Annotated in this window: 44 protein-coding genes, 4 tRNA genes and 1 pseudogene (1 of these 49 running past the window's edge); 25 read left to right on the top strand and 24 right to left on the bottom strand. The window is 35.7% G+C overall.

Annotation, left to right across the window (positions count from 1 at the left end; all coding sequences use genetic code 11):
- A protein-coding gene (locus GJV77_RS03475) for a DUF4625 domain-containing protein (RefSeq protein ID WP_155034962.1) crosses the window boundary here: on the top strand, positions 1-72 show its end. It extends 465 nt beyond the left edge of the window; 72 of the gene's 537 nt are visible here — the last part of the coding sequence; its start codon lies off the left edge, out of view; it ends in the stop codon at positions 70-72.
- 164 nt (positions 73-236) lie between these two features.
- Complete coding sequence (locus tag GJV77_RS03470; protein ID WP_155034961.1) at positions 237-2,354, top strand: prolyl oligopeptidase family serine peptidase; 2,118 nt, start codon at positions 237-239, stop codon at positions 2,352-2,354.
- A gap of 65 nt (positions 2,355-2,419) precedes the next feature.
- Here the strand turns inward: GJV77_RS03470 and GJV77_RS03465 are convergent, their stop codons facing one another.
- From GJV77_RS03465 to GJV77_RS03435, 7 genes are all read right to left on the bottom strand, one after another.
- Positions 2,420-3,019: a DUF1684 domain-containing protein gene (locus GJV77_RS03465; protein ID WP_155034960.1), complete on the bottom strand. Its 600-nt coding sequence runs from the start codon at positions 3,017-3,019 to the stop codon at positions 2,420-2,422.
- An 83-nt stretch (positions 3,020-3,102) separates the two neighbouring features.
- Entirely contained in the window at positions 3,103-3,573 is a 471-nt protein-coding gene (locus tag GJV77_RS03460; protein ID WP_155034959.1) for a Dps family protein, read from the bottom strand.
- Between the two features lie 144 nt (positions 3,574-3,717).
- Positions 3,718-4,185, bottom strand: coding sequence for a hypothetical protein (locus GJV77_RS03455; protein ID WP_155034958.1), 468 nt, complete (start codon positions 4,183-4,185; stop codon positions 3,718-3,720).
- Between the two features lie 92 nt (positions 4,186-4,277).
- Positions 4,278-4,991, bottom strand: a complete 714-nt coding sequence (gene mtgA / locus GJV77_RS03450; protein WP_155034957.1) for a monofunctional biosynthetic peptidoglycan transglycosylase — start codon at positions 4,989-4,991, stop codon at positions 4,278-4,280.
- Positions 4,992-5,129: 138 nt separating this feature from the next.
- The gene (locus tag GJV77_RS03445; protein ID WP_155034956.1) at positions 5,130-5,840 is read right to left on the bottom strand and encodes a 3-ketoacyl-ACP reductase; all 711 of its coding nucleotides are present in this window, start codon (positions 5,838-5,840) and stop codon (positions 5,130-5,132) included.
- 87 nt (positions 5,841-5,927) lie between these two features.
- Positions 5,928-6,692 (bottom strand): DUF3050 domain-containing protein, encoded by a 765-nt coding sequence (locus tag GJV77_RS03440; protein WP_155034955.1) that lies wholly within the window; start codon positions 6,690-6,692, stop codon positions 5,928-5,930.
- Positions 6,693-6,776: 84 nt separating this feature from the next.
- The gene (locus GJV77_RS03435; RefSeq protein WP_155034954.1) at positions 6,777-7,955 is read right to left on the bottom strand and encodes an acyl-CoA dehydrogenase family protein; all 1,179 of its coding nucleotides are present in this window, start codon (positions 7,953-7,955) and stop codon (positions 6,777-6,779) included.
- An 865-nt stretch (positions 7,956-8,820) separates the two neighbouring features.
- Here GJV77_RS03435 and GJV77_RS03430 point away from each other — a divergent pair.
- Complete coding sequence (locus GJV77_RS03430) at positions 8,821-9,945, top strand: TlpA family protein disulfide reductase (RefSeq protein WP_155034953.1); 1,125 nt, start codon at positions 8,821-8,823, stop codon at positions 9,943-9,945.
- 47 nt (positions 9,946-9,992) lie between these two features.
- Here GJV77_RS03430 and GJV77_RS03425 read toward each other — a convergent pair whose 3' ends face one another.
- From GJV77_RS03425 to GJV77_RS03375, 11 genes are all read right to left on the bottom strand, one after another.
- Complete coding sequence (locus GJV77_RS03425) at positions 9,993-10,829, bottom strand: DUF4349 domain-containing protein (protein WP_155034952.1); 837 nt, start codon at positions 10,827-10,829, stop codon at positions 9,993-9,995.
- Between the two features lie 407 nt (positions 10,830-11,236).
- Positions 11,237-12,193, bottom strand: coding sequence for a methylenetetrahydrofolate reductase [NAD(P)H] (gene metF, locus GJV77_RS03420; protein WP_155034951.1), 957 nt, complete (start codon positions 12,191-12,193; stop codon positions 11,237-11,239).
- Positions 12,190-15,921, bottom strand: coding sequence for a methionine synthase (gene metH, locus GJV77_RS03415; protein ID WP_155034950.1), 3,732 nt, complete (start codon positions 15,919-15,921; stop codon positions 12,190-12,192). The genes metF and metH overlap by 4 nt, the downstream gene beginning before the upstream one ends.
- Before the next feature lie 48 nt (positions 15,922-15,969).
- Positions 15,970-17,163 (bottom strand): trans-sulfuration enzyme family protein, encoded by a 1,194-nt coding sequence (locus GJV77_RS03410; protein WP_155034949.1) that lies wholly within the window; start codon positions 17,161-17,163, stop codon positions 15,970-15,972.
- A 143-nt stretch (positions 17,164-17,306) separates the two neighbouring features.
- Positions 17,307-19,709 carry a bifunctional aspartate kinase/homoserine dehydrogenase I gene (thrA, locus tag GJV77_RS03405; protein WP_155034948.1) on the bottom strand — a complete coding sequence of 801 codons (2,403 nt, stop codon included), beginning with the start codon at positions 19,707-19,709 and terminating at the stop codon, positions 17,307-17,309.
- 12 nt (positions 19,710-19,721) lie between these two features.
- Positions 19,722-20,687 (bottom strand): alpha/beta fold hydrolase, encoded by a 966-nt coding sequence (locus tag GJV77_RS03400; protein ID WP_155034947.1) that lies wholly within the window; start codon positions 20,685-20,687, stop codon positions 19,722-19,724.
- Between the two features lie 16 nt (positions 20,688-20,703).
- A complete protein-coding gene (locus GJV77_RS03395; RefSeq protein WP_155034946.1) occupies positions 20,704-21,843 on the bottom strand; it encodes a trans-sulfuration enzyme family protein in 1,140 nt (379 codons plus the stop codon).
- Position 21,844: 1 nt separating this feature from the next.
- Positions 21,845-23,119 carry an O-acetylhomoserine aminocarboxypropyltransferase/cysteine synthase family protein gene (locus tag GJV77_RS03390; protein ID WP_155034945.1) on the bottom strand — a complete coding sequence of 425 codons (1,275 nt, stop codon included), beginning with the start codon at positions 23,117-23,119 and terminating at the stop codon, positions 21,845-21,847.
- Positions 23,120-23,568: 449 nt separating this feature from the next.
- Positions 23,569-24,276, bottom strand: coding sequence for a tRNA1(Val) (adenine(37)-N6)-methyltransferase (locus GJV77_RS03385; protein ID WP_155034944.1), 708 nt, complete (start codon positions 24,274-24,276; stop codon positions 23,569-23,571).
- A gap of 136 nt (positions 24,277-24,412) precedes the next feature.
- Positions 24,413-24,943 carry a ribosome maturation factor RimM gene (rimM, locus tag GJV77_RS03380; RefSeq protein ID WP_155034943.1) on the bottom strand — a complete coding sequence of 177 codons (531 nt, stop codon included), beginning with the start codon at positions 24,941-24,943 and terminating at the stop codon, positions 24,413-24,415.
- A 12-nt stretch (positions 24,944-24,955) separates the two neighbouring features.
- The gene (locus GJV77_RS03375) at positions 24,956-25,492 is read right to left on the bottom strand and encodes a 30S ribosomal protein S16 (protein WP_155034942.1); all 537 of its coding nucleotides are present in this window, start codon (positions 25,490-25,492) and stop codon (positions 24,956-24,958) included.
- A gap of 698 nt (positions 25,493-26,190) precedes the next feature.
- On the opposite strand from GJV77_RS03375, the gene GJV77_RS03370 reads away from it, so the two are divergent.
- From GJV77_RS03370 to GJV77_RS03340, 7 genes are all read left to right on the top strand, one after another.
- Positions 26,191-26,814: a DUF6252 family protein gene (locus GJV77_RS03370; protein WP_155034941.1), complete on the top strand. Its 624-nt coding sequence runs from the start codon at positions 26,191-26,193 to the stop codon at positions 26,812-26,814.
- 115 nt (positions 26,815-26,929) lie between these two features.
- Entirely contained in the window at positions 26,930-31,468 is a 4,539-nt protein-coding gene (gene dnaE, locus GJV77_RS03365) for a DNA polymerase III subunit alpha (RefSeq protein ID WP_155034940.1), read from the top strand.
- Positions 31,469-31,564: 96 nt separating this feature from the next.
- On the top strand, positions 31,565-31,882 hold the full coding sequence (gene trxA, locus GJV77_RS03360; protein ID WP_155034939.1) for a thioredoxin: 318 nt from the start codon (positions 31,565-31,567) through the stop codon (positions 31,880-31,882).
- A 329-nt stretch (positions 31,883-32,211) separates the two neighbouring features.
- Positions 32,212-32,285 (top strand) — tRNA-Asp (locus GJV77_RS03355).
- 121 nt (positions 32,286-32,406) lie between these two features.
- Positions 32,407-32,483: transfer RNA gene (locus tag GJV77_RS03350), tRNA-Asp, on the top strand.
- Between the two features lie 257 nt (positions 32,484-32,740).
- Positions 32,741-32,814, top strand: a tRNA-Asp gene (locus GJV77_RS03345).
- A 77-nt stretch (positions 32,815-32,891) separates the two neighbouring features.
- A tRNA-Asp gene (locus GJV77_RS03340) sits at positions 32,892-32,968 on the top strand.
- Positions 32,969-33,223: 255 nt separating this feature from the next.
- Here the strand turns inward: GJV77_RS03340 and pepE are convergent.
- Entirely contained in the window at positions 33,224-33,931 is a 708-nt protein-coding gene (gene pepE, locus GJV77_RS03335) for a dipeptidase PepE (RefSeq protein WP_155034938.1), read from the bottom strand.
- Between the two features lie 186 nt (positions 33,932-34,117).
- Between pepE and GJV77_RS03330 the strand changes: the two genes are divergently transcribed.
- From GJV77_RS03330 to GJV77_RS03320, 3 genes are all read left to right on the top strand, one after another.
- Positions 34,118-34,876, top strand: coding sequence for a hypothetical protein (locus GJV77_RS03330; RefSeq protein ID WP_162853983.1), 759 nt, complete (start codon positions 34,118-34,120; stop codon positions 34,874-34,876).
- Positions 34,877-34,964: 88 nt separating this feature from the next.
- Positions 34,965-35,303, top strand: coding sequence for a Sec-independent protein translocase subunit TatA/TatB (locus tag GJV77_RS03325; RefSeq protein ID WP_155034936.1), 339 nt, complete (start codon positions 34,965-34,967; stop codon positions 35,301-35,303).
- Positions 35,303-35,872 (top strand): phosphatase PAP2 family protein, encoded by a 570-nt coding sequence (locus tag GJV77_RS03320; RefSeq protein ID WP_155034935.1) that lies wholly within the window; start codon positions 35,303-35,305, stop codon positions 35,870-35,872. Before GJV77_RS03325 ends, GJV77_RS03320 begins: the two co-directional genes overlap by 1 nt.
- A gap of 56 nt (positions 35,873-35,928) precedes the next feature.
- Here the strand turns inward: GJV77_RS03320 and GJV77_RS03315 are convergent, their stop codons facing one another.
- Positions 35,929-36,570, bottom strand: a complete 642-nt coding sequence (locus GJV77_RS03315) for an O-methyltransferase (RefSeq protein WP_155034934.1) — start codon at positions 36,568-36,570, stop codon at positions 35,929-35,931.
- A gap of 205 nt (positions 36,571-36,775) precedes the next feature.
- Between GJV77_RS03315 and GJV77_RS03310 the strand changes: the two genes are divergently transcribed.
- From GJV77_RS03310 to GJV77_RS03295, 4 genes and pseudogenes are all read left to right on the top strand, one after another.
- Positions 36,776-37,942, top strand: a complete 1,167-nt coding sequence (locus GJV77_RS03310; RefSeq protein WP_155034933.1) for a serine hydrolase domain-containing protein — start codon at positions 36,776-36,778, stop codon at positions 37,940-37,942.
- A pseudogene (locus tag GJV77_RS03305) lies at positions 37,935-38,663 on the top strand (3'-5' exonuclease). The gene GJV77_RS03310 and the pseudogene GJV77_RS03305 overlap by 8 nt, the downstream one beginning before the upstream one ends.
- 467 nt (positions 38,664-39,130) lie before the next feature.
- A complete protein-coding gene (locus tag GJV77_RS03300; protein ID WP_155034932.1) occupies positions 39,131-39,589 on the top strand; it encodes an OsmC family protein in 459 nt (152 codons plus the stop codon).
- Between the two features lie 125 nt (positions 39,590-39,714).
- Positions 39,715-41,400 (top strand): ABC transporter ATP-binding protein, encoded by a 1,686-nt coding sequence (locus GJV77_RS03295; RefSeq protein ID WP_155034931.1) that lies wholly within the window; start codon positions 39,715-39,717, stop codon positions 41,398-41,400.
- A 29-nt stretch (positions 41,401-41,429) separates the two neighbouring features.
- Here the strand turns inward: GJV77_RS03295 and GJV77_RS03290 are convergent, their stop codons facing one another.
- Positions 41,430-42,773 carry a saccharopine dehydrogenase C-terminal domain-containing protein gene (locus GJV77_RS03290; protein ID WP_155034930.1) on the bottom strand — a complete coding sequence of 448 codons (1,344 nt, stop codon included), beginning with the start codon at positions 42,771-42,773 and terminating at the stop codon, positions 41,430-41,432.
- A gap of 120 nt (positions 42,774-42,893) precedes the next feature.
- On the opposite strand from GJV77_RS03290, the gene GJV77_RS03285 reads away from it, so the two are divergent.
- Together GJV77_RS03285 and pckA are read left to right on the top strand one after the other, a co-directional pair.
- Positions 42,894-43,289: a DUF423 domain-containing protein gene (locus GJV77_RS03285; protein ID WP_155034929.1), complete on the top strand. Its 396-nt coding sequence runs from the start codon at positions 42,894-42,896 to the stop codon at positions 43,287-43,289.
- A 73-nt stretch (positions 43,290-43,362) separates the two neighbouring features.
- A complete protein-coding gene (gene pckA / locus GJV77_RS03280) occupies positions 43,363-44,976 on the top strand; it encodes a phosphoenolpyruvate carboxykinase (ATP) (RefSeq protein WP_155034928.1) in 1,614 nt (537 codons plus the stop codon).
- Positions 44,977-45,054: 78 nt separating this feature from the next.
- On the opposite strand, the gene GJV77_RS03275 is transcribed toward pckA, so the two are convergent.
- Positions 45,055-45,798 carry a uroporphyrinogen-III synthase gene (locus tag GJV77_RS03275; protein ID WP_155034927.1) on the bottom strand — a complete coding sequence of 248 codons (744 nt, stop codon included), beginning with the start codon at positions 45,796-45,798 and terminating at the stop codon, positions 45,055-45,057.
- A 15-nt stretch (positions 45,799-45,813) separates the two neighbouring features.
- Positions 45,814-46,485, bottom strand: a complete 672-nt coding sequence (locus GJV77_RS03270; protein ID WP_155034926.1) for a DUF4271 domain-containing protein — start codon at positions 46,483-46,485, stop codon at positions 45,814-45,816.
- A 105-nt stretch (positions 46,486-46,590) separates the two neighbouring features.
- Here GJV77_RS03270 and GJV77_RS03265 point away from each other — a divergent pair, with 105 nt between their 5' ends.
- Genes GJV77_RS03265 through GJV77_RS03255 form a run of 3 tightly spaced genes read left to right on the top strand, consistent with a single transcriptional unit; the run spans position 46,591 to position 49,151 of the window.
- Positions 46,591-47,313, top strand: a complete 723-nt coding sequence (locus tag GJV77_RS03265) for a polyprenol monophosphomannose synthase (RefSeq protein ID WP_155034925.1) — start codon at positions 46,591-46,593, stop codon at positions 47,311-47,313.
- Positions 47,313-48,650, top strand: coding sequence for a dihydroorotase (locus GJV77_RS03260; protein ID WP_155034924.1), 1,338 nt, complete (start codon positions 47,313-47,315; stop codon positions 48,648-48,650). The genes GJV77_RS03265 and GJV77_RS03260 overlap by 1 nt, the downstream gene beginning before the upstream one ends.
- Before the next feature lie 12 nt (positions 48,651-48,662).
- On the top strand, positions 48,663-49,151 hold the full coding sequence (locus GJV77_RS03255; RefSeq protein WP_155034923.1) for a DUF4296 domain-containing protein: 489 nt from the start codon (positions 48,663-48,665) through the stop codon (positions 49,149-49,151).
- Positions 49,152-49,203: 52 nt separating this feature from the next.
- On the opposite strand, the gene GJV77_RS03250 is transcribed toward GJV77_RS03255, so the two are convergent.
- The gene (locus GJV77_RS03250; protein WP_155034922.1) at positions 49,204-50,208 is read right to left on the bottom strand and encodes an NAD-dependent epimerase/dehydratase family protein; all 1,005 of its coding nucleotides are present in this window, start codon (positions 50,206-50,208) and stop codon (positions 49,204-49,206) included.
- Between the two features lie 183 nt (positions 50,209-50,391).
- On the opposite strand from GJV77_RS03250, the gene tyrS reads away from it, so the two are divergent.
- The 3 genes from tyrS (at position 50,392) to GJV77_RS03235 (ending at position 56,949) form a co-directional block, all read left to right on the top strand.
- The gene (gene tyrS / locus GJV77_RS03245; RefSeq protein WP_155034921.1) at positions 50,392-51,684 is read left to right on the top strand and encodes a tyrosine--tRNA ligase; all 1,293 of its coding nucleotides are present in this window, start codon (positions 50,392-50,394) and stop codon (positions 51,682-51,684) included.
- Between the two features lie 626 nt (positions 51,685-52,310).
- Positions 52,311-55,409, top strand: coding sequence for a SusC/RagA family TonB-linked outer membrane protein (locus GJV77_RS03240; protein ID WP_155034920.1), 3,099 nt, complete (start codon positions 52,311-52,313; stop codon positions 55,407-55,409).
- Between the two features lie 4 nt (positions 55,410-55,413).
- On the top strand, positions 55,414-56,949 hold the full coding sequence (locus GJV77_RS03235) for a RagB/SusD family nutrient uptake outer membrane protein (RefSeq protein WP_155034919.1): 1,536 nt from the start codon (positions 55,414-55,416) through the stop codon (positions 56,947-56,949).
- Positions 56,950-57,671: the final 722 nt, after the last annotated feature.

Here is a 57,671-nt window from a genome sequence, read left to right as displayed (position 1 = left end):
ATGGTATTTAGAAATATTGAAATCGTTGATCCAGGTCATGGAGATGGAGGAGATCACAGTCATCATCATTAATAGATACATCTAATCTGAATAATTACAACGGGTTAGAATTATAAGTTTAACCCGTATTTTTTTAAATATGACATAGGACTGTTTGTATTCCATCTATGAAACTATTTGATACTGTGTATATTTATTTATATTTGTTTTGAAACTAATATTTACCCTAATTTTCTATGAGAAAAACATTTATGACACTTTTAGTGGCTATCGTTATTATCTCTTGTAAGCAAGGCAATAACGACGCAAAAGTTGAAATCAAGTATCCAGAGACGCACAAAGGTGACGTAGTAGATACGTATTTTGGAGTTGAAGTAGCAGATCCTTACCGTTGGTTAGAGGATGATAGATCAGAAGAAACAGCTGCTTGGGTGAAAGCAGAGAATGAAGTGACTTTTGATTATTTGGCTCAAATACCATTTAGAGATGAGTTGAAAAAGCAAATGGAAGAGGCTTGGAACTATGAGAAGATAAGCGCTCCATTTAAAGAAGGAAAATACACTTATTTCTTTAAAAACGATGGATTACAGAATCAGTCTGTAATGTACCGTAAGGACGAAGCTGGAAAAGAAGAAGTGTTTTTGGATCCTAACAAGTTTTCTAAAGACGGTACTACTTCTTTAGGAAGTATTGACTTCTCGGAAGACGGAAGTAAATTGGCTTATGCTATCTCAGAGGGTGGTAGTGACTGGAGAAAAGTGATTGTCTTGGATACAGAGACAAAACAAGTAGTTGGTGATACATTAGTGGACGTTAAGTTTAGTGGTGTGTCATGGTTAGGTAACGAAGGTTTTTACTACTCTAGTTATGACAAGCCAGAAGGAAGTGAGTTATCTGCGAAAACTGATCAACATAAGTTGTATTTCCATAAATTAGGTACTGCTCAAAAAGAAGATGCCCTAGTCTTTGGTGGAGATAAAAAGCGTAGATATGTAGGAGGTAGTGTTACTAGTGATAATAAATATCTTGTGATCACTGCTGCTAACTCTACTTATGGAAATGAGTTGTACTTAAAGGATTTAACGAAGAGCAATAGCCCTATCGTTACATTAGTGGACAACTTTGAGACGAGTAGCTATGTTTTAGATAGTAAAGATGGTAAACTTTTCATCGTTACTGATCACCAAGCACCAAATAAAAAGATTGTTGTAGCTGATGCTAATAAGGCTACTCAAGCGAATTGGACTGATTTTATTGCAGAAACTGAGAATGTATTAAGTCCTTCTAAAGGAGCTGGTTATTTATTTGCTAGCTACTTAAAAGATGCTGTTTCTTATGTAAAGCAATATGATTATTCAGGTAAAGAAATCCGCGTAGTTGAATTACCTGGTATTGGTACAGCTAGTGGCTTTGGTGGAAAAGAGAAAGATGAAACACTATATTTTTCATTTACGAACTATATTACACCAGGTACAATCTATTCTTTTGATCCAAAAGAGGGTGTTTCTAAAGTATATGAGCAACCAAAAGTGAAGTTCGATTCTTCTCAATACGAATCTAAACAAGTATTCTATACGTCTAAAGATGGAACGAAAGTCCCAATGATTATCACGTATAAAAAAGGGACTGAGTTAAACGGTAAGAATCCGACTATGCTTTATGCTTACGGAGGTTTTAATATTAGTCTGACACCTTCATTCAGTATTGCTAATGCAATATGGTTAGAAAACGGAGGTATCTATGCTGTTCCAAACCTTAGAGGAGGTGGTGAATATGGTAAAAAATGGCATGTAGCTGGTACGAAGATGCAAAAGCAAAATGTATTTGATGATTTCATCGCTGCTGCTCAATACCTAATTGACAATAACTATACTTCTTCTGATTACCTTGCTATTAAAGGTGGTTCTAATGGAGGATTGTTAGTAGGTGCTACTATGACACAACGCCCTGATTTAATGAAGGTAGCTTTACCGGCTGTTGGGGTATTGGATATGTTGCGTTACCACACATTTACTGCTGGAGCAGGTTGGGCGTATGATTATGGAACTGCTGAAGACAACAAAGAAATGTTTGAATACCTTAAAGGGTATTCTCCATTACACAACGTAAAGGCAGTTGCTTATCCTGCAACTATGGTGACTACTGGAGATCACGATGATAGAGTGGTTCCTGCACATAGCTTCAAGTTTGCGGCTGAATTACAAGCTAAAAACACAGGTAATAATCCGATGTTGATTCGCATTGAAACTAATGCTGGACACGGAGCAGGTAAGTCTGTTGCTCAACAAGTACAAGAGCATGTGGATCTACAAGCGTTTACACTATATAGTATGGGGATTCAATCTCTAAAATAATACTCGCTTCAATATTGCGCAAGTATAAAAATAGGCTGTCCATTGGATAGCCTATTTTGTTATTCTTATCTTGTATATTGGTACGTTTTTTCTCCTGCTTGTATATCTGCTTTGATAAAGTTTTGGTCTGGAGGTATGGGACAGGAGTATTTCGGATTGTATGCACAGTAAGGATTATAAGCCTTATTAAAGTTCAATGTGATTTGATCTCCTTCTGGAATCTCTAGGTCGAGGTAACGACCACCTCCGTATGTACTACCTCCAGAACTCAAATCTGAGAAAGGGAGAAAGAGTTGACTAGTTGTGCCTTTCAGGTCTTTTAAGCTCTTATAAAGCTCTACTGTATGTGTTCTCCCTTCTAGGGTAAAGGTCACGTTTGCATATTTTACATATAAGTGTTTTTGATGTGTGGTCGTTGGCATTTCGAAGGGCTTTTCATCTGGTGTGCGCTTTAGTGTTCCGATTACAATATATGCTTCATCGATAGGAAAGAAGTCTAGTCCATCAAAACTTTTTAAGGCATCTTTAACCAATGGACTTGTATTCGAATCTGCAAAGAACTTATTTTGTTCTTTTTGAAAGTCTTTTGCTTTGTCTATTTCTGTTGCCTCACTACAGCTGTTAAGTGTAAGTCCAAGTACTGCTAATAGAAAAATTCGTTTCATACGTCGTTTATTTGTACTAATATATAAAAAAAGGTTTGCTTATTCTTCAAGCAAACCTTTTGGTATTTTATAAACCTATATTATTATAAATGGGCACGTAACATCCATGCTGTTTTTTCGTGTGCTTCCATTAATCCGATTAAGAAATCAGCTGTACTCTTATCATTTGATTCTTCGATGGCGTCAATATGTTGTCTAATAAAGCTAACGATTATTTCATAGTCTATTAATATCTCACTGATCCAAGACTTACTATCTGTACTATCTGTTTTTCTTTCTTCGGTAAGATGAGTAAGGTTTAAGTAATCTTTAAGTGAAGAAGGAGCGTAGTGTCCTAATGTTTTGATACGTTCAGCTACTGCATCTACATTGATGGCTAGTTCTGTATAAAGTTCTTCGAAGTAAACGTGTTTTGAGTGAAAGTCATCACCAGTTACGTTGTAGTGAGCATTTCTTACTTTTGTGTAAAGTACAAACTCATCTGCTAAAAGTTTTGACAATACTTCTGCGTTAAACGCTAATGCTTTTTCTGTTAATCCAATATTTGCTTTCATAGTCTTTGATTTTTATTACTATGTAAAGGTCGTTAAATATTTGATGATTAGCTATATAGTATGATTGATTGTCTTTATTGTTGTATTAGAAAATACAATGGAAGTATAAAAAAAGAGGAACATTAAGTTCCTCTTTATAATCGATTATTTTAATAAATCTTTCTTTACATCTTGTAATTTCTTATCTGCGTCTTTCACTACGTCATTTGCAGCTTCTTTTACGTCTTCAGCTCCTTCTTTTACAGCTTCTTTCACGTCTTCAGCTCCTTCTTTTACATCTTCTGTTGCTTCAGCAGCTTTAGTTTTAGCTTCTTCAGTAACCTCAGTAGCTTTAGTTTTTAAAGCATCCCACTCTTTTTGTGCAGCTTCTAAAGCTTCGTTTGCTTTAGTTTTAGCTTCTTCGTTTCCTGATTTTGCAGCTTCTTCAACCGCTTTTTTAGCTTCTTCTAATTTTGTAGTAGCAGTTGCTAATGCAGCGTTAGCTCCTTCAGTAGCTTCTTGTCCAGCTTCTACAACTTCTTGTTTTACTTCTTCAGCATTTTTTTGAGCATCTTTACATGAAGTAGCGAAAACTAATCCGCAAGCAGCTAATAATAAAATTGATTTTTTCATAGTATTTCTTGTTTATATAAAAGTTTGTACCAAAAGTAGAAAAAAATTAGCTTAGTACCGTAGAATATTTAGTTAAATCTCAATAAGTACTTTTATTTATTGTTTTTTTTCTCAGTATTTGGTTTGAATTCTAATGGGCCATATGACCGTATGTATTTATTGATTAGGGCCTTTCGCTTAGTGATATAGGGACCTTGTCCTGTAGCTTTGTATTTTCTTGGGTTTGGAAGGATGACGGCTATGCCAGCGGCTTCGTATGTCGTTAGTTGGTTTGCCGACTTTTTATACCAATATTGGGCGGCTTCTTCTGCTCCATAGATGCCATCTCCCATCTCTATACTATTGAGATAAACTTCTAATATGCGTTCTTTGGACCAACAGAGTTCTATTAATACCGTAAAATAGGCCTCTAAGCCTTTTCTAACATAACTGCGTCCAGGCCACAAAAAGACATTTTTTGCCGTTTGTTGACTAATAGTACTTCCTCCTTTTATTCGAGCATTGGCTTTTTCGTTGTTTTCTAAAGCTTTTTCAATTGCATCAAAGTCAAAGCCATTATGTGTCATAAAATGTCCATCTTCTGATACAATAACTGCTTTTTGTAAGTTAGGACTTATTTTTTCTAGGGATACCCAGTCGTGTTTTAATATTATCTTTTTTCCTGCATTGTATTGTTCATATATACGAATAAACATTAATGGTGTATAGGGTACTGGGACAAAACGAAACAATAGGACTGATACAACACTGAAAATAAAGAAGTATATAATCGCTTTTTTGCAAAAACGAAAGAGTTTACGTAACATAGTTTGGACAGATAAATATGGTGTAAATGTATATAAAAATACGGATAAAAAAATCGTATCTGGTGTATGTAACTAAAAAAACCTTTGTTCTGATTATCAAAGAACAAAGGTTTGTATATACTATGGTTTAGTTGAATGCTATGCTGGGTTTGTTGTCCACAAAGAAGCTGTTTTCAACATTGCTCTTCTCGGAAGCTTTAAGGTAGCTACAATAAGTTCTGCAAAGTCTTCTGGTTGTAAGATATGATCTGGATTACCATCAGTCAACCCTAATTCAATAGACATATCCGATGCAATTGTACTTGGTGTCAATGTACATACGCGAATATTGTTTTTACGAACTTCTTTCATTAAAGACTCAGACATTCCAATCACAGCGAATTTAGAAGCTGAGTATGCTGATGTTGATGGGTTTCCATTTAATCCAGCAGTAGACGCTACATTAAAGATATCTCCTTCATTTTTCTCAATTAAATGAGGTAATACTTCTCTTGTCACATTATACACTCCCATTACATTAGTTAATAGAATTTCTTCCCAACGGTCAGCTGGCATATCCATAAATTTACCAAACTCTGCAATTCCCGCATTGTTTACTAAAATATCGATTCCTCCTAAAGTCTCGATTACTTGTGCAATACCTGTTTTTACAGCAGCTTTATCAGTTACGTCAAAGGCTGCATAAGTTGCTTTTACGCCTAACGCTTCTAATTCTTTAACCGTTTCTTTTAGTTTTTCTTCATTTCGACCTGTGATGGCTACATTGATGCCTTCTTTTGCGAAAGCTATCGCTGTTGCTTTACCAAGACCTCTTCCTCCTCCTGTAATTATTGCATTTTTTGTACTCATGTTCTTTTTTCGTTTTATAACTATTCGTGTAAATTTAGTGAAATACTGTGCTATTTTATGTTTACAGCTTGTTAATAAATTGTAGTATTAACCGATACTTTTCTCTATCGCATTCCACAATCCATATCGCTTAGTTAATGCCTCTTTGGATACTGCGACTACCTCACTCCACTTAGCCGTATCTTCACCGCAAAGCTCTGTGATCATTTGCATAGCCATAGGCCCGTGTTCATCTCCATCTAATTCAATGTGTCTTTCAAAGTAATAGATTAATTTTGATAAGTCCGTTGAGGGAAAGTTTTGTTGAAAGCCTTTTAATATTTCTGAAAACATATCAGGTATTAAATCTTCTCTACCAAAGGTAAAGGCTGCTGCTATTTCATGTGGTTTACCTCCTTTGATCACATCAAAGGTAAAAGTTATGAAATCTTTCACTTCAGGTAGTACGGCTAGATTTGCAATCGCTGTTTCTATAGGGGAACCTTTTTGAAGGTCAACTAGGAAGTTTTCGACTGTAGTTGTATTGGCTTCTGCTGTTTGCATAGCGTCAAGGTACATTTCAAAATGACTTAATCTTCTACCGTCTAGTGCTAAGTCTGATTCTTCTGCCAATACGATTTCATTGATTAAATAGCGCGTTTGTGGGTAAGGCGAAGCAAACCAAGGCACTGTCGTACAGGTCAGTTTTTGTTGTAGTGCTTTAAGCAGGGACATAAAATCCCAAACGGCATATACGTGTCCTTCCATGAAAGCACATAGGTGTGGTATTGTTTTTATTTTTGTGTATAGCGGATGGTGCAGTAGTGCGTCTCTCTCAGCTGTGATTAAGGTATTTACTTCTTGTATTGTCATTTTAGTTGAATTTATTGACAAAAGTAAAAAAGCTTCACCGAAAGGCGAAGCTCTTTATATAAAGTTTATCTATTGATGTATGTATTATTTGAATGCTGGAAAACCTGTTATATCCATTCCCGTAATTAATAGATGAATATCATGTGTTCCTTCATACGTTACGACGGATTCTAAATTCATCATGTGGCGCATGATAGAGTACTCTCCCGTGATTCCCATACCACCTAGTATCTGTCTAGCTTCACGGGCGATGTCTAATGCCATAGCTACATTGTTTCGCTTCGCCATTGAAATTTGAGCAGAGGTTGCTCTCCCTTCATTTCTTAGGACTCCTAATCGCCAAGTTAATAGCTGAGACTTGGTGATTTCGGTAATCATCTCGGCTAGTTTTTTTTGTTGTAATTGTGTTGCACCGATCGGTTTGTCGAATTGAATGCGCTCTTTGGCATAGCGTAGTGCGGTATCATAGCAGTCCATAGCAGCTCCGATCGCTCCCCAGGCAATACCATATCGAGCCGAATCAAGACAGCCTAATGGAGCACCTAACCCTGATTTGTTTGGAAGTAAGTTTTCTTTAGGGACTTTCACATTGTCAAATATTAACTCACCGGTGGCTGATGCTCGCAACGACCATTTGTTATGTGTCTCTGGAGTTGTAAAGCCTTCCATGCCGCGCTCTACAATCAGCCCGTGAATGCGTCCTTCTTTATTTTTTGCCCATACGACAGCGATATCTGCAAATGGTGCATTTGAGATCCACATCTTAGCTCCGTTTAGGAGATAGTGGTCTCCCATATCTTTGAAGTTAGTAAGCATTCCTCCTGGATTAGAGCCATGATCTGGTTCTGTTAATCCAAAGCAACCTATGTATTCTCCGGTTGCTAATTTAGGTAAGTATTTTTGACGTTGCTCTTCATTTCCGTATTTCCATATTGGGTACATCACAAGTGATGATTGTACTGAAGAGGTAGAACGTATGCCAGAGTCTCCTCTTTCTATCTCCTGCATAATCAACCCGTAAGCAATTTGATCTAGACCTGCTCCTCCATATTCTGTAGGAATGTATGGTCCAAATCCTCCTATTGAGGCAAGACCGTTGATCAGTTGTTTGGGAAATTCGGCACGTTGAGCGAAGTCCTCGATGATTGGACTTACTTCTTTTTTGACCCAGGCTCTAGCTGTATCGCGGATTAGTTTATGTTCGTCTGTTAATAAATCGTCAAGTAGATAATAATCAGGCGCTTGGTATAAATCAGGTTTCATATGTGCATTACGTTTATTGGTTGTTTAACAAAAATAGACATTATTTTTTATCAACTCGTTTTCGACAGATTTTATTCCGTTGTATTCTACCTGATAGTAAGACGTTTATTGTTTCAATATTTGATTTTGGTGTTTTCTTATCTAATATAGTTGGTTACATTTGAGTAATTGTAATATTTTGAACACCAATGTATTATTATTTTAAAAGGATAAATTTTGTTAAAAATGAATAGATTAGGTTTTTATTACTCGAAAGTCAATGACGTTGGTATTATGACCAAAGTGTTTAGTATTTGGTACGTATGTCAGGGGTATAGTTTGTGTATTGGAGCCTGTATAATAGTTTTAAATTAGACGATGAATTGGTTTTGACGTGATTCGTTCTTCTATTTATTTTTGGATTCGCCTTATTTATAAATCCAGTTTACGATAGGTTGATGCTGGTTATTTCTTCGCAAGATTGAGCCATACGTGCAGTATTCCTGCAGAATACCTCCCAAAAACGCATCTCTTGGCAAGAAAAGGTCAAGCATACTGCACGCATGTGTGCGTATGATAGGACTAGTTGTTTACTTAGTGAGATGTTTGATGTGGTTTTTATCGACCTGCAAGTGTTGGGTCCATTGTAGTGTGAGTAGAATTGTATTTTTTGAGTAAAAGATAATGCTACCTAGACTGTAGCCGTCCTTTATAATTGAGTGGATTATGTTTTTATCTCTCATTGATACGAAGATATAGATCAAACTATTCAATAGTCAATTATACTGAGGGTAAGATACAAATAATTTAGTTTAAGATTTGATTTTTAAAGGTTTATTGATTTGAAATTTGTTAATTTGTAGATGAATAATTGATTAAAGTATTTATGAAGAAGAATTTATTATGGTTACTCACGACTTTATTGTTTACACCTATTTGTGCTCAGGAGATGTTGCATATCACGGGTAGGATTGAGGGGATTACAGATAGTATAAAACTTGTGCTATCTAGTGGTGAACAAAAAGAAGTGTTCTACACTAGAGATGGAAAGATAGAGATGTCTATGTATCTCAATGAAGCACCTGCATATGTGAGGTTAGCAGCCACTATAGGTAAGGACACAAAGAATGCTTTTTTCTACCTAGCTAATGAGACAGTAAACATAGAGGGTACTATCGATGACTTTCCTTTAGGCATTAGGGCTATTGGGTCTGAGCACGACAGTTTGCGGTATGAGCATAGACAAATGACCAAGGATATCGAAAGAGCTAGGAGGGTATATATAGACGAATACTATAAACTTTTGGCTTTGGGAAGGGATAAGGATAGTGTCAATACTGTTTATTTAAGTGATGTCGAACCTTATGGTAAGATTTCTAAATTATCTAAGGAAATAGAGGTAATTAATGAACGTTTTATAAGACAACATATTAATACAGACTACGGAAGTAGGTTACTATTAGGAGAGGTTATTTCGTATTCAGATCAAAAAATAAAGGAGCTCTATAAACTGATTAGACCAGAATTTTATACGAATATGAATGTAGCTCTTTTTAAGTTATACTTAGATTATAAGCAATTAAAGGAGGGGAATCAATATTATGATTTTACTGCATTAGATGTGAATGAAAGGCAAGTAAAGTTCAGTGACTACTTTAAAGGTAAATATGTATTATTGGATTTTTCGACTTACGGGTGTGGATATTGTCAAGTAGCAGGTCCTAAAACAGCTAAGATTGCAACAGTTTTAGAAAGTAAACTGACTTATGTGACATACTACGTATATGGAGGTAAGACAGATGCTTTAAAGTATTATGAAGAGTTTAAAGGAAGTAAAGGAATTCTATTGTGGAACAATAATGAGGGAGTAGATCCAATAACGATAAAGTATAGATTAGCAGGAACTCCTGATTATATTTTGTTTAGCCCAGAAGGCAAGTTCTTAAAAGCTTTTAGTGGTATGCAAAAAGATGATTTTGAACAGCAGTTAAAAGAGCTGATGAAGGAATAAAAGAGAAAGGGTTGTCTCATAGCAAAGTGAAACAACCCCTTATTTTTTTATGAATTTTGTTTTTTTCGTTTTCTTAATTTTCTAATGAGGAACACAAGAATAATTGATAGTATAATAAATGGCCAGATATAGAATATCCCTATGATAAAGGATAGTAGGTTGTCCCACCCATCACTAAGAGCTGAAGATACTTCGTGCCCAAAACCTGTAGTAGATTCTCCTTTTTCATAGAACGTTACTGTTAGGGTACTTAGAGAAATTCTATTCTTAATGTATTTTAATCGTCCTTCAAAAGATTCGATATCTGCTCTAAGTGTTCCGAGTTCCTTCTCTATTTTTAGGATGTCTCCTACAGTGTTTGCTTTTTTAAGTAGCTCTTTATAGCGTTCTTCTATTGCCTTTTTAGTTTTGATTCTTGCCTGTGTATCGATAAACTCCTCCGTCACGTCTAAAGAGCTAATGTTTTTTCTGTCTAGTTTTGTTGCAGTTTGACTAACACCTTCAAGTAAGGTTTCGAAGTTTTTGGCAGGTACGCGTATTTCTATAGTATATTCTGTTTTATAGCCATAGTTAAAAGAGGTTTCATGCGAAAGGTAACCGTTAAACTGTTTAATGCTGTTAAGGATTTCTTCACGTGTTTGTTTTGCATTAGAAGTTTCGAAACGGATGTTTCCTTCTTTGACAATCATACGCTCGACGGTAGTATCATCTTCCTCTTTGTTATCAGATCCTTGTTTTGCCTCTGCTAAGGTATTAGCTGAAGTTTCTTCAGGTGTGAATTCCTCTAATGCTATAGCATGTGTTTCAGTATTTTTTTCAGATTGAGCGCAAGAGGCTAAAGCTGCGAATAGTATAAGTGTTAATAGTTTGAGTGTTTTTTTCATCGTATTCATTTTACTATATAACGCGATAATGATGTTTAAAGTGTTTACATGTAGTTAGATACTATTAAGATTTGAAAGTTCTCAATCTTTTACCAAAGTCCGTTGTTCATACTCTTCCTATATTTATTAGAGTAGAGACTATATAATTTGAAATAAATGTACTAAAATGACAAGTTTGTCAATCAAAAAAAATTGAATATGATCGACAAAGTTGTTTGATAATCAAAATGAATAGGTTTTGATTGTCAAGGTTGATTATAGATGTATAAATAAAAGACCTCTTATCGTGTATATAAGAGGTCTTGATTGCAACCAAAAATTTATAAATAATAGTTATGGATTCGGGTTTATGGTTCACAGCTTACGGTCAACAGTTAGTCTGTAAACTGTAAACCGTTCACTATAAACTAAATTGCTTTCTTGATAATTTGAATGATATTATCAGATTTTCCCATAGAGTAGTAGTGAACAATAGGAATACCCGCCACGATAAGCTCTTTGGACTGTTGAGCGCACCATTCTATTCCTATTTCTCGGATGGCAGCATTGTCTTTTGCTTTTAACACCTCAGCAACTAAGTCATCTGGCAAGTCAACTTTAAAACGTTGAGGTAACAGGTTTAGTTGGTTTAGGGTAGCTAATGGTTTTAATCCTGGGATGATAGGCACATCGATACCTATGGACCTACATTTGTCCACAAACTCAAAGAACTTACTGTTGTCAAAAAACATTTGAGTAACGATGTATTCTGCTCCGTTTTCTATCTTTTGTTTTAGATATTTAAGATCTGTATCGAAATTGGGTGCTTCCATGTGTTTTTCTGGATAGCCTGCTACGCCAACGCAGAAGTCAGTCTTACTGGTGTTTTCTAATTCAGGGTCTAAGTAGATACCTTGGTTTAGTTCCGTGATTTGTGTAACTAATTCAGAAGCATATTTATTGCCTTTAGCTTCAGCCTTGAAGTATGTTTCATTCTTTACAGCATCACCTCGTAAGGCTACGACGTTGTCTATGCCTAAGAAATCAAGGTCAATTAGGAAGTTTTCAGTGTCTTCTTTGGTGAAGCCTCCACACAAAATATGGGGTATAGCATCTACTTTAAATCTGTTCTGTATAGCTGAACAAATACCAACAGTACCAGGTCTTTTTCTAACGGTTCGCTTTTCCCATAGACCATTGCCTGCCTCTTTGTACTCATACTCTTCTCGGTGATAGGTAACGTCAATGAAAGGTGGTTTGAACTCCATTAGCGGTTCAATAGCATCAAATATTCCTCGAATGTTTTGTCCTTTTAAAGGAGGTAAGATTTCAAAAGAGAATTGTGTTTTACCATTTGCTCTTTGGATATGTTCTGTTACTTTCATGATTCGCTTGTTGTTAATTTATTGTTCTGTGCTAAGTTGGGTGATAACCAACGCTCAGCTTCTTCTAATGTTATATTTCTTCTATTGGCGTAGTCTTCTAATTGATCTTGACCTATTTTTCCTAATCCAAAGTATCTACTCTGTGGATGAGCGAAGTAGTATCCCGAGACAGAGGCTGCTGGAAACATTGCATAGCTTTCTGTAAGCGTGACTCCTATTTGTTCTTCCACTTGTAGGAGTTTCCAGATAGTTCCTTTCTCTAAATGGTCAGGACATGCAGGATAACCTGGTGCTGGACGGATCCCTTGATAACTTTCTTTAATCAGCTCTTCGTTCGTTAGGCGTTCTGCAGAGGCATATCCCCAAATATCTGTACGTACACGATGGTGTAGTAATTCGGCGAAGGCTTCAACTAGACGGTCGGCTAATGCTTTAACCATTATTGCATTGTAATCGTCAAGGTCGTCTTCGTATCGCTTGGCAATTTCGTCAACTCCAAAACCAGTAGAAACGGCAAATAGCCCGATGTAATCTTCTAATCCACTTTCTTTGGGTGCGATAAAGTCTGCTAAGGCAATATTAGGAGCTTTGACATTCTTCAGTGATTGTTGACGCAGTGTTAATAAGTGGTCTAATACCTCCCCCTGTTCGTTGTACACTTCAATATTATCGTCGTTTACTTGATTCGCAGGGAAGATGCCTAAGACACCTTTTGCGTCGAACCAACGTTCATTGATGATTTTGTCAAGCATTATTATAGCATCGTCATATACTTGAGTTGCTGTTTGCCCTACTACCTCATCTGTCAATATCTCAGGAAACTTACCGAATAGTTGCCAAGAGCGAAAGAAAGGTGCCCAATCAATAAAAGGCAGTAACTCGTCTAGTTCGACAGTAACTTTCTTCGTTCCAATGAAGTTAGGTTTGACAATGTCTTTTGTATCCCATTCAACTTTCACTTTATTTGCTCTAGCTTGTTCTATAGTGATATAGCTTTTATCTCTAGCTCTACCTAAATAGTCATTTCTCAGTTGGTCATATTCCGCTTTGATATTCTCTTTAAAGCTAACTTCAACTTCTTTTTGTAATAGTTGATTAGCAATCGTTACCGATCGGGAAGCATCGTGTACGTGTACGACACAGTTCTTATACTCCGGTGCAATCTTAACAGCGGTATGAACACGTGAGGTAGTAGCTCCACCAATCATGATAGGAATACGGCTATTGACCTTGTCTAGTTCTTTTGCTAAGTGTACCATCTCATCTAAAGAGGGAGTAATTAAACCACTTAGTCCGATGATGTCAACTTGTTCTTTAATAGCAGTTTCTATAATCTTTTCAGGTGGCACCATCACTCCAAGGTCTATAATCTCATAATTATTACAGGCTAAGACTACAGCCACAATGTTTTTACCAATGTCGTGTACATCACCTCTTACCGTAGCCATTAATATCTTACCGGCATTACCGACAGAGGTTTCTGCATTCTGCTTTTTGCTCTCTTCGATAAAAGGTAAGAGATAGGCTACTGCTTTCTTCATCACACGAGCAGATTTCACTACTTGTGGCAAGAACATCTTACCTGCTCCAAATAAGTCACCGACTACGTTCATTCCGTTCATTAAATATTGTTCGATCACTTGAATAGGTTGTGGTACACTAAGACGAGCTTCTTCAGTATCTTGTTCAATAAAGGTCTCTATTCCTTTGACTAAAGCATGAGTAAGTCTATCTTGGATACTCCCCGAACGCCATTCTTCAACTTTAGTTTCGCTTGTCTGATTGGTATTGTCATTTTTAATACTCTCTGCAAAGTCAAGTAAACGTTCCGTTGCATCAGCGCGTCTGTTTAATAGGACGTCTTCTACGTGTTCCATCAAATCTTTGTCCACCTCATCATAGACTTCTAACATCTCAGGGTTCACTATTCCCATATTCATACCGTGCTGTATCGCGTGGTATAAGAAGGCAGCGTGCATAGCTTCTCTTACTTTATTGTTTCCTCTAAAAGAAAAAGAAACATTACTTACCCCACCACTTACATTGGCATAGGGAAGATTTTCTCTAATCCATTTAGTCGCTTGAAAGAAGTCTAAAGCATTGTTGTTGTGTTCTTCCATTCCTGTCGCTACAGGAAATATATTCGGATCAAAGATGATATCCTGAGGAGCAAAGTTCACTTGATTGACTAATATATTATAAGAGCGTGAGCATATTTCTATGCGTCTTGCTAAAGAGTCCGCTTGTCCATTCTCGTCAAATGCCATCACTACTGTAGCAGCTCCATAGCGTTTGATTAGTTTAGCGTGCTCGATGAATATGGCTTCACCTTCTTTTAAACTAATTGAATTTACAATCGCTTTACCCTGTACTACACGTAGTCCTGCTTCGATAATCTCCCATTTAGAGCTATCTATCATGATAGGCACTTTAGCAATATCTGGCTCTGAGGCAATCAAGTTGAGAAAGTTAGTCATACAGTGTACACCGTCTAATAAACCTTCGTCCATGTTGACATCAATAATTTGAGCACCTCCTTCTACTTGTTCTCTTGCGATGGCAAGAGCTTCATCAAATTGCTCTTCTTTTATCAAGCGAAGGAATTTACGAGAACCTGTTACATTAGTACGTTCACCTACGTTGATAAAGTTTACTTCAGCAGTAACGTATAAGGGTTCTAATCCCGATAAGGCAAGTACAGGCTTTAGGTTGTACTGCTTAGTAGTTCTATTTTTTGCATGCTCTGCTACTGCTTGTACAATTAGTCTGATGTGCTCTGGTGTCGTCCCACAACAACCTCCGATGATTTGAACTAAGTTTTGACTTAAAAAGCTGTCTATTAGTTCTTTCATTTCATTAGGTGTCTGGTCGTATTCTCCAAAGGCATTAGGTAAACCTGCATTCGGATGGGCAGAAATATTCACTGCTGCGTGTTGACTTAATTGTTTTACATAAGGTTCTAGTTGTTCTGCTCCTAAGGCACAGTTGAACCCGATGCTCAATAAAGGTATATGCGCAATAGAAATCAAGAAAGCTTCTACTGTTTGTCCTGACAGGGTGCGTCCCGAGGCATCAGTTATTGTTCCAGAAATCATAATAGGAATATCTATCCCTCGTTCTGACTGTATTTCATCGATGGCAAATAAGGCTGCTTTTGCATTCAAGGTGTCAAATATTGTTTCGACTAATAATAAGTCTGCTCCTCCATCTAATAGAGCTTCAGCTTGCTGCTTATAAGCAATGCGTAGTTCTTCAAATGTTATGGCGCGGTACCCAGGGTTGTTTACATCAGGAGATAAGCTAGCTGTTTTATTCGTAGGTCCAATAGCACCTGCTACATAGCGAGGTTTGTCAGGGTTAAGCGACTCTACTTCGTCTGCTACTTCGCGTGCTATCTTAGCCGACTGATAGTTTAATTCATATACTAAATCTTCTAAGTGGTAATCCGCCATTGCAATGGTGGTACCTGAGAAGGTATTTGTAGATAAGATATCAGCTCCTGCCAAAAGATATTGTCTGTGTACTTCTTTTACAGCCTCAGGTTGAGTGATTGACAACAAGTCGTTATTTCCCTTTAGAGGGTGAGCAAAATCAGCAAAGCGCTCACCTCTAAAGTCTTCTTCTGAAAATCGGTAAGCCTGAAGCATTGTACCCATTGCTCCATCGAGTACTAATGTTCGTTGTTTTAATAGGCTTCTGATATCAGTATGTATAAGTGTTGTTGACATAATCTATTTATTTAATCATTCATTGTTGAGGTGTGATTAGTAGGCTTGTTATTGTGTAACAGCTAAGGCTTGTTCTAAGTCACGGATAATATCTTTTGTATTTTCTAAACCTACAGATAGACGAATCAGGTTGTCTGTAATACCCGTAGCTACTTTTTCTTCTGCAGGAACTTTACTATGTGTGGTAGAAGCAGGGTGTGTAACGATGGTTCTACTATCTCCAAGGTTAGCGGATCGGCTGCAAAGCTTTACAGCATTTAAGAATGTTCTACCTGCATCAAGTCCTCCTTTTATTCCAAAGGCGATAATATTACCTCCTTGCCTCATTTGTTTTTTTGCTATTTTATATTGTGGATGACTTGGCAAGAAAGGATACTTGATAAACTCCACAGCAGGGTGTTGTTCTAAGTATTCTGCTATAATCAAGGCATTCTCACAATGTCTATCTACACGTACTGCTAAAGTCTCGAGACTTTTGGATAGTACCCAGGCATTGAACGGTGAAATGCTTGCGCCTGTAGTACGTGTGAATAAGTAGATTTTATGGATATATTCTTTGTAACCTACTGTAATCCCTCCACATACTCGTCCTTGTCCATCAATGAGTTTGGTTCCTGAGTGTATCACTATATGCGCTCCTAATGTAATTGGTGTTTGTAAATAAGGAGTAGCGAAGGTATTATCTACGATAAATAGGAGGTTGTGTTTCTTAGCTATTTCTCCTAAGTACGCAAGGTCTAATACATCTACTCCTGGATTAGTAGGACTTTCTGCAAATAGTATCTTGGTGTTAGGTTGTATTAGTTTTTCTACATCATATACTTGATTTATATCGAAATAGCTTGTTTCTACTCCCCATTCAGGGAACAAATTGCTAAACAGTCCTCTGGTAGAACCAAAGATATTAGAACAAGAAACAATGTGATCTCCAGTCTTTAACAGAGGAAATAAACTACAATACACCGCGGCCATTCCAGTTGCAAATGCGAAACCTGCTTCTGCTTGTTCAAACAAACAGATTTTATCAACTAGTTCTGTTTGGTTTGGGTTAGTAAAGCGTGAATAGGAGTATTGCTCTATTTCTTCCGCAAATACAGCGCGCATATTTTCTGCATCGTCAAAGACAAAGCTTGAAGTTAGGAATAGTGGAGTTGAGTGTTCTCTATATTGTGTGCGTTCTGTTTGCGTTCGTATGGCTAGTGTCTCAAAACAGAAGCCTTCATCATGGTTTAATGTACTCATCTTTTTTTAGTTTACGGTTAGCAGTGGTTAGTGTTTTTCGTTGATTACTGGGTGTAAATCTGTGATAATGCTTTTTGAGGTTTGCAGCTTACGTTTTTCGGATTACAGGTGTATAAGCTGTCCGCCGTCCACCGTAAACCAATCTACTTATCCGCCAATCTCAGTATATCTCCAAATACCCCTCTGGCAGTTACAGATGCTCCTGCACCAGCTCCTTGGATAATGATAGGATTGTCTCCGTAGCTCTCTGTGTATATCTCGAATATACTGTCTGAGCCTTTTAGCTGTCCTAATGCTGAGCTGGTAGGTACTTCGATTAGTTTAGTTTCTAATACTCCTTTGTCCTTTTGTAGATCACCTGATAGCTCTCCTACATAGCGTAACACAGTATCTGGAGCTAAGCCTTGTTTAATCTTGTCGAAGTAAGGATTTAGTTTCTCTAAGCTGTTTAAGAACGTCGGGGTATCTACTGCCTGTAAGTCTGTAGGGATTAAGTTCTGAATGCTTATTTCTTCGAACTCGTTTTGTAAGTCTAGTTCTCTCGCTAAGATTAACAACTTACGTCCAACGTCATTACCTGATAGGTCTTCACGTGGATCTGGTTCTGTAAAACCTTTAGTGATAGCTTCTTTAAGTACCTCACTGAATGGTTTTTCTTGGATAGAGTAGTTATTAAAAATGTAACTCAAACTTCCCGAGAACACTCCTTTTATCTTAGTGATATTCTCTCCTGATAAGTGAAGTAGTTTAATCGTATCAATCAATGGTAAACCGGCACCTACGTTAGTTTCGTATAAGTATTCTTTGTGGTTTGCCTTTAGCGTCTGACGCAACTCATTATAGAAACTATATGATATTGTATTAGCAATTTTATTAGAAGAGATAAGGTCAAAACCATTCTCTACTAATGGAATATAGTTCTTGATAAATTCACCAGAAGCCGTGTTGTCTATCGCGATTAAGTTCTCTAAGTGATTTGCATTCGCGTAGTCTATTACTTCTTGTATATTATAAGCTACACTTTGGTCTTTTATCTCTTCTCTCCAGTTGCAGTTAATACCTCCATCGTTAAGTAATACTTTTTTAGAGTTACCGATAGCGAAGATGCTTAGGGCAATGTTCTTTTTGTCTTCGATAGATTGGGCAGACTGTAATATTTGGTCTATTAAAGTACCTCCTACTAATCCGTTTCCAAAGACAGCGATATTGATCTTTTTAGCGATACCGAATATCTGTCCGTGTACTACGTTAAGTGCTTTCTTAGCTTCTTCTTTACGTACGACTAAGCTTACGTTTTTCCCTGTTACTGTATTGTTGAATAGGATAGGAACAATCTTATTCTTTACTAATGCAGCATAAGGTTTGTCAAATGTGCTTAGGTTCTGTCCGATGATAGAAATAACAGCAAGGTCGCGGATGATAGAAATACTGTTTACATCACGCGTATAGAAGTCATTAGAGAACTCTCTGTTTAGTGCTTCGGCTGCTTTATCTGCATCTTTCTCTTCTACGATAAAACCTAAACCACGCTCTGAAGAACCCTGTGAGATAACACCTACACTAATTCCTTCGTTTGCCAAAGCTGTAAATACACGTGCATCTACTCCTACGATTCCTAACAATCCTCTACCTTCGAACTGTACTAAAGCGACATTAGACTGTACCGATAGTGACTTAATTCCCTTATCTGTTGGTTTGTTAGAGATAAGAGTTCCTTTGTTTTCTGGGTTTAGTGTGTTTAATATTCTCAATGGAATATTATTCTCTACTAAAGGCAATATTGTTTTCGCATGTAGGATAGAAGCTCCGAAGTTGGCTAATTCATTTGCCTCGTCGAAGTGAAGTTCTTCTATCTTCTGTGCATTTTTTACCCAATCAGGGTTAGCAGTATAGATACCATCTACATGAGTATAGTTTTGCAATTCATCTGCTTCGATGAAGTTCGCTAATAAAGCAGCAGAGTAGTTACTACCGTTGCGTCCAAGTGTAGTTGTTTCTCCTTTATCTGTAGATCCGATAAACCCTGTTACTACAGCTATAGTTTCTTTATCTAATGCAGCAAAGTACGCTTGTGTTTTTTGCTTAGACACTTCTTCTATAGCTTGTGCACTTCCGAAGTTAGCATCTGTGATAAAGAATTGACGGCTGTCTACAGGTGTAGCTTTAAGTCCTTTTGCGTTTAGCTGAGCAGCTAATATTTTACTTGATATTAGTTCTCCTTGTGCTAACACTTGGTCTTTAATCTTTACGCCATAGTCTTCTATTAGAGAAACTCCTTCATATAATTTGCTCAATACTTCAAGCTCTGTATTTATATCTGCTTCATTGTGATATGCTCTGTTTTTGAATGTTTCAAAAGCAGTCGTGTAATCTTGTTTAGTCTTTGCTAAGTCTAATATATTTTCAAGGGTATCTGTTGTATCCCCTATAGCAGAAACTACAATAACGATTGGCCCTTCGTTTACTTTTGTTTTTATGATATTTATGACGTTGTCAAAAGCTTGTCCTGATGCAAGAGATTTTCCTCCAAACTTTAATACTTTCATGATGTGCTGATTTTAGAATAATGGTTTTAATAAATTGTTTAATTGTTCGTATTCAATTAAGAAGGCATCGTGGCCGTGTATTGATTGAATCTCTTGGTATGTAATGTGTTTGCAATAGTCTTTAAGTAGAGCTACTGTGTATTCTTGTTCTGCCTTCGTAAACATATAATCCGTATCTACTGCGATGCAGTGTATCTTAGCACTTGTATGTTGACCGAAGGTTTTTAGACTTTCTTCTGTTACTTTTTGTCCAATGGTTTTTAGCAAGTGGTTCATTAACTTGTAAGCTTGTAAGCTAAAGCGACCATTTAAGGTCTGTCCGTGATACTTTAACCAACTTTCTATAGCGTATTGACTCTCACTTTCTTTATACCCATTGGCAAACTTCTGCTGGAGCGATGCAGGAGTGCGGTAGAGTAACATAGCATGCATACGAGCGTCTTCTATAGGTTGAGAAGAGTTGTTTAGAATGCTGTCTTGGATTAAGGCATTGCCTATTAACCAGTCTGATGCTTTACAACTTGTCGCTATTGGGATTAAGTGATCTACTGCTTGTGGTCTAATGAAAGTCATCTCCCAAGCGATGCTTCCTCCTAAGCTACCTCCGATGATTGCATATAGGTGATCAATGTGTAGTCGATCTAATGCTTTCCAGAACACTTCAGCAACTACTTTTGTCGTTATTGCTTTGTAATCTTCGATGAGGTGAGCCTCTTCTTTGTTATATCCATTACCTGGTATATCGAAGGCAATCACTGTATATCGGTTGAGGTCTATTACTTTGTCATAACCCACTAAGCTATTCCACCATCCGTTATCACCGGCTACTTCACTATTTCCTGTTAAGGCATGGTTGACCAACACGATTGGAGCACTGTGTAAGGGCTGTCCCTCCACCTGATAAGTAAAGTGAAAAGTATGTGTACTTCCGTTTGGCAAAGTATGGTTAGCGATAGTTATTTCTTGTAAGTGACTCATGGTATTCTATTGTTATTTATTGTGCTAATGCTTGTTTGATATCTTCTATCAAGTCTTCTGTTTCTTCTAATCCGATGGACAATCTTATTAAGCTTTCCGTTATTCCTGCTTTTATTTTTGTCTCTTTAGGTACTGATCCATGAGACATCTCAAAAGGGTAATTACTCAAACTCTTTATTCCTCCAAGCCCTTCCGTAAGCGTAAAGAGCTTTAGGCTTTTGATAATCTTAAGAGCAGCTTCTTTACTGTTGTCTTTTAGGTCAAAACTTATTACTCCGCCGAAGTACTTCTGTTGCTTCTTTGCTAACTCATGTCCTTCGTGATTCACTAATCCTGGATAGTATATCTTGTTTATCTTAGGATGAGTGTTGAGGTATTCTGCCATTTTTAGGGCATTCTCAGAATATCCTTTATATCTCAGTAGCAAGGTTTCAATACCTCTGATGGTTAAGAAACTGTCGAAAGGACTTAGTATAGCCCCAGTTGAGTTCTGATGAAACTTAATGATCTTACCCAATTCCTCTGTCTTCGTGATTACTAGCCCTGCCACTACATCTGAGTGACCCGCGATATACTTCGTAGCACTGTGAACAACAAGGTCTGCTCCTAAGTCTAATGGCTTTTGGGCTATCGGTGTAGCGAAGGTGTTGTCTACGCATAACCAAACTTTGTGTTTTTTAGCAATGTCTGCTATAGCTTGTATATCAGATATTCTCAGTGTTGGGTTAGTAGGGCTTTCTATCCAGATTAGTTTAGTATTATTAGTAATTGCCTTTTCTACATTTTCAACTATTGTTGTATCAACATAATGAGTCTTTATCCCAAACTTCGCATACACCTCATTTAGCAGCCTATAAGTCCCACCATAGATATTCGCTACAGCTATAACTTCGTCTCCTTGGCTTAGTGTCTTGAATACTGCATCTATTGCTGCAAGTCCACTTCCAAAGGCAAAGCCCTTCGCACCGTTTTCTAATGAAGCAACTAATTCTTCTAAAGCTTGACGAGTAGGATTGTTGGTACGTGTGTAGTCAAATCCCTTGTTTACTCCTGGTGCCTCTTGAGCGAATGTCGTTGTCTGATAGATTGGTACAGCTATGGCTCCTGTGTGTGGGTCTATCGGAATGTGTTTTAGTATGTCTGTTTGGGTACTCATCTTATAATGTTTTAAATACGTTTGCTAAATCTGCTTTTAGGTCTTCTATGTTTTCTATTCCTACGGATAGTCTGATTAAGTCTGGTGCTACTCCTGTTGCTTTTTGCTCCTCTACGGTTAATTGTTGGTGTGTAGTAGAAGCGGGGTGAATGATTAGTGACTTAGTATCTCCTATGTTTGCTAAGAGAGAGAATAGTTTAGTATCATTTGCCACTGTTTTGGCTGCTTCGAATCCTTTTTTTAATCCAAAGGTTACTACACCACTCTGTCCTTTTGGCAAGTACTCTTTTGCTAAATCGTAGTAGTCACTTGACTTCAGACCTGGATAGTTTACCCATGCTACAGCGTCTTGTTTTTCTAACCATTCTGCTAAGGCTAATGCATTCTCACTGTGTTTTTGGATACGAATAGGTAAAGTCTCTAACCCTTGGATGATTTGGAAGGCATTGAATGGGCTAAGTGCTGCACCTAGATCTCTTAATCCTTCTACTCTGATCTTAGCGATGAAAGCAGCGTTACCTAATGCTTGGTGATAGATCAATCCATGGTATCCTGGAGAAGGCTCTGTAAACTCTGGGAATCTTCCACTTGACCAATCAAAAGTACCTGCGTCGATTATCGCTCCTCCTAATGATGTACCATTACCCGTGATGTATTTAGTTAGGGAATGTACTACGATGTTTGCCCCGTATTGGATTGGGTTGAGTAGGGCAGGAGAGGCAACTGTATTATCTACGATAAATGGAATTTTAAACTCTTGTGCTATCTTAGCAACTGCTTTTAAGTTGATGATATCTAATTTTGGATTACCTAAGCTTTCTACGAATATTGCTTTTGTGTTTTCTTGAATATTCGTTCTGAAGTTCTCTACATTAGATGGATCTACGAATGTAGTATTGATACCTAAACGAGGGAGTGTAACATTGAATAAGTTGTATGTTCCTCCATATAAGCTGTTAGAAGATACGATGTGATCTCCCGCTTTTAGCAATGTCAAGAACGTAGTAGAGATAGCAGATGCTCCTGATGCTGTAACTACTGCTCCGATACCTCCCTCTAGTGCTGCTAAGCGTTGCTCAAGAATATCGTTTGTAGGATTGTTTAATCTTGTGTAGATATACGCTGGGATAGACAGGTTAAAAGCTCCTGCTGCGTGATCAGCATTTTCGAATACATACGATGATGTCTGATAGATAGGCACTGCTCTTGTTCCTGCTGTTGCTTGTACATTGTGTCCTGCGTGTAATGCTTGTGTTGAAAAGTTTAAATTGCTCATGGTTAAATATTTTTTTAAATGTTTTAGTTACTAATTTTTGGGCATAAAAAAAGCCCTTTCGGCATTGCCAAAAGGACTTCAAGTATTTTAATCTCTTGTTTTAGATTATAACTAACTCGTTGACTTTAGGCAATAGGGCGTCGTGAACATCATCATGTTCATCATCATCATTGCCATCATCATTGTGTTAGTATTGTAAATCATGGTATTCTATATTCTGCTAATTATATACTGTTTGGTTTGGTGTAAAAAAAAAGCCCTCGCAAATGCAAGGGCTTTATATATGTTATTTAGAATTTAAGTTTATGCAAATAACAAGCCCTGCGGATTTCTCCACATCATCATGCTCATCATCATTGTATAAACTGTATTCATTTTTTCTTCTTTGTTTTCGTTGGTACAAATATCCTAAATAATTTTTGGAATAAACAAAATAAAAGTAATTTTTTTTAAAGTTTTAGATAAAAATCTTTTACAAGTGCCTCAAATGCTGGGGTGTACTGATGTCTTTCTACCTCGATAGTCAACTCGTTGAGTGGTATTTTTTCGACTAATTGACGTGAAAAAGCAATTAAGCTGCGTTTGATCTCAGCTTGTTCATTCCCTCGAACGCGAGTTACTTTGAAAGGATAGATACCAAATTCAGCAGCTAAGCACATCAAAGTTTCTTCTTCTTTAGCTGGAATAATAACACTAAACACACCTTTCTCTGACAAGAAATACTCTACAGCCTCAATTAATAAATCAAAAGGCATAGCATCTTGAAAACGTGCTGTGTCTCTCTGTTTATCATTCGTGTGGTAATCTTCACTGTAAAACGGTGGGTTAGATATAATCAAGTCATACTCTTCTTCCATTTCATTCGCAAAAGTCTCTAAGTCGGCATGGTAACAGAATAGTCTATCTCCCCATGGACTGCTCTCAAAGTTCTCTACTGCTTGCTCATGTGCATGTTCATCTATCTCTACACCATCTATCTGTTCTGCACCTGTACGCTGAGCCATCATAAGTGCTAAAAGTCCTGTACCAGAGCCAATGTCTAATACACTGTAAGGATTGTTGTCTACAGGAGTCCACGCTCCTAATAGCACCCCATCTGTACCTACCTTCATCGCACACTTATCTTGTTGTATAGTGAATTGTTTAAATTGAAACATATTGCTTATTCTTTTTTACAAAAGTACGAAAAGGAGGGTTAGTGACCTAAGATATGATTAGGAAGGTAAATGAATGAAAAAGGATAAAAAAACCTCTTGCCAAGTAGGTAAGAGGTTCTAATTATTTTGTATTGAATTATTTATCCAAGTATAGGTTTAATAAACCGTCAGGAATGTGGAGTATTAATTGCTTGTTATCGCGATCAACTCGTTCGATAAATTCGTCAATCATAGGGACAAGCACTTCTGTACCATTGCTGTCAATCTCAAATAGAGGTTGGTAGTTACTGTCATTGATACGGATAAGTTTACCTACTAGTCCTAGTTTAGTATCTATCACATCAAATCCTGTTACTTCGTGGAAATAGAATTTATTTCCATCTAATTTTGGTAACATTGTTAATGGAAGATATAATTCACAACCGATTAGGCGTTCAGCTGCTTCTTCTGAATCACATTCTTCAAAACGGATTCTAAGGAAGTCATTTTTGTGCAAAAAAGCGTCTTCAATAAAAAAAGGAATCAGTTGTCCGTTGAATTCAACGAATACTGATTCCAAATTTTCGTATAACTCAGGTTCATCGGTATCCAAATAGGCCAATACTTCCCCTTTGAAGCTAAATTTTTTTGCGATCTTGCCTAAATAGAAACAATCTTTTTTACGCATATCGCTAAGAAATTATGCTTGAGTTTCTTCGTTGTTGTCTTCAGTTGCTTCAACAGCAGTTTCCTCTGTAGCAGCAGCTTCAGCTTCAGCAGCAGCTTTAGCTTCTTGAGCAGCAGTAGCACGTTTAGTACTTACTTCTTTCTCAGCAGCTAATCTAGCAGCTTTCTCAGCAGCTTTGTTAGATGATAAACCATCTTTCTTAGCGTTGATTTTAGCAGCTTTTTCTTCTAACCAAGCAGTGAATTTAGCATCAGCTTGTTCTTGAGTTAAAGCTCCTTTTCTAACTCCACCTTGTAAGTGGTGTTTTAACATTGCTCCTTTGTAAGAAAGTAATGTTCTAGCAGTATCTGTAGGTTGAGCACCATTGAATAACCATTTAACAGCAGCATCAACATTGATATCTACAGTAGCAGGGTTAGTATTAGGATTGTAAGTACCGATTTTTTCTAAGTATTTACCATCTCTTTTTGCGCGTGCATCAGCAGCTACTACCCAGTAAAAAGGTTTTCCTTTTTTACCGTGTCTTTGTAATCTAATTTTTACAGACATAATTAATTTAATTTGTTTGAGGTACCCGACCTCGGTTTAAAATTGAGGTGCAAAGTTAATATAAATTTTTATCAGTCAAGTGTTTTCAGAAAAAATAATCAAATATGTTTACACTTTTTAGCGATCAATTTGAGGTAGTAATGGCTTAGTAAGTAGCTTCAGCTATGGAATTTAATCTATTTAGTTGTCAGCCTTTGAGTTAATACTGTTTTTTGTTTGTGTCATTTCCTCGCAAGATTGAGCTATAAGTGCAGTATTCGTGCAGTATGCGAGCCCAGAAGCTTGTTCTTGGCAACAAAAGGTCAAGCATTGTGCACGTATAGGTCAAGCATGTGCGGGGTAGAGCTGTTTATTTCTTTTTGATAAGACTTATCTAGTACTTTAGGATTAGATTAATCCTTTTAGGAGAGAGTGTGTCGTATTATTTTAAGAAAGGAAATTTTTATTAGATGGGTTAATAGTCAATGGGTAATGTGTTATACTATCTATAGATTAACTTGCCTTTGTCTTTTAAGTATCAAACCACAGAGTCTATTATTTAGAGTAGGTAATCGTTTGCATAAAGTCACAAGAAAGAGAGACTACTAATATTCTAATAATGAAGTGAATTTAATAAATTTATTTTTTATAAAGTTTTTTTCTGGTGTTAAATACTATATTTTTGTATTTAAAGTTATTATATAAGATAATCATAAACTATGAAAAAGATATTGTGTCTATTGTTGTTTGTGACAGCATTAGTTGCGTGTGAAAATGACACTGTAACTAGTGATCCTGGACTACAAGCAGTAACAAATAATGAAGAATATAGTGAGGCTTTAAAATATGAAAAATGGAAGCCAAATCACAAGACGGCTTATGTAGCGAATGAGAATGTTTTATATATCATGGGGGAGACAGATAGTACTTCTTATGTAATGAAAGTACCTTATAGTCCGAGTCTGTTTGGTAAAACAATTAGATTAGGAAAATATCGCAAGGTAATTGACGATAAGGCGAGCAATAAAGATGATGCTTATGCATATTATCGTTTAAAGAATAAATCGGCTCTAAATGAGACATTTGCGTTCTATTCTACACAAGAAGAAGATAAAAAGGGGAATATAGTTGATATGGGAGAGGTTTCATTTGCTCCTGAATCAGAGCAGATACCAGGCACCATAACAGGAACGTTTTATGTAAATATGTTGAAAGAACCTTTAGATGAAATTCAACAAAAGAATTATACTGATAAGCAAAAGCAAGAACATGCTGCACTGCGTTCAGAGAAAATATTTCAGGAAGGGGTATTTTATAGAATACCGTTTTCATTGCCAAAATAGAGAAAGATTTACATGCTTTTTGGACTGCGCCTTTTTTAGGCGCAGTCTTTTTTTTGTACTTTTGTTTTTTCCTTTTAAAATGCCTTTTTGAGGTATAAATCACTAAAAATTAACTATGTATTTAATTTTTGATACTGAGACTACTGGACTTCCAAAAAGTTGGTCTGCTCCTATAACAGATACGGATAACTGGCCACGATGTATTCAGATTGCTTGGCAACTGCACGATGAGATGGGGAACTTAATAGAGCATCAAGATTATTTAGTGAAGCCAGAGGGATTTAATATACCCTATGATGCTGAGCGTATTCACGGTATTTCTACGGAGTTAGCAGAGGAACAAGGAATTAGTTTAAGAGAAGTTCTAGAGAAGTTCAATATTGCTTTGTCTAAAACAAAGTTTGTTGTCGGTCAGAATTTAGCCTTTGATTTGAATATCATGGGGTGTGAATTTTACCGTATGGGAATGAGTAGTCAGATGAGTGAATTACCTGTTCTAGATACCTGTACAGAAATAACAGCTGAGTTATTAAAAATACCTGGAGGTAGAGGAGGAAAGTATAAACTACCTACGCTGACAGAGTTGCATACCTATTTGTTTGGTGTGCCTTTTGGAGAAGCACATAATGCCACAGCCGATGTTGAGGCAACTACTCGTTGTTTTTTGGAGTTAATTAAGAAAGGTGTTTTTTCGAAGGATGAGTTGCAATGTGACGATACTTATATACAACGCTATGTGCAAACGAATCCAGAGCCATTTCCATTAATAGGCTTAGAGCATATTAATTTAAAGAAGGCTTCAGAAGAGGTACATCAGCGGTTAAGTAAGTTACAAACTGGAATTTCTGATGTTATTAGCGATGAAGAGCGCAAGCGATTTAATGTAGCTAGGTTTGGACACTTACATGTTCATACTCAGTTTTCTGTACTTCAGTCCACAATAGCTGTCCCTAAATTAGTAGCTAAGTCGGCTGAACTTAATCTGTCTGCTGTAGCGATGACGGATCATGGAAATATGATGGGGGCATTTCACTTTGTGATGGAAGTGAATGACCATAATAAGCGAATAGCAGACCAAAATAAGGAAAGAGAGGAAAAAGGAGAAGGCTTACTCCCTCTATTGAAGCCAATAGTAGGATGTGAGTTTTTTATCTGTGAAGATCATACAGACAAGACAAAGAAGGATAATGGGTACCAAGTAGTCTTGTTGGCGAAAAATAAGAAAGGATATCACAATTTAGCGAAGATGGCCTCTATCGCTTATACAGATGGTTTCTATTATGTCCCACGTATTGATAAGGAAGTAGTCCGAAAATATAAAGAAGACATAATGGTTTTGACAGGGAACCTTTACGGAGAGGTGCCAGGAAAGATATTAAATGTGGGCGAGAAACAAGCAGAAGAAGCTTTGTTATGGTGGAAGGAAGAATTTGGAGAAGATCTCTATATTGAGATCATGCGTCACGGACAAGAGGATGAGAATCGTGTAAACAAAGTATTGGTTGACTTTTCTCGTAAGCATGAGGTCAAGTTGATAGCTACGAATAATGCTTATTATCTAGATAAAAAAGATGCTAATGCACACGATATTTTATTGTGTGTAAAAGATGGTGAAAAACAATCTACGCCGATTGGTCGTGGGAGAGGATATCGCTATGGACTTCCAAATCAAGAATATTATTTTAAGTCAACAGAAGAAATGAAGAACTTGTTTGAAGATCTTCCAGATGCTGTTTACAATATTCAAGAAATTGTTGATAAGGTAGAACCATTTGTGTTGCATCGAGATGTATTGCTACCAAAGTTTGATATCCCTGAGCAGTTTCAAGACGCTCGTGATTTAGAAGGAGATGGTAATGGAAAACGCGGGGAGAACAATTTTCTTCGTCATTTGACTTATGAAGGAGCTAGGCGAAGATATCCAGAAGTTACGCAAGATATTACAGAGCGTTTGGATTTTGAACTAGAGACTATTGAGCGAACAGGTTATCCTGGGTATTTCTTGATTGTACAAGATTTTATTGCAGCCGCTAGAGAGATGGGGGTTTCAGTGGGTCCAGGGCGTGGTTCGGCAGCTGGTTCGGCAGTTGCATATTGTTTAGGAATTACGAATCTTGATCCAATTGAATATGATTTACTTTTTGAGCGTTTCTTGAATCCAGATCGTGTATCCATGCCCGATATTGATATTGACTTTGACGATGAAGGGCGTAGTAAAGTAATGGATTATGTAATTGATAAATATGGAGCAAATCAGGTAGCTCAGATTATCACGTATGGTAAAATGGCAACAAAATCAGCTATACGAGATACGGCTAGGGTGTTAGATCTACCATTATTTGAAGCGGATAGGATTGCCAAGCTAATTCCTGGAGCTATGCCCTCTAAATGGAACTTAGCGCGTTTTTTAAGTGAAGAAGAGAATGCAGTGAAAGCTGTCCTTCGTTCGGAAGAATTTGATAAGGTAAAAGAATTAATAGCCTTATCGCAGGAGGGTTCGTTAGCGGCAGAGACCATTCAACAGGCAAAAGTACTAGAAGGGTCTATGCGTAATACGGGTATTCATGCTTGTGGGGTTATTATTACACCAGATGATATTACAAAGTTTGTACCAGTAACATTAGCCAAGGACTCTGATCTTTATGTTACACAGTTTGACAACTCTGTAGCCGAAAGTGCTGGGCTTCTTAAGATGGACTTTTTAGGATTAAAGACTTTAACTTTGATTAAGGACACCATTAAGTTAGTCAAGTACCGTACAGGGATAGAGATAGACCCTGATAAGATACCAATCGACGATGTGAAAACGTATGAGTTGTTCCAGAGAGGGGAAACGGTAGGGGTATTTCAGTATGAGTCACCAGGGATGCAGAAGCATATGCGTGATCTGAAGCCTACTGTGTTTGGTGATTTAATTGCCATGAATGCTTTGTACCGTCCAGGACCTTTAGAATATATCCCTTCATTTATTAATCGAAAGAATGGGAAAGAACCTATTGTGTATGATTTAGATGCTTGTGAAGAATACTTACAAGAAACCTATGGTATTACGGTGTATCAAGAGCAAGTAATGCTTCTGTCTCAGAAGTTAGCAGGTTTCACAAAGGGTGAAGCTGATGTCCTGCGTAAGGCAATGGGGAAAAAGCAGAAAGCTGTACTAGATAAAATGAAGCCAAAGTTCGTAGAACAAGCTTCTGCCAAAGGACACGATGCAACTACTTTAGAAAAAATATGGAAAGACTGGGAAGCTTTTGCTTCTTATGCGTTTAATAAATCTCACTCGACGTGTTATGCTTGGATTGCATATCAGACAGCTTTCTTGAAGGCGCATTATCCAGCAGAGTATATGGCAGCTGTGTTGTCGAATAATATGAACGATATCAAGCAGGTAACATTCTTTATGGAAGAGTGTAAGCGCATGGGTCTTCATGTATTAGGTCCAGATGTTAATGAGTCATTTTATAAGTTTACTGTAAATGACGAGTATGCAATCCGATTTGGAATGGGGGCGATTAAAGGTGTGGGGCAAGGAGCTGTAAAGACAATCGTGGAGAATAGGGAAAAAGGAGATTATAAGTCAATTTTTGATTTGGCTAAGCGAATAGACTTGCGTGCAGCAAATAAGAAAGCTTTTGAAAACTTAGCACTAGCAGGAGGTTTTGATTGTTTTGCAGGAACACATCGCGCACAATACTTTTATACAGATGTAACAGATAGTGTTCCATTTTTGGAAAAGGCGATACGCTACGGTGCTAAAACCCAAGAAAATGAAAACTCGTCGCAGATCAGTCTGTTTGGAGATAGTGCAGAAGTAGATATTCCAGAACCAATGTTGCCTATGTGTGAAGAATGGACAACGATGGAGAAGCTGGCAAAAGAGAAGGAAGTTGTAGGGATTTATATATCTGGACATCCTTTAGATGACTTTAAGTTTGAGCTAAAGTACTTTTGTACCAATAGTGTAGGGGAACTAAAGAATTTACATGCTTTAACTGGACGAGTTGTTACGTTTGGTGGTATGATTAGCAATGTAGAATTTCGAACTTCAGCCAAAGGAAAAGACTGGGCGATGTTTACTATTGAAGGTTATGACGAGGGGTGTGATTTTCGAATGTTTAATGAGGAGTTTTTAAAGTTTAGACATTTCTTATTGCAAAATACTTTTGTTCAAGTAAAGGTATTGGTAAAAGAGGGATGGACTAACCGAGAAACCGGTCAGAAAGGAGATCCTCGACTTGAGTTTCAAGAGATGAAATTGCTGTATGAAGTTATTCCAACAGGAGCTAAGAAACTTGTGTTGCTGTTAAATGTAAATGATTTGACACATCAAATGGTCAATGGTATGGAACGCATTTTTGAAACTTATTCAGGAGATAAGCCAGTATATTTTGATTTGGTAGAACTTGAGCGAATAGTTGTTCAGAAGGAAATAGTAGAGGATTTTTCAAAGCCAGTTGTGGAGATGGAAGGAGATATAGACATGGAGCACGGTGAAGATTTTGATTTAAATATGGAAATCGAGATGAAAGAAACAGTAGAAGAGATCCGTGTAGTAAATCGTATAGAAATGTCAACTCGTAAAGTATCTGTGGATATTACCGCTGAATTATTAGAAGAATTAGAAAAACTACAAGTCAACTTCAAATTAAATTAGTTTTTATTATTCAGGTATAATGAAATTTAATAATTATTGAAGAGTAGAATATAATTTATTTGTTAGATTTGTTGAGATAACAAAAAAGAAATAAAAATGGCATTAGAAATTACAGATGCTACTTTTGAAGAAGTAGTGTTAAAATCAGATAAGCCAGTAGTTGTTGACTTCTGGGCAGTATGGTGTGGTCCTTGTAAAATGTTGGGTCCAATCGTAGAAGAGTTGAGTACAGAATACGAAGGAAAAGCAGTAGTAGGAAAAGTTGATGTAGACGCTAACCAAGAGTTTGCTGCTAAGTATGGAATTCGCAATATTCCTACAGTATTAGTATTCAAGAACGGAGAGGTAGTAGCAAAACAAGTTGGTGTTGCACCTAAGAAAACATACCAAGATTTTATTGAAAGCAATTTATAATCGAAGTATTTTAAATGTATAAAAAAGAGAGTTCTTTGTAAGAGGATCTCTCTTTTTTATTGATGATAGGGTGGGAAAGCTGTTTTTTTGTATTAAATAAATTTACGTTGACGTCTTTGTTTTTTCACTAATAGCGTATGATTGGGATTCTTTTGCGGAGATGGAATAAATGTAGGTGCTTTTTTTTGAAAAAAAGTTTAATATATATCTTGCTGGTTTTCAGATTTGTTTAGAAAAGCAATGAAAAAACTTGTGTTTTTTTTTTATCAAGATTTGGTAATGTTGAAAATGGTCGTATATTTGCACCGCATTACAGCAATAACGATGAAGGTTTGGTAGTTCAGTTGGTTAGAATACATGCCTGTCACGCATGGGGTCGCGGGTTCGAGTCCCGTCCAGACCGCTAAGAATGTCGAAGAAAAAAGCTTTCAAGCATTCTCTCAAAGCGGAATAATTCAGAGTAAACTTTGAATTGGATAAAAAAGATTTATCTTTGTTGCGAGTAAATAAATATGGTTAATACTGGTTTGGTAGTTCAGTTGGTTAGAATACATGCCTGTCACGCATGGGGTCGCGGGTTCGAGTCCCGTCCAGACCGCCAGTAAAAAAGAGCCTCTCACGGAGTTGAGAGGCTTTTTTTGCCCTGTAATAAAATCACGTAATTATAGGGGAAACGATTTAGTTGTGTTGTTAAGTGCGAAAGCACTATGGTTTAGTAGTTAGACCAATGAAAAGCTTTCCTTCGGAGGGAGAGCTTTTTTGTTCTTTGAAGAAATTGTGGTATTTATATAAGTAAGATATCAATTGGTTTGGTAGTTCAGTTGGTTAGAATACATGCCTGTCACGCATGGGGTCGNTGGTTTGGTAGTTCAGTTGGTTAGAATACATGCCTGTCACGCATGGGGTCGCGGGTTCGAGTCCCGTCCAGACCGCTAGATTCTCTATAATAAGAGAATACATAAAGTAAAGGAGATGTCAAAGTTGTAATAAATACGCAATTCTATATATTGGTTTGGTAGTTCAGTTGGTTAGAATACATGCCTGTCACGCATGGGGTCGCGGGTTCGAGTCCCGTCCAGACCGCCAGTATATAAGATATTCTCATTAAGAGAGATCTTAAGACTCTAGTTGTTTTAGAAGACAAAGAGTCCAAAATTTAGTTGTGTTGTTAAGTGCGTAAGCACTGCGGTTTAGTAGTTAGACCAATGAAAAGCTTTCCAGGTGTGGAGAGCTTTTTTGTTTTTGTGTCTTTTCAATATTCTTAGTTGATAATAGCGTTTAAGCAGTTGTTGTTTTTGTGATATAAAAAAAGCCTTCGATTTGGTCAAAGGCTTCTATTATTTACTTTAAGTAGCTTAAATCTGTATCAGGATCTACTTCTATAGCTGCTTTTCCTTGTTCGAAGATACGAGCAGTTAGGTTTCCTTTTAGGATAATGGTATTGTTTTTTACCTCTAACCAACTTCCTTCACGCAGCCCAACTACCGGTTGTGAGTTTAAGGTATGAAATTCATTGATTCTAGTTTCTCTTGTTTCCCCCATATGTGTAGAGCCTTCGGTAGGGTCTAGGTAATGAGGATTGATATTAAATGGAACAAGAGCTAAAGTCTTAAAGGAAGGAGGGTAAATGATTGGCATATCATTAGTTGTTTCCATTGTTAGTCCACAAATATTGCTGCCTGCACTACAGCCTAAATATGGTATACCATTGTTTGCTGCTTGTTGAATTGCTGTAATTATATTGTTGCTATAAAGCTGTTTTACCAATAAGAAAGTATTTCCACCTCCTGTGAAGATTCCTTCAGCGCTTAGTACAGCTTCAATAGGGTATTCGAATTCGTGTATTCCTTTGACTTCTATGTCAATTTTTTGAAATGCATTCGCTACTCTGGCAGTGTATTCATCATGGGTAATGCCGCTAGGTCTTGCGTAAGGAATAAATAATAATGTTTTTATCGCTTTGAAATGCTCTTTTAAGGTAGGAAGTAAATACTCTAGATAGTCACTGTTGTGGATCGTAGACGTACTGGCAATAATTAAATTTTTCATAAAGGTGTAATTTTTGTAAAGGTAAGACGTTTTTTTATTAAATAAAGAAGTACAGTTTGTTCTAGGTTTTATGATTGTTTTATCATGATTTATAATTTTTTAATCTAGAAATTATAGTAGTTTTGGTCTAGATACAAGATGTTTTTAATATTGGTATTGTAAAAGTTAAAAGAATAAAGAAATTAAATGTACAGAAAAATATTTTTATTAATGTTTACTTTCCTATTAGCTTTGGAAGGTTACTCACAAACGTCAAAGCTTATTAATGGGAAATTAGTCTCTCGTTCTAGAGATTTAGAGGGGGTGTATATATCGAATCTGCGAACAGGAGAAGAGATCTACAGTGAAAAAGGAGGTTACTTTTGGGTAAGAGCGCAAGTAAATGATACGATAATGTTTTCGAGTCCGTTGTTTGTGGCTTATCAACATGTTGTTGATAACGTTGATTTGAATAGAGATGTTATGTTGATCCCTTTAGAAAAGAATGATTTTTATACACAGTTAGATGAAATCATTATTCATAAGATATCAGCTGAATCTTTGGGATTAGTGCCTAAAGGGACGCGAATTTATACACCGGCTGAGAGTAAGCTCTACACAGCAACAAGTGGAGGTGGGATAATTCCTATAAGTGCTATCGTTAACTTAATATCTGGTCGTACTAAAATGTTGAAAAAGGCCTTTGAATACGAGAAGCAAGATAATCGTAAGAAACGTTTAATCGACTATTTTTCAGAAGAAAAATTTATTAAAGACTATAGTATTCCTGAAGATTATGTAGAAGGATTCGCCTATTATGCAGCTACAGATGAACAAATGGTAGGTCTAATGTCAGGAGGAGGATTTGAAAAAGAACGTGTCGAAAGTAGATTGGGTGAGTTGGCGATGGATTTTTTACAGTTAATAGCAAAAAAAGACGAAGATAAGTTACAGGGTTTAAAGTGATTTAACAAATGGTTCGTATTTTTGTATGAAAATAAAACGATTAAGTTTGTAGATTTGTAACCTTGTTTAATTAATAAACTGTAATAATATGTTTGGTATAGGAGGCGGTGAGTTTTTCTTTATATTACTTGTGATTTTAATGCTTTTTGGTTCGGATAAAGTTCCAGAAATGGCGCGAACATTTGCTAAGTTTATGACTCAAGTAAAGAATGCAACAAACGATATTAAGTACGAAATTACAAAAAGTGCTGAAGATAGCGGTATTAAAAAAGAAATTGATGGAGTGATTGAAGCCAATCCTCTGAAAGAAATTCAACAAGAAGTAGTGGATACCGTAGAGAACCCTTTAAGTGATCTGCAGCAAGAGGTAGAGAAACAAAAGGAAGATATAGAGAATTTGACAGGACCAATTAAAAGACAATTATAATGCTGGAAACTTTAGTAGGGTGGGATAAAGAATTAATGATATTACTAAATAATTTAGGAACAGAGACCTTTGATCCATTTTGGCGTTTTATTACTAAGCAATTCAACTGGTTGCCATTTTATGTAGTATTACTTTATGTTACTTACAGAAAGGTAGCGCTTAAAAAATTGATTTTAATATTAGTGTTTTTAGCTGCGTTAATCACTTTTACAGATCAGATGACAAACCTAGTAAAGTATACAGTGGCTCGTCCTCGACCATGTAATACGGAAGATATTATGGGAATGTTGAGAATTGTGAGGTGTAGTGATACGTTGAGTTTCTTTTCGGGACATGCTTCAAACTCAACAGCAACAATGTTATTTATGTTTTTAATTTTGAGAAGATATTATAAATACGCATATATTATTTTTGTATTCCCTTTAATCTTTGCCTATAGTAGAATTTATCTTTCACTACATTTTCCCGGAGATATACTAGTAGGAATGTGTGCTGGGGCTTTGTTTGGTTTTCTATTTTACAGGTTGTTTAAGTTTGTAGAGGTTAAGTTTTCAGATCGATTAGTATAAAAAAAATTATCAAATAATAGAAAAAGAGGTAATCTTATGGATTACCTCTTTTTCTATTATATAACTCTCGAAACAGTCAATCCATCTCTGATAGGTAGTAGGATAGTTTCTACCCTTGGATCGTCTTTTAGTAATTTATTGTATTTGTCAATTTCAATAGTTTGTTTGTCATTAGCTTTTATTTCCTCTAATACTTTTCCGGACCATAAAACGTTATCAGATAAAATAATACCTCCTTTGTTCATTTTCTCAATGATTAAATAAAAATAATTGGTGTAGTTCTTTTTATCTGCATCAATGAATACAAGGTCAAACTTTTTGTCTAAAGAAGGAATAATATCTATTGCGCTACCGACATGTTGTGTGATTTGACTTCCGTAAGGAGATAAGTTAAAGTACTTTCTTTGGAAATCGTGAAGCTCTTCATTAACATCAATAGTGTCAATTGTTCCATCTTTTCGTAGTCCTTCAGCTAAAGATAGTGTTGCATAGCCTGTAAAAGTACCTATTTCAAGAATGTTTTTAGGGTTAACTAATTTAGCAATCATGCTCAAGAACCTTCCTTGAAAGTGTCCACTTAACATTCTAGGTTGAAGTATTTTCTGATGAGTCTCTTTGTCTAATTGAGCTAATAATTCAGGTTCATTTTCTGAATGTTGTGTAGCGTAATCTTCAAGATGATGAGAAATAAAATGCATAATCTAAAAATCTATTTATAGTGCAAAGATAGTTTATTCACTGTTTTGATGGATATATGGTTTTGAAAAAGTACTTCAAGAGGGGAAAATGACTATTTATTAATCGAATGTAAAAAATAATTTAACTATTTATTATAAAAGAGTAAAGTATTGTGTATGTACTAATAAAATGTTTATTTTTAAGGAGTTAACTAACTGTACAAAGATGAAAGTAATTAAAAGTGTTTTAAAGTGGAGTATACTAGTAGTTGTATTGCTGGTAGGGTTAATGTATGTTTTTAAAGTAGAATATTTGTTTACGGCTGTTCGTACGATTTATTTTAATGGATATAAAACGGCTTTTTTAGATGATTATAAATATTTTCCAACCCGAAGAATTCCAAATGATGATGCGAATATACAATTGTGGCCTATTGCTAAAGATTATAATAAGGTTCCTGCAACTGCTAAATTGGAGCAAACACACAAAGATCTTCAGACGATTGCATATTTGATTATTAAGAATGATAGTTTGTGGCATGAGAGCTATTTTGAGGGATATGATAAGGATTCGTATACAAACTCGTTTTCTATGGCAAAGAGTATCGTGTCAGCTGCTTTTGGCAAAGCATTGCAATTAGAACAAATTAAAGATGAGTATGCTAAGGTTGTTGATTTTATTCCAGAATTGAAAGGGCGGTATAAGGATGAATTAACTGTTGCTGATTTATCAAAAATGTCTTCAGGATTAAAGTGGGACGAGGCTTATTATAGTCCTTTTTCAATTATGACAGAAGTCTATTTTGTCAGTGATTTAAGAAAGGTAATGCGAGGCATAGATGTTGTTGATCAACCAGGCAAAGAGTTTATTTATAAAAGTGGAGATACTGAAATGCTTACGATGGTTTTGGAGAAAGCTACAGGTGAAAATCTGTCTGATTATGTTTCAAAGCATTTTTGGAAACCCATGGGGGCTGAGAGTTCAGCAATATGGCAATTGGATCACAAGAATACAGGGATTGAAAAGTCGTTTTGTTGTTTTACAAGTAATGCTAGAGACTTTGCTCGTTTTGGTAAATTATACAAAGATTACGGTCGATGGAATGGAAAACAAATACTTGATAGTGTATTTGTGTCTAAGTCAATACAGTCTCAATATGATAATGGTCCAGAGTATGGCTATGGATGGTGGCTTGTAAATTATCGCGATCAAGATTTTTTCTATATGAGGGGGCATTTAGGGCAGTTTGTAATTGTTTCGCCAAAGGATGATTTGATTATTGTACGATTAGGGCATTTAAAAGGAGTGCAAACAGATGAAGATCCGCATAGTAATGATTTATATGTTTATATCGATGAAGCATATAATATGTTAGGAAAAAGAGATGAATAATTCTTTGCCTTTAGATAGAATATCACTTGAACATATTTTGTTTTTAGATATTGAGACTGTTCCGGCAGCAGAGCATTTCGATATGTTAGATGAAGAAATGAAAGAGTTATTTGATAAAAAGACTCGGTATCAACGCAAAGATGAAGCAACAGTGTCTGAGTTTTATAGTCAAGCGGGTATTTGGGCTGAGTTTGGGAAAATAGTGTGTATTTCTGTAGGATATTTTTCATGTAAAAACGATACAAGAAGTTTTAGGTTAACTTCATTTCATGGAGAAGAAAAGGTTTTACCTATGCAATTTTCAGCGCTCTTGAATTAGTACTTTTCGAGACCTTTTCATTTAATGTGTGGACATAACATTAAGGAATTTGACCTGCCGTTTATTGCTCGACGAATGTTGATTAATGGGGTGAAAATCCCCATAAAGTTGAATTTATTTGGGAAAAAGCCATGGGAGGTTCCTCATCTCGATACGATGGAGTTGTGAAAATTCGGTGATTTTAAACATTTTACTTCGTTACAGCTATTGACTAAAATACTAGATATTTCTTCTCCAAAGGACGATATAGACGGGGCAGGTGTTTTTAAAGTGTATTATGAAGAGCATAATATTCCTAAAATTGTCACTTATTGTGAAAAGGATGTTGTGGCTGTGGCACAAGTATTGCTCAGATTTAGGGGAGAGAGGTTGTTAGAAAATGTAGAAATAATTTCTGTTTAATGTAAAGTGCTAATTTTTTTTGTTGAATTTACAAAATGAGAGAAAAAATTATTTATATTTGTGATACAGAATTTAGAAAATGCAAACAATTAATACATATAAGAATTCCTCAAAGAAGTATACAATGCGATTAGGTGTGTTGAGAGGTCTTGTATAATTGTAGGATTAATATATACAATATAATAAAAAGCCTCTATTAATGATAGGGGCTTTTTTGTTTATAAGCAAAAAAGTAAAGTTTAATAAAATAGGTTATGAATCATTATTACCAATTACTAACGGTTTCCAAAGTGTCTAAGAAGGCTACGTATATGATGCGTAAGTCGTGCTTTGGTATTGTATCCATTAGGTTGTGTGAATAATTCATAATAATATTTTTGAATGATTTTTCGTAGGTCCTTTTGGTAGTTTGATATCAAAAGGACCTTTTTTTATAGTTTATTATTAATATTTAAAAAGAACATAAAATGAAAAAAGATGTTGTAAAAGTTTTAGGGTTTTCTGCTAGGTCAAAACAATTTGCAGTAAAGACGGCTAACTTTTCTTTTACTGTAAATGATGGTAGAGATTTAGTTAGGGTAGAACAAATTGATTCTGAGGAATTATTGTTGGCTAAATTAGCAGGTAGTATTCACTATATTGGCAATCTTATAGGGAATACTTTAAATCTTGATTTAAAGTCAATTCAGATTGAAGTAAAAGGAGAAAAAAAGCAAACGGTATCTGAAGAGATCAATATATCGGATGTTAATCAGTTTTCTAAAATAGATGTGATTGTTAAGCCTACGACCCCTGCATCAATAATATTGCTTAAAGAGTGGATTGATGCTGTAAAAGCAGCTTGTCCTGTGTTTACGGATTTTAAAAAAGAAACAAAGACTATTGTGACTTTAGTGAAAGAATATGATCAATTTAATGTAGCATAATATGTTTTTAATCAATTGTAGAATACTAAAGAAACTGTATAATATAGAGCGATTTATAAGTAGTCTATATTATATAGTTTTTTTAATGGTATTTTTGTACTTAAGAAATAAGCAATTGATACATTATGATTTCCACCAAACCATTATTAGTAGTTAAAGATTTAACGATTGTAGTTGATTCTCTTGAAGAAAAAGAAATTGTGCGTCATAGTACTTTTAATGTCTATAGGGGAGAAATTTTGGGAATTGTTGGTGAATCTGGGTCAGGAAAATCAATGACATCACTTGCTATAATGGGGCTGCTTTCAAAGAGTGGCTTACGAATTAAATCAGGAAGCATACGGTTTGAAGATCATGACTTATTAGAGCTTACTGAGTTAGCCTATCAAGGAATTCGTGGTAATGGAATTTCAATGATTTTTCAAGAGCCAATGACAGCTTTAAACCCGACAATGCGCTGTGGCGAACAAGTTGTAGAAATGTTAAAAACACATCAGGTGTTCAGCTCTCATGAAGTAATAAAAAATCAAGTAATTTCGTTATTTGATAAAGTTAAATTGCCCGAACCAGAAGGAGTATTTAATAAATACCCTCATCAGTTGTCAGGAGGACAGAAACAACGAATTATGATTGCTATGGCAATTGCCTGTAAACCTTCTTTGTTGATAGCAGATGAGCCTACTACAGCATTAGATGTGACTGTTCAGAAGGACATTATAGCGCTTTTAAAAGAGTTACAAGAGGAGACAGGAATGAGTATTATTTTTATTTCACATGACCTAGGTGTGATTTCCTCTATTGCTGATCGTGTATTGGTAATGTATAAAGGAAATATTGTAGAGCAAGGAGATGTAAATGATATTTTTAACAATCCTAAAGAAGTGTATACACAGGCATTGATTGCTTCTCGTCCTAGTACAGATTTTCGTCTAAAACAATTGCCTACAATTACTGATTTTTTAAACGATACAGTTGATTCTACTATAATTAGTGTTGAAGAGAGAAGGTCTTTTCACAAAGAGTTATATTCAGAGAAGCCATTATTAGAAGTTCGTCAAGTGTATAAGGATTATTTGATTAAACAAGGCTTTTTTAAATCGGGAGTATTTCGGGCATTAAATAATGTAAGTTTTGCCGTTTATGAAGGAGAGACTTTAGGATTGGTTGGTGAAAGCGGTTGTGGTAAATCAACATTAGGGAATGCTATACTTCAGTTAGATAAAGTTTCAAAAGGAGAGATATTTTACAAGGGAACAGATATAACTAAGTTAAATAAATCGGAGGTGCGCAAACTTAGAAGAGAAATACAAATTATATTCCAAGATCCTTATTCTTCATTAAACCCTAGGCTTACAGTAGGTGAGGCAATAAAAGAACCAATGGATGTATATAAAGTCGGAAGAAATTCAAAAGAAAGAAAAGCTTTAGTTATTGATATTCTGAAGCGTGTAGGACTAGAAGAAGACGCTTATCAAAAATATCCTCATGAGTTTTCAGGTGGACAACGTCAGCGAATAGGTATTGCTCGTGCAATAGCACTGAATCCTAAGTTAATTATTTGTGATGAGTCGGTATCTGCACTAGATATTTCTGTCCAAGCACAGGTATTGAATTTATTGAATGAATTAAAAGATAAATTCAAGTTTACCTATATTTTTATTTCACACGACTTAGCTGTTGTTAAATATATGTCAGATCAGATTATTGTCATGAATAAAGGTAAGATTGAAGAACACGGTGAAGCCGATGCACTATATGCAAATGCATTGAAAGAGTATACTCGTAAATTAATACAAGCTATACCTAAATAAAAGCCCCTCACTTGAGGGACTATTGTGTTTTATATATCTTGCTCTTCTTCAGTAAACGAGATATTGTTTTGGTGTAATTCTTCTAAGATTGGAAGGTAAATGTCTTTTGTAATAGGCAATTGAACACCTGGCTTATTTATTTGTTTATTAAGAATCATTAATGTTGCGATTGCAACAGGGAGTCCAACTGTTTTAGCCATTGCTGTATATGTTTGATTATCTCCAATACATGCCATTGTAGCATTAATTTGTTTATTCTTATTTTTGAGAGTGTATTTGATTCTATGATACATGATAATCATGTCTTTGTCCTGTGGTTCCAAAGCCCACTTTTCGTTGAGTATTTTTTCTAGAATTTGTGCTGGTGTTGCATTTTGGATATTAACTTTTTTTGTGCTGTTAAATAGGTCAAGTTCTTGTATCTTTAACCATACAGAATCATGTGGTGCAATATGTAAGGCAAGTTTAAATTTTGCTTCAATGGAGTCTGTAGGGTGAAAGGGAAGAAATAGATCAATGAAATCTTTATAAGTTAAATTCTTACTATTGTCAATAGTGTAAGAGTCATCGGTTAGACCTAAATCAACAAATAAACTCCAGGCACGAGAATAGCCAAGACGTCTAATGGTTCCTCTTATAATTGTGGAAGCATCTTGGAGGCCATAATCATTTTGATATTTTAAAGAGTCTCTATTTGCGTACACTTCATAATCTTCATGATTGTTAATGGTTAGACGTTCAGCTCTTCTGAATAACTGCGTATAGGGAATAAGTTTAAATTGTCCTTCTTTAAGGTATTTGGCAGCAGTTCCTTGTCCCGCTACAACTACATTTCTTGGATTCCAGGTGAATTTATAGTTCCAATAATTATTGTCAGATTCTGGAGCTATTAATCCGCCACAATAAGACTCAAAGGATTTTATTTTACCACCTTTTTCTTTGATGTCATTAATCATGCGCATAGCACTCATATGATCAATACCTGGATCTAGCCCCACTTCATTCATAAAGATTAGTTTTGCGTTTCTTACTTCAGTGTCTAATTCTTTCATCTGTGGACTGATGTAAGAGGCAGTAACAAGGTGCTTTTTTTGTAGCAAGCATTCTTTTGCTAGGATAAGATGTAAATTAGCAGGTAACATTGATATTACAATATCTGATTTACTAACTTCTTTAGCTCTAACTTTATCTTCGAATATGTCAAATACGATTGGAGTTGCATTGGTGTGATTTAATGCTTTTTTCTGTGCAGAGATTAAAGAGATATCCCCTATTGTTAGATGTAAGTGTTCTTGTTCAGATTTATCTAGTAGGTATTTAATCATTGAGGAAGCGGATCTTCCTGCTCCTACGATTAGAATGTTTCTTTTCATGATTTGGTAAGTTGGTTATAGTTATACTAATTTAAGAAAATAGTCCATCTAATGAAACGGTTACTGTAAATAATGCAAGTATATTCAGTGAATTAATTGTATCTTTGTGCGAAAAATAAGATGGCACGTAGAGTATTAGCTATTGCTACACTAATAGGGGCACTAGGAATAGTATTGGGAGCCTTTGGCGCTCATGGTCTGAAAAAAATTGTAACTGAAACGCAGGTTGCTACGTTTGAGATTGGAGTACGTTATTTAATGTATCATGTTTTTTTCTTATTATTCATAGGGATGAGTACGATGTTTACCGACAAAGCTAAGAAAGTAATAATGTATTTAGTTTTGCTAGGGATGTTGTTCTTTTCTGGGTCTATATTTTTATTGACGTTTAAAGATATCTTACCTTTAAAGGTTAGTGTAATTGGACCGATAACTCCACTAGGAGGAGTCTTGTTTATCTCAGCATGGCTTTACGCTTGTATAACAGTCTTTAAGACGAAAAAAAGTATTAAATAGGTTATAGACTATTTATATTTTAAATTTATTTCTAAGTTTGCATACAAATTAATACACAACATAAATAATGAAAATGGATATTTCAGAATCAATTTCACTTGATAAATATGGTATTAAAGATGTCGTAGAAGTGATTTACAACCCTTCATACGATGTTTTATATAAGGAAGAAACAAATCCTGAGTTAACAGGATTTGATAAAGGTGTGGTAACAGAGCTAGGTGCTGTTAATGTGATGACAGGTGAGTTTACAGGACGTTCGCCTAAAGACAAGTATATTGTTAAGGACGCGGTAACTGAAAATACAATTTGGTGGAATACGCCGGAGTCTCCAAATGACAACAAGCCTATCGATGGAAAAACGTGGGATGCTTTAAAGGCAAACACTGTTGATCAATTGTCTGGAAAGCGACTATATGTAGTAGATGCTTTTTGTGGTGCAAATGAGAATACTCGTTTAAAAGTTAGATTCATTATGGAAGTGGCTTGGCAAGCACACTTCGTTACGAATATGTTTATTCGTCCAACCGCTGAAGAATTGGTTAACTTTGGTGAGCCTGATTTCGTAGTGATGAATGGTTCAAAGACATCATTTAAAGACTATAAGTCGTACGGATTAAACTCTGAAGTTTATGTGGCATTTAACTTGACTGAAAAGATTCAGGTTATCGGTGGAACATGGTATGGAGGAGAAATGAAAAAAGGTATGTTTGCTATGATGAACTATTACTTACCATTGAAGGGAATGGCTGCTATGCACTGTTCTGCTAATAAAGGTAAGGAAGGAGATGTAGCTGTCTTTTTTGGACTTTCTGGAACAGGAAAGACTACTTTATCAACAGACCCAAAACGTGAATTAATTGGTGACGATGAGCACGGATGGGATGATGAAGGGGTATTTAACTTCGAAGGAGGTTGTTATGCTAAGACAATCAACTTATGTCAAGAAAATGAGCCAGATATTTATGGTGCTATTCGTCGTGATGCTTTATTAGAAAACGTTACAGTTGATGCGGGTGGTAAGATTGACTTTAATGATGGATCAGTTACACAAAATACACGTGTATCTTACCCAATCAATCATATTGAAAATATTGTTAAGCCTGTGTCTAAAGCGGGACCAGCAACTAAAGTTATTTTCTTAACAGCAGATGCTTTTGGAGTAATGCCTCCAGTTTCTAAATTAACTCCGGAACAAACAAAATACTACTTCTTATCTGGATTTACTGCTAAGTTAGCTGGTACTGAGCGTGGAGTTACTAAACCTGAGCCTACTTTCTCTGCTTGTTTTGGTAAAGCATTTTTATCATTACACCCAACGCAATATGCTGAGGAATTGGTGAAAAAAATGGAAGCAAATAATGCTACTGCATATATGGTTAATACTGGTTGGAACGGTACAGGTAAACGTATCTCTATTAAGGATACACGTGCTATCATTGATCGTATCTTAGATGGTTCGATTGAGAAGGCTGAGACTGTAGTTGTACCAGTTTATAATTTAACTGTTCCTACTGCATTAGAAGGCGTTGATACTAATATTTTAGATCCTCGTAATACTTATGTTGATAGTAATGAATGGGAAGGTAAAGCAAAAGAATTAGCTTCTTTATTTATTGAGAACTTTAAGTTGTATTCAACTAATGATGAAGGTAAAGCGCTTGTAGTTGCTGGACCTGAAATTTAATCAGTGCAATATAGCTATAAAAAAGTCCCCTTAACCAAATGTTAAGGGGACTTTTTTATAGCTTAAGGTTTAAGCCTATTATTTATTTACTTTTTGAATATATTTTTCTAAAGCAGCTGTCATAGATGGAGTCTCTGGGGCAGGAGCCATAATATCTACGCGGAGGTTGTGATCTAATGTTTCCTTTTGTGTAGTAGTACCAAATACAGCGATACGTGTACTATCTTGAGTGAAATCTGGGAAGTTTTTAAACAAAGACTTAATTCCAGTAGGACTAAAGAATACTAATACATCATATTTAACATCTGCTAAATCCGATAGATCACTCATTACTGTTCTATAGAAAATTCCAGGAGTCCAGTTGACTTTTAGTTGGTCTAATGTCGTTGGGACATCACTATTCAATTGATCAGATGCAGGTAATAAGAATTTTTCGTCTTTGTATTTCTTAATTAAAGGAGCTAATTCAGTAAAGTCTTTTTGACCTACATAGATCTTTCTTTTTCTGTAAACAACATACTTTTGTAAATAGTAAGCTACAGCTTCTGATTGACAAAAGTACTTTAGTGTTTCAGGTATTTTAAAGCGCATTTCTTCTGCAACACGAAAGAAATGATCTACTGAATTCTTACTGGTTAGAATAATAGCAGTAAAGTTGTGTAAATCAATTTTCTGGTGTCTTACATCTTTAGCTTCTACGCCCTCTACGTGTATAAAGGGTCTAAAGTCAATTTTTACTTTGTATTTTTGTTCTAACTCAAAGTAAGGTGAATTCTCCACTTTAGGCGCTGGTTGAGAAACCAAAATTGTTTTCACTTTCATAGTTATGATTCTTATTTATGCTCGTATACTTTTAAACCAAAAATAGAGTAGAAAATAAGGAGCTATTTCAAGGGTGCAAAGATACAAAATAAAATAGAACAACTTATTTAATATTGATTTTTGATTGTTTTTTATAAAAATGATATATAGGAGGATATTTGTTGCGATTAATGTAAAAATTAGAATGAGTAATAACACTCTATTATTAATATCATTGTAAAAAAGTAGAATATCTAAGAAAAGAAGTAACATTCCTAAATAATTTCTGTAAGTAACTTTTAATAAGTTAAGTGAGTCTGCAAATTCTTCTATATCAAACGATATCGATATAATTTTATCTAATAGGTATTTGGCAATAACGAAAAATGTAACAAAATTGATTATTTGTACAAAAGTTATCAAATTCATTTGGTATATAAAACCGAACTCTTTTAAGATAATTTGCAAGAAGAAAGTGATGGAAACCAACTGTATAAAGAGAAAAGAAAGGGTGAAACTATTTCTTAGATTAGTATTGTCTTTATATATCTTTATATACTTGTCTGATGCGGCTAGTTTAGTGAATTCTGTGAATCGCACGCTAAATACAGTTCTGTTGATTGCAAGTACAGCAAAGGAAATAAAGAATAAGATGGTAGCCCAATCTTTGTTTTGCGTAACTCTATCTATTAAAACTATATTTTCCATATCGAATGCAAAATTAATGATTTTTTTGCCTGTATCTATTGTTTGTATATTATTTAAGTTTCATCTGTGTATAAAAAGGTTACTTTTGTAATCAAATAATCTATAATGAGTTCTGGATTAGTAATCATACCTACCTATAACGAGATTGAGAATATTTATCAAATCATACCTGCTGTTTTGGATTTAGAACAGCAGTTTGATGTTTTGATTGTTGATGATAACTCTCCTGATAACACGGCTGATGCTGTCGTTGAATTACAGCAGAAATACCCTGGACGACTTTTCTTAGAAAAAAGATTGAGTAAAGATGGTTTAGGGACAGCTTATGTTCATGGTTTTAAATGGGCCTTAGTTAGAAAATATGAATATGTGTTTGAAATGGATGCGGATTTTTCTCATAATCCCAATGATTTGCCTCGTTTGTTGAAGTCATGCCAACGCAATGGAGGATTAGCGATCGGCTCTAGATATGTTACTGGTGTAAATGTTGTTAATTGGCCATTGAATAGAGTTTTGTTATCGTATGGTGCTTCTGTTTATGTTCGAATGATTACAGGTATGAGAATTCATGATACGACAGCCGGTTTTGTTTGCTTCTCTCGTAGTGTTTTAGAAGCGATTGACTTAAGTAAAATTCGCTTTGTAGGATACGCTTTTCAGATTGAAATGAAATATCGTACTTATGTGAAGAACTTTGAGATAGAAGAAGTGCCGATTATTTTTACTGACCGAACGCGTGGTGAGTCAAAAATGTCTGGAGGTATTATAAAAGAGGCAATTTTTGGAGTAATCTCGCTCCGTATTAGAAAACTACTAAACACATTATAATGACAAATTACTTGATTAAAAACGGTACGATTATCAACGAGGGTATTCGTGTAATTGCAGATTTATTAATTGAAAATGGAAGGATTAAGAAGATAGGTGTAGATTTAAATGCTGATAGAGAGGTTCAAGTGATTGATGCTAAAGGTAAGCTTGTACTACCTGGAATGATTGATGATCAGGTACACTTTAGAGAGCCAGGCTTGACTCATAAAGGAGATATTGCATCCGAATCTAAGGCAGCTGTGGCTGGAGGGATTACCTCTTTTATTGAACAGCCTAATACTATTCCTAATGCTGTCTCACAAGAGATATTAGAACAAAAATATCAAAGAGCAGATGAAGTTTCTTTTGCTAACTATTCATTTATGATGGGTGGGACAAACAATAATCTTGATGAAGTACTTAAAACTAATCCTCGAAATGTAGCAGGGATTAAATTGTTTTTAGGCTCTTCTACAGGAAATATGTTAGTTGATGATCAAGAGGTGTTAGAAAAAATCTTTTCAAGTACATCAATGTTGATTGCTGTTCATGCTGAAGATGAGGCTACTATCCGAGAGAATATGGCAGCACACGTTGAGAAGTATGGTGATGATATTCCAGTGAGTTGTCATCCAGCTATACGAAGTGCGGAAGCTTGTTATCTATCTTCTTCAAAAGCTATCGAACTCGCTAAGAAAACTGGAGCGAGACTACATGTATTCCATGTTTCTACAGCGAAAGAAACGGAATTGTTTAGAAACGATATTCCATTGAAAGACAAAAAAATTACTGCTGAAGTATGTGTACATCACCTGTGGTTCTCTGATAAGGACTATGAATCTAAAGGGAATTTTATCAAATGGAATCCTGCTGTTAAGTCCGCAGCGGATAGAGAAGGGCTTTGGAAAGCATTATTAGATGATCGTATTGATGTAATTGCAACGGATCATGCGCCACATACGTTAGAAGAGAAAAGTAAACCTTACGGGCAAGCTCCTTCTGGGGGGCCTTTAGTTCAACATGCGCTAATAGCTCTTTTAGAAGCGGCTCGAGAAGGGAAAATTACTGTAGAGAAAATAGTAGAGAAAACAGCACATAACCCAGCTACACTTTTCCAAATTGAAAAAAGAGGGTATTTGCGTGAAGGTTATCATGCTGATATTGTGATCGTTGATCCTGAAGTGGATTGGTCTGTTGATAAGTCAAATGTGTTGTATAAATGTGGTTGGTCTCCATTTGAAGGAACTAACTTTCATTCGAAAGTTATCCATACCTTTGTTAATGGTAGTTTAGTTTATTCAAACGGAAAATTATCGGATACGCATGCTGGACAAAGATTATTATTTGATCGTTAAAAATTAGTTTTGATGAAAAAACTTGTTTATCTATTTTTGGTTTTATTTGTTATGGTTTCTTGTCAAACAAAGAAACCGAAACCTTTTATTGAAGAGGATACAATGGAGGCAATCCTTTATGATATTGCTATTTTGTATGCAATTAATAATTCTTATGTGTACACGGCAACTAATGATAGTGTTCCTAGGTTGACGATGCAGTCTATTTTTAATAAATATCAAATTGATAGTTTGACGTTTACGACGAATAATCAATATTATATTAATTTAAATAAAGGGGTATATCAAGAGATTCAAGATAAGGTTTATGCGCGTATTAAGTTGAACCAAGCAATGTATGAACTTGATGATTACGTAAAACGTATTAATGAAATTGATAGTAATTATGTGAAAGCTATTAGAAATTCATTGATTCAGCAAATAGAAGCAAAACAAGATAGTATGGCAAACGCTACTAAAGGTGATTTAGTTCCTATGGAAAAGATACAGCCTACGGAGTAATTTATAATATACAAAAAAACATGGGGTTTTTGATAATCAATCCCCATGTTCTTTATTTATTAGATCGATGATATCTTACAATTTTAGGTATATAGGTTGTATATGGCGTAAATGTAAAAGCTAGAGTTTTTTTCACTTTAGTACTCTTATAAGTGTATGTAGTGTGTGAGGATATCGCCAGTGCTTTAGTAAAGCTTCTTTTTTTACGAGTGATAAAAGCTATAAACGCATCTAATCTCCATGCTATTTTACTACCTAAAGGGTTAGCATAGATATATGGTGGTTTTTTGTTCATCTGTTCTGCTATATAAGTCAAGAGTTCTTGATATGTAAGGTTTTCTGACACAAGAACAAACTTTTCGTTGTATTGATCATTTTGCATTAGTTGTACCATTATCTCGACTACATCTTCTACAGCAATGATACCGGTCAAACCCTTTGTGTAGAAAGGAAAGTCTTTTTCAATTTTTCGGAAAAACTCATTGCTACCCTCGTATCTGAAGCCAGCTCCAAAAATAATTCCCGGATTGACAATAATTGCTTTTAATCCTTCTTGCGTTCCTCTCCATACTTCCATTTCTGCGCCATATTTTGTGATGGCATAGTCACTGTGGTAGAGTTCAGGATTCCAGTTTGTCTTTTCATCGATCGTTTTGTCAGGAGAAAGTGTTTCACCTAAGGCAGCTATAGAACTTACATAGCAGAATTTATTGATGCCATAGGCAATGGAAAGATTAACCATATTTGCAGTACCTTCAATATTGGTTTGTCGTAACTTTCTTTCATCATTAGGGTCAAAGGAAACTAAAGCTGCGCAATGATAAACTTCCTGGATTCCTTCGAAAGCACTTTCTAAAGCAGGAATATCACACAAATCTGCTTTTACCCATTCAATTTTATAGAATAGCGTCTCTTTCTCTTTGTATTTAAAGAAAGAGAGTGTTTTATTAATACTGTCTTCGTTGCGATAGATAGCGCGTATCTTGGTGTTTTGTTCTAATAATTTTAGAACAAGGTTGGCACCAACCATTCCAGTTGCTCCTGTTACTAATTTCATACGTTAGACAAATGTAAGTTATCTGTTTTACATAGTGAAAAATTATGAAATAAACTTGAAAACTAACGCCTCTATTATTAGTTTCTAAAGAATAAATGTAGAAAACGATTAAAAGTGTAGTGTTTGATAAATTTTATTCCATAACCTAAGGTTTTGGGCTATCTTTGTCTAAAATTTATTTAAATGAAGAATTTTATTGAAGAAGTGACTTGGAGAGGAATGCTCCACGACGTAATGCCAGGCACTGAAGAACATTTGTTGGAGCAAATGCGTGCAGCATATGTGGGGATTGACCCAACAGCGGATTCATTGCATATTGGACATTTAGTAAGTGTAATGTTGTTAAAGCATTTTCAGTTAGCAGGGCATAAGCCGTATGCTCTTGTTGGAGGTGCTACTGGTATGGTTGGGGATCCTTCAGGGAAATCAAATGAGCGTAACTTATTAGATGAAGAAGCTTTACGTCATAATCAAAATGCTATTAAAGCTCAGTTAAGTCGCTTTTTGGACTTTAATTCAGGAGCTGAGAATGCTGCGGTATTAGTGAATAACTATGACTGGATGAAAGATTTCTCTTTCTTAGAGTTTATTCGTACGATAGGGAAACACATTACTGTGAATTATATGATGGCAAAGGATTCTGTGAAGAAAAGATTAAATGGAGAATTTCAAGATGGGATGTCTTTTACAGAGTTTTGTTATCAGTTAATGCAAGGCTATGACTTCTTACATTTATACAAAGAAAACAACATCACTTTGCAAATGGGGGGGTCTGATCAATGGGGTAATATTACTACAGGTACAGAGTTAATCCGTAGAACAATCAGTGAAAAGGCTTATGCGTTAACGTGTCCATTGATTACAAAAGCTGATGGTACTAAATTTGGAAAATCAGAAGGTGGTAATATTTGGCTATCTGCTGAATACACTTCTCCATATAAGTTTTACCAATATTGGTTGAATGTAGCAGATGTAGATGCTGAGCGCTATATTAAAATTTTCACTTTTATCTCTAGAGAGGATATTGAAGCACTTGTAAAAGAGCATGCTGAGGCACCTCATTTACGTGTATTGCAACGTCGTCTTGCCGAGGAAGTTACAATTATGGTTCATGGACAAGAACAATTAGATAATGCTATTAAGGCGTCTAATATCTTGTTTGGTAATTCTTCTACTGAAGATTTAAAACAGTTAGATGAAAAGACTTTCTTAGAAGTTTTTGATGGTGTTGGACAATCTGAAGTATCTCGTGCTGATATTGAGGCAGGAATGAACATTGTTGACGCATTGTCAGCTAATTCAACACTAGCATCTTCTAATGGTGATGCTCGTCGTTCACTACAGGCAAATTCTATTTCTGTAAACAAGGAAAAAGTGGCGGAAGAGTATGTGCTGGGTACAAATGATCTGATAAATGATCAGTTTATTTTATTGCAAAAAGGGAAAAAGAACTACTTCGTTTTATTAGTGAAGTAATTTAATTTTTATCATATACTTATAAGGGACTACTTCGTCAAGGGGTAGTCCTTTATTGTTGCTTATTATTCTTACTGAATAATTTATCAGAATGGGCTATTGCGTACTGCTTATGGGTTTGATTTGATTGTAAATAGTTAGTTTTTTATCGGTGAATGTATCGAAGTGTATCTATGCTATAGATTAAGATACTTTTGTGTAATGTGATTTATATAAGTCTAGTGTATTGGATAGGGTATTGAGGGGCTTTAGTGAATCTACCATATACATGGTATTTCATGTTTAATCTATGCGAAGTACATTTGTACCATCAATCAGTGATAAGTATAAAGTGCTTTTGTTTATTTCAAGGTAGAATAGACTTTTTAATCACTAGGATAAAAAATCAAACAAATTTTTTAAACAAAAAACGATGAGCTTAGTTGACAAAAAACGAGTGTTTGAGACTCGTGACTTACATCACTCTTATTTTTACTTTTCTACACAATTAGCTTCGTGTATGTGTTGTTAGTACTAAGCCTTTTTTAAGCACGGTTTTTGTTTACGTGCTTTTCCAAATTTTATTCAATAAATTATTTCGAATTACTAATTGAGACAAGTGTTGTACTTGTTTTAAATCTATTTGTATGCAAAAAATTTACTCAATTCTTTTTGTATTCATAGGTGTATTAACTATGAATGCGCAAGTAACGGTAGTTTCCGGAACAGTAGGTGATACTACTGGATCACTACCAGGTGTAAGTGTCTTAATCGATCAGAGTTCTGAGGGAACGATGACTGATTTAGAAGGGAATTACACTTTAAATGTTCGTCCTGGTCAAGTTTTGGTCTTTTCTTTTATAGGTTATCAGACGCAGAAGATTGCTTTTACGGGGCAAGAAAAAATAAATGTTGTATTACAAGAGGAGTCAGCAAACTTAGATGAAGTTTTGATTACGATTCCTTATGGTACAGCGGACAAGAGAAGTTATACGGGTTCTGTAGGCTTGGTTCAGGCTAAGAATATTGAACGTGCTCAAGTAAGTGATGTTTCTAAAGCATTAGAAGGTTCTGTAGCTGGTTTACAATCTTTTTCAGAGAGTGGTCAGCCAGGGTCTAAAGCTACAATACGTATTCGTGGGATTGGTTCTATGAATGCAGATAGTGAGCCTTTGTTTGTGGTTGATGGAGTGCCTTTTGAAGGTGGATTGAATTCTATTGCTGCTAGCGATATTGAATCTATCTCTGTATTAAAGGATGCTACTGCAGCTACGTTATATGGATCTAGAGCAGCGAATGGAGTTGTTATGATAACAACAAAACAGGGGATTCAAGAAAGTGCTCCTCAGTTTGAAATTAATGCTAAGCAAGGTATATCTAATCGTATGCGTAGTGATTATAATCAAGTGAATACAAACCAGTATATGGAGTTGCAATGGGAAGCTTTGCGCAATGGTCAAATGGATGTTGCAAATATGAGTGCTGATGCTGCTGCTGCATATGCTACAAAGAACTTAATTGGTTCTGTGGGAATTAATCCTTACGGTTTAGCAAATCCTAACCCAGTTGGTTTAGATGGTAAGCTATTACCTGGATTACAACCTCTTTGGAACGATGATTGGAGTGATGCATTATCGCAAAATGCTCGTTATACAGATGTGAATCTACGTGTAAGTGGAGGAGGTAAGTTAGCTAGATACTACGTGTCAGGTGGATATTTAAATGATCAAGGGTACGTTTTAGAATCAGGATTCAAACGTTTTAATTTGCGTTCAAATGTCGTTATTAAAGCAAAGGATTGGTTAGAATTAGGGGTTAATGTTTCGGGATCTCATTCATTACAGGATTACCCTAAGCAAGACGATAGCGCGATTAGTAATGTAATTGGATTTGCAAGAGGGCTTCCTTCTTTTTACCCTATATATGAGCGTGACTTAGCGACAGGGGCTTATCTAGTAGATCCTGAGACTGGAGGACGTATCTTTGATTATGGAAGTTACCGTACCACTTCTTACCGTAATTATAATCTTGTAGAAACTTTACCTTTGGATAAAAATGAGATTAAACGCGATGTGGCTGCTCTTAGAACTTATGCTGATTTTAGATTGATAGATAATCTAAAGTTTAAAACGTCATTGAGTTTAGATTATAATAGTCAATATGCTCACAATGTTGCAAATCCTAGTTTAGGTGCTTCCGCAAACTATGGTGGAAGTGTTAGCCGTAGCAACACTAGGACGGTTAACATGACTTTCAATAATGTTTTGAACTACAAGTTGGATATCGATGATAAGAATGCTGTTTCAGCTATGATAGGTCAGGAGTTTTATACTTATAACTCTAACTTATTCGGAGGGGCAAAAGAGCAAATTGCTATGATAGGTTTTGAAGAACCAGATGCTGCTTCTCGTTTGATTAACTTTTACGGTAAAGCTGATGAATATAAAATGTTGAGTTTTTTTGGAAGTTTAAATTATTCGTATGATAAGAAATATTATTTATCAGCTTCTTATCGTGCAGATGGATCTTCTCGTTTTGAGCCAAGTAATCGATGGGGGAGTTTTTGGTCGGTAGGTGCTTCATGGAGGATTATTGATGAGGACTTTATGAGTGATTACAGAGATTCTTGGTTGAGCAATTTATTGCTAAAGGCTAGTTATGGTGCACAAGGAAACGATCAAGTTGGATATTATGCATATCAAGGGTTGTTTAAGATTCAGAGTTATTTAGAAGATCCGGGGGTAGTAACGTCTCGTTTGGCTACTCCTGAGTTATCTTGGGAAACTAACTTAAATACGAATATAGGTTTAGATTTTGGGTTCTTTAATAATAGGTTATCTGGAACAGTTGAATATTTCGAACGTCGTTCAAAAGACTTGTTGTTTAGTCAACAGTTAGCACCATCTATTGGGTTTGCCTCTATGGATGTAAATATTGGAGGAATAAAAAACTATGGATGGGAGTTTACAGTGGAGGGAACTCCAGTTTATACAGAAGATTGGAAGTGGAATGTAGGATTGAATCTTACGACTTATAAGAATAAAATTACTTCTTTACCTAGTTCAGAAATTCAAAAAGGAAATCAAGTTTGGAAAGAAGGAGGATCGATTTATGATTTTTATTTAGTGGAATGGGCTGGTGTGAATCCTGAGAATGGTAATCCACAGTGGTATATTCAAAATGGAGATGGTAGTCGCTCGATTACTGAAGATTATACTGAAGCTAATAAGAAAGAGAATCGTGTGTATAAAGGTTCTTCATTACCTGATTTGACTGGAGGTTTTTTTACGGATTTAACATATAAAAATTGGCAGTTAACAGCAAACTTTACTTATACGCTAGGTGGTCAAATCTATAATAGAGATAAAGTAAGTCTATATCGTTCTGCAGGAAATGGTAGTACATGGTCTTCTGATATGATGGATCGTTGGACGCCTGAGAATCGATATACTGATGTAGCAAGATTAACTACTGATCCTAAGAGTAATTGGACGAATACATCAGATCGATTCTTAGTAGATCGTTCGTTTTTAAAGTTAAAGAATTTAACCTTATCGTACAATGTTCCTCAAGATTGGTTGCGTAAAGTTAGTCTAGCAAGTGCAACTGTATTTTTCCAGGCAGAAAATGTGTTTACTTGGACAAAAGAACAAGGATTTGATCCAGAACAAACGTTTGATGGATCTACTTATTTTAGATATCCAGCTATGAGAACGTTTTCACTAGGAGTTAATGTAAAATTGTAATGTTATGAAAAAATCAATAGTAAAATATATCATATTTAGTTTGTCTCTGTCTATGGGAGTTACTTCGTGCTCCTTAGATACTGAGCCAACAGATTCAGTTGTGAACGCAAATGTGTTCAAGACTGTGGAGGACACAGATAAAGTGTTGGTAGGTTCTTGGGCTTCTTTAATGGAGACTTTTTATACGTATGCTAATCCTGGTTTTGGTACTGTTTTACGTACAAATGATGCGATGGGGAATGATATAGTTGTAAATAGAAATTACGGATACCGAAATCACTACGCTTTTACGGCTTTGTATAACCGTGAAGGAACAAATACACATAGTTGGAATTTAACGTATAAGACAATTAATAATGCCAACAATGTAATTGAAAAAGTGTATGCTTCTAAGGGAAGTGTAATTGAAAAGCAACGTGTTAAAGGGCAGGCTTTAGCATTGAGAGGCTTTATGTATTTGCATTTAGCATCTAGTTATGCTTTAGCGGTAGATGTAAATCCAGATGCTATTGTAGGGCCTATATATTTGAAGGCTACTACTCCTACTACAGTGCCTAATCCAGGTGCTACTGTTGTAGAAGTTTATAATCAAGCAATTTCGGATTTAGAAGAAGCGTTGACGTTGATTCCTGAAAGTTATGTAAGAGATCACAAATATCAATTTGACCTAAATGTTGTTCAAGGCTTATTGGCGAGAGCTTATTTATATACGCAAAATTGGGAAAAGGCAAAGCTATACTCAGGAAAGGTTTTGAAGAAGTATTCTGGTTTAATGACAGAAGGGGATTATAAGTCTGGATTTAATGATGCTAGTAATGTTGAATGGATTTGGGCGCATCAACAAACAGCAAGTAATAGTAATGCATCTTATCAATTTAATTTCTTAGATGTAACTTCAAAAGAAAGCTATTATTTCAGTTTTAATGCCGATCCTTATTTTAAAGATTTATTTGATGATGGAGATTATAGAAAAAGTATGATTTACTGGGCTCCAGATCCGTCAAATGTAAAACCGAAACAAGGTAATGTTGCATATATGCGTTATGCTAAGTTCAAGTTTAAATCAGGTCGTATTGCTGATATCGTCTTGATGCGTAGCTCTGAAATGTATTTGATTAATGCTGAGGCATCTGCTCGTTTGGGTGATGCGTCAGCTTTGGAGACTCTAAATATACTTAAACGTGCACGTGGAGCACAAGAGTTGACAGGGCTTGATGGACAAGCATTAATAGAGCAAATTTGGATTGAAAGAAGAAAAGAACTATTTGGAGAAGGTTTTTCTCGTGTTGATATTGTTCGTAATCAATTGGCTGTAGAGCGTAAATTGTATCCACAAGATAAGCTAATTCCATACTCTTATGAAGTGATGGATGATAAAGGTAATATTGAGACAAAGACTGTAGGGTTGCTTCCGCAAGGGCACCGTGTGATAAGTTTTGCTGATAAGTCTCCCTTTGTTGCAAATAGTAAGTACTATGTATTCCGTATACCTGAAGTTGAGGAACTAGAAAACCCCAATTTATATCAAAATTTAAACTAGTCTAAGTGCTATATGTTGTTTGTTTCAACACACAGAGAGAGATTGCCCTTGTAAAAGGGTAGTCTCTTTTTTTTTAGCTAATTTTTTTAATTTATTAATCACATGGATTCTGGAGTTGGAAAAGTTTTCTTTATTGTGTTTACTAGCAGTGTTTTCGATTAGTATTAAGGGATAAAAAATATTTGATACATTTTTTAGAAGTTTAGTTGTATATATTGATTCGAGGTTGATACGCTAAGCTTGTTTAACGTACTTGGCATATCTTTTTTAGATGGTAAACCTTGTTTTTAGCAATGGTATAATTAATGCTTTTTTCGTTGTTGTAGTACTAGTTTATGAAATTTGATAGTTCGCTTTGGCATAGTTGATTTCTTTATTTCTGTCTTTTCTAGGTTTATTCAAGACCTATTCTTGCAGAATACGTGCACTTTGCTTGCCAAGGGTGTGCTTGTGGGCTGTTATACTGCAGGAATACTGTACCTTTAGCTATAGCTTGGCAATAGTCGCTCTCTTTTTAGCGTATTTATTAGTTGAAAATACTAGGGGGTAGAAGAGTGTTTTATGAGCTCTAGTTTTAAATCAGTTTCAACATTAGTTTTTACAATTGTAAAAATTAGAGCCTTTTGTAGTCAAGTAATAGGTTTAGGTTGTTTGTCTGTTAGAGTAAAAAAATACTTATTTTTCAAGAGGGCACTGAAAAAGTGAGCTAATTATGAGTTCTT

Origin of the sequence: Myroides pelagicus (assembly GCF_009711055.1) — a bacterium.
Classification (GTDB): Bacteria; Bacteroidota; Bacteroidia; order Flavobacteriales; family Flavobacteriaceae; genus Flavobacterium; species Flavobacterium pelagicum.
The sequence above is the reverse complement of the archived record's forward strand: the minus strand, read 5'-3'. Positions and strand labels throughout refer to the sequence as shown.

Excerpts from the sequence above, each read along its gene's own strand:
- GJV77_RS03370 (WP_155034941.1), top strand. The coding sequence starts at position 26,191 with ATGAAAAAGATATTGTGTCTATTGTTGTTTGTGACAGCATTAGTTGCG.
- GJV77_RS03295 (WP_155034931.1), top strand. The coding sequence starts at position 39,715 with ATGATTTCCACCAAACCATTATTAGTAGTTAAAGATTTAACGATTGTA.
- GJV77_RS03330 (WP_162853983.1), top strand. The coding sequence starts at position 34,118 with ATGTACAGAAAAATATTTTTATTAATGTTTACTTTCCTATTAGCTTTG.
- GJV77_RS03435 (WP_155034954.1), bottom strand. The coding sequence starts at position 7,955 with ATGAAACCTGATTTATACCAAGCGCCTGATTATTATCTACTTGACGAT.
- pepE (WP_155034938.1), bottom strand. The coding sequence starts at position 33,931 with ATGAAAAATTTAATTATTGCCAGTACGTCTACGATCCACAACAGTGAC.
- GJV77_RS03270 (WP_155034926.1), bottom strand. The coding sequence starts at position 46,485 with ATGGAAAATATAGTTTTAATAGATAGAGTTACGCAAAACAAAGATTGG.
- GJV77_RS03425 (WP_155034952.1), bottom strand. The coding sequence starts at position 10,829 with ATGAAAAAAACACTCAAACTATTAACACTTATACTATTCGCAGCTTTA.
- GJV77_RS03375 (WP_155034942.1), bottom strand. The coding sequence starts at position 25,492 with ATGTCTGTAAAAATTAGATTACAAAGACACGGTAAAAAAGGAAAACCT.
- GJV77_RS03275 (WP_155034927.1), bottom strand. The coding sequence starts at position 45,798 with ATGAAAGTGAAAACAATTTTGGTTTCTCAACCAGCGCCTAAAGTGGAG.
- rimM (WP_155034943.1), bottom strand. The coding sequence starts at position 24,943 with ATGCGTAAAAAAGATTGTTTCTATTTAGGCAAGATCGCAAAAAAATTT.
- metF (WP_155034951.1), bottom strand. The coding sequence starts at position 12,193 with ATGAAAGTAACAGAACATATCCAAAGAGCAAATGGTAAAACACAATTC.
- GJV77_RS03320 (WP_155034935.1), top strand. The coding sequence starts at position 35,303 with ATGCTGGAAACTTTAGTAGGGTGGGATAAAGAATTAATGATATTACTA.
- GJV77_RS03395 (WP_155034946.1), bottom strand. The coding sequence starts at position 21,843 with ATGAGTACCCAAACAGACATACTAAAACACATTCCGATAGACCCACAC.
- GJV77_RS03400 (WP_155034947.1), bottom strand. The coding sequence starts at position 20,687 with ATGAGTCACTTACAAGAAATAACTATCGCTAACCATACTTTGCCAAAC.
- GJV77_RS03440 (WP_155034955.1), bottom strand. The coding sequence starts at position 6,692 with ATGACAATACAAGAAGTAAATACCTTAATCACAGCTGAGAGAGACGCA.
- GJV77_RS03290 (WP_155034930.1), bottom strand. The coding sequence starts at position 42,773 with ATGAAAAGAAACATTCTAATCGTAGGAGCAGGAAGATCCGCTTCCTCA.
- GJV77_RS03310 (WP_155034933.1), top strand. The coding sequence starts at position 36,776 with ATGAAAGTAATTAAAAGTGTTTTAAAGTGGAGTATACTAGTAGTTGTA.
- mtgA (WP_155034957.1), bottom strand. The coding sequence starts at position 4,991 with ATGTTACGTAAACTCTTTCGTTTTTGCAAAAAAGCGATTATATACTTC.
- GJV77_RS03240 (WP_155034920.1), top strand. The coding sequence starts at position 52,311 with ATGCAAAAAATTTACTCAATTCTTTTTGTATTCATAGGTGTATTAACT.
- GJV77_RS03430 (WP_155034953.1), top strand. The coding sequence starts at position 8,821 with ATGAAGAAGAATTTATTATGGTTACTCACGACTTTATTGTTTACACCT.
- GJV77_RS03255 (WP_155034923.1), top strand. The coding sequence starts at position 48,663 with ATGAAAAAACTTGTTTATCTATTTTTGGTTTTATTTGTTATGGTTTCT.
- GJV77_RS03285 (WP_155034929.1), top strand. The coding sequence starts at position 42,894 with ATGGCACGTAGAGTATTAGCTATTGCTACACTAATAGGGGCACTAGGA.
- GJV77_RS03260 (WP_155034924.1), top strand. The coding sequence starts at position 47,313 with ATGACAAATTACTTGATTAAAAACGGTACGATTATCAACGAGGGTATT.
- GJV77_RS03465 (WP_155034960.1), bottom strand. The coding sequence starts at position 3,019 with ATGAAACGAATTTTTCTATTAGCAGTACTTGGACTTACACTTAACAGC.
- GJV77_RS03315 (WP_155034934.1), bottom strand. The coding sequence starts at position 36,570 with ATGCATTTTATTTCTCATCATCTTGAAGATTACGCTACACAACATTCA.
- pckA (WP_155034928.1), top strand. The coding sequence starts at position 43,363 with ATGGATATTTCAGAATCAATTTCACTTGATAAATATGGTATTAAAGAT.
- thrA (WP_155034948.1), bottom strand. The coding sequence starts at position 19,709 with ATGAAAGTATTAAAGTTTGGAGGAAAATCTCTTGCATCAGGACAAGCT.
- GJV77_RS03300 (WP_155034932.1), top strand. The coding sequence starts at position 39,131 with ATGAAAAAAGATGTTGTAAAAGTTTTAGGGTTTTCTGCTAGGTCAAAA.
- GJV77_RS03325 (WP_155034936.1), top strand. The coding sequence starts at position 34,965 with ATGTTTGGTATAGGAGGCGGTGAGTTTTTCTTTATATTACTTGTGATT.
- dnaE (WP_155034940.1), top strand. The coding sequence starts at position 26,930 with ATGTATTTAATTTTTGATACTGAGACTACTGGACTTCCAAAAAGTTGG.
- GJV77_RS03265 (WP_155034925.1), top strand. The coding sequence starts at position 46,591 with ATGAGTTCTGGATTAGTAATCATACCTACCTATAACGAGATTGAGAAT.
- GJV77_RS03445 (WP_155034956.1), bottom strand. The coding sequence starts at position 5,840 with ATGAGTACAAAAAATGCAATAATTACAGGAGGAGGAAGAGGTCTTGGT.
- tyrS (WP_155034921.1), top strand. The coding sequence starts at position 50,392 with ATGAAGAATTTTATTGAAGAAGTGACTTGGAGAGGAATGCTCCACGAC.
- metH (WP_155034950.1), bottom strand. The coding sequence starts at position 15,921 with ATGTCAACAACACTTATACATACTGATATCAGAAGCCTATTAAAACAA.
- GJV77_RS03235 (WP_155034919.1), top strand. The coding sequence starts at position 55,414 with ATGAAAAAATCAATAGTAAAATATATCATATTTAGTTTGTCTCTGTCT.
- trxA (WP_155034939.1), top strand. The coding sequence starts at position 31,565 with ATGGCATTAGAAATTACAGATGCTACTTTTGAAGAAGTAGTGTTAAAA.
- GJV77_RS03460 (WP_155034959.1), bottom strand. The coding sequence starts at position 3,573 with ATGAAAGCAAATATTGGATTAACAGAAAAAGCATTAGCGTTTAACGCA.
- GJV77_RS03390 (WP_155034945.1), bottom strand. The coding sequence starts at position 23,119 with ATGAGCAATTTAAACTTTTCAACACAAGCATTACACGCAGGACACAAT.
- GJV77_RS03250 (WP_155034922.1), bottom strand. The coding sequence starts at position 50,208 with ATGAAATTAGTAACAGGAGCAACTGGAATGGTTGGTGCCAACCTTGTT.
- GJV77_RS03455 (WP_155034958.1), bottom strand. The coding sequence starts at position 4,185 with ATGAAAAAATCAATTTTATTATTAGCTGCTTGCGGATTAGTTTTCGCT.
- GJV77_RS03470 (WP_155034961.1), top strand. The coding sequence starts at position 237 with ATGAGAAAAACATTTATGACACTTTTAGTGGCTATCGTTATTATCTCT.
- GJV77_RS03385 (WP_155034944.1), bottom strand. The coding sequence starts at position 24,276 with ATGTTTCAATTTAAACAATTCACTATACAACAAGATAAGTGTGCGATG.
- GJV77_RS03410 (WP_155034949.1), bottom strand. The coding sequence starts at position 17,163 with ATGAGTACATTAAACCATGATGAAGGCTTCTGTTTTGAGACACTAGCC.